Raw genomic sequence first — 54,249 nt, 5'->3', positions numbered from 1 at the left:
GTCCGGCGAGTTCTTGAGCGCCTACGTCGCGGTTCTAGACAAATATGCTTTGCCAGACATTATACGCAGTGGAAGAGTCTCAGAATCTCTTCTGAATATCGATCCGCGGACGGCATGAGGTCGACACATGGCCAAAGTAATTTCCGGGCTTACCGTTAGCGAACGACAATATTCCCTGGTCACGCTCTTTCTGCTCGGGGCAATCGGCCTGTCTATGGCGGTCGGGGGAAGCGGCGATCCGCTGGGGGTCCATGGCTTCATCGTGCTGGCCTTCAGCCTCGGCGTAGCCTTTGTGGTGATGGCCGGGTACTATGAACCCGAGCCCGACCAGAGCCGGCTTTCCCGTTATTATGATGACCCGACAAGAGCGGGCATCGTGCTGTCGATGGCCTGGGCGGTCGTCGGCATGTTCTTCGGCGTCTGGGTCGCAGCGCTTCTCGCCTGGCCGGAACTGACCTTCGTCGATCAGGCATGGGCGAGTTTCGGCCGCCTCAGGCCGGTGCATACCAGCGGGGTGATTTTCGGCTTCGGCGGCAACGCCCTGATCGCCACCTCCTTCCATGTGCTGCAGCGGACCTCGCGGGCCCGCCTGCCCGACCAGTTCAGCCCATGGTTCGTGCTGATCGGCTACAATCTGTTCTGCGTGCTCGCCGCCAGCGGCTACCTGATGGGGCTGACACAGTCCAAGGAATATGCCGAGCCCGAATGGTATGCCGACATCTGGCTGGTCATCGTCTGGGTCGTCTACTTCCTGATCTACATCCGCACGCTGGCGCGGCGCAAGGAACCGCATATCTACGTCGCCAACTGGTACTATATGGCTTTCATCCTGGTCGTGGCGGTGCTGCACATCGTCAACAACCTGGCCGTGCCCGTGTCATTCGGCCATGCCAAAAGCTATTCGCTGTTCTCGGGCGTGCAGGACGCCATGACGCAATGGTGGTACGGCCACAACGCCGTCGCCTTCTTCCTCACGGCCGGCTTCCTCGGCATGATGTACTACTACCTGCCCAAGCGCGCCGGCCGGCCGATCTTCTCCTACCGGCTTTCCATCATCAGCTTCTGGGGCATCACCTTCATGTATATGTGGGCGGGCTCGCATCACCTGCACTATACGGCGCTGCCGCAATGGGTGCAGACGCTCGGCATGACCTTCTCGGTGGTGCTGCTGGTTCCGTCCTGGGCCTCGGCCGGCAACGCGCTCGCCACCCTCAACGGCGCCTGGCACAAGGTGCGCGACGACGCGACGCTGCGCTTCATGATGGTGGCGGCCGTCTTCTACGGGCTCTCGACCTTCGAGGGGTCGTTCATGGCGATCCGGGCGGTCAATTCGCTCTCGCACTACACCGACTGGACAGTCGGCCACGTCCATGCCGGCGCGCTCGGCTGGGTGGCGATGATCACCTTCGGCTCGATCTACGCGCTGGTGCCGTGGATGTGGAAGCAGGAGAGGATGTACTCGCCCAAGCTGGTCGAGGTCCATTTCTGGCTCGCGCTCAGCGGCACCATCATCTACGTCTTCGCAATGTGGAACTCCGGCATCATCCAGGGGCTGATGTGGCGGACCTACAATGACAGCGGAACGCTCGCCTATTCCTTCATCGACAGCCTCGTCGCGATGCACCCCTACTATGTCGCGCGCACGATCGGCGGCCTGTTCTTCCTGATCGGCGCAATCGTCGGCTCGTACAATGTCTGGATGACAATCCGGCTGTCGCGGCTGGGGACGATCACACGCGAATCCGAGGCTGATCTGCCTGCCGGCGCAGCCGTCCAGCCCGGGGAGTAAGCGGTCATGCCCGAATTCCATCGCAAGCTCGAACGCAGCGCCATCGGCTTCGTGCTGGCCATCGTCGGCGTGTCGGCGATCGGCGGGTTCGTCGAGATCGCGCCGCTCTTCACCATCCACGAGACGGTCGAGCAGGCGCCCGACATGCGCGTCTACACGCCGCTCGAACTCGCCGGGCGCAACATCTACATCCGCGAGGGCTGCTACGCCTGCCATTCGCAAATGATCCGCACGCTGCGCGACGAGGTCGAGCGTTACGGTCCCTACTCGCTGGCGGTCGAGTCGCAATACGACCACCCGATGCTGTGGGGATCGAAGCGCACCGGCCCGGATCTGGCGCGGCTCGGCAGCAAATATTCCGATGCCTGGCATGTCGCCCACCTCAACAATCCGCGCGACGTGGTCCCGGAATCGATCATGCCGCGCTACGGCTGGCTGGAACGTAATTCGCTGAGAACCGACGACCTTGGCGAGCATCTCGCCGCCCAACGCGCGGTTGGCGTGCCCTATACGGACGAGATGATACAGAACGCGACATCCGACGCCTTTGGTCAGGCGACACCGGACAGCGACGCCTCCGGCGGCGTTACCGAGCGGTACGGCGCGGCGACCAACGTCCGTGCCTTCGACGGCGATCCGGGCCGGGTGACCGAGATGGACGCGCTCGTCGCCTATCTCCAGATCCTCGGCAAGCTCACCGACGCCGCGTTCAAACAGACGGCAGCGGCAGGAGAATGAGGCGATGGAACTCGGTCATGAATCGATCGTAGGCTTCGCCAAGAGCTGGGGGCTGTTCTACCTGCTGGCGCTGGCCGCCGCCGTGCTGATCTACACATTCTGGCCGTCGAACAAAAAACGGTTCGACCGCGCCAAGAAGAGCATTCTCGACAAGGACGACAGGCCGGGGGACTAGGCGATGGGAACGGAAAAGCTTGATCCCGTAACGGGCCGGACCACCACCGGGCATGAGTGGAACGGCATCGAAGAGCTCAATACGCCGGTGCCGCGCGTCGTGCTGTTTTTTCTGGCGGCCGGAATCCTGTTCGCCATCGGCTACTGGCTGCTGATGCCCGCCTGGCCGCTCGGCTGGACCTACACAAAGGGCCTGCTCGGCATCGATCAGCGGAATGTCGTGACCCGGCAGGTCGAGGAGGCGGCGGCCGAACGCAACGCGGCCTGGGCGGAGAAGGTGATGGCGGCGAGCTATTCCGAGGCGCTCGGCGACGAGGCTTTGATGCACCATGTGCGCGAGACGGGCCGGACCCTGTTCGCGGACAATTGCGCGGCCTGCCACGGCCTAAACGCCACCGGTGGACCCGGTTTCCCCAATCTCGCGGCGAAGAGCTGGCTGTGGGGCGGCGAGCCGGAGACGATCGAGGAGACCATCCGTCTCGGCATCAATTCCACCAATGACGACACGCGCGTTTCCCAGATGCCGGCCTTCGGGCGTGACGGCATCCTCTCGGCGGACCAGATCGGCAATGTGGTCGCCTATGTCCGATCGCTTTCGGGCGAAGCCTCGTCCGGCGTGGACGAAGCCGCGCTTGCAAGCGGCCGGGAGGCCTTCGCCGCGAACTGCGCCTCCTGCCATGGCGATAACGCCAAGGGCAATCGCGAGTTCGGGGCCCCGGACCTCACCGACAGTCATTGGATATATGGCGGAGACCTCCAGACCATCTATTCGACGGTCTATGGCGGCCGCCAGGGCCACATGCCGAACTGGGGCGTCAGGCTGACGCCCGCCGACCTCAAGATCCTAACCCTCTACGTCTCTTCCCTGGGAGGTGTTGCGCCATGATGGCCGGGCACAAGAATGTGACGGCGGCTGTGCGCCCCGCACTGCTGGGCTGGAAGGGTGCTTCGTTGGTGATCGCCTTGGCGGCCGGCCTCCTGCTTGCCGCCGCCAACGCCCATCTGGTCTATGTGGCGCTCGTCTCGCAGCCCGACTGCGTGCCACACCTGCAGGATGCCGGGCAAAACGGGACATACCGCGCCGCCAGATCGTCGTGCTGAGGGAGAACGTTGATGGGTACGCTCAATCAGGCTGCTGAAACTGCTCCGGTCCCTCTTGCCGCGCAACGCCGCCGCAACCTGCCGGCTGGTGCGGCGCTCGGCTGGCTGGGAGAAGGCTGGCGCGATTTGTGGAACCGTCCGGCGCCAAGCCTCGCCTACGGAATCGCGGTCTTCGCGGTTTCGCTCGCCATCATCTGGGGTCTGTTCGCCCTGGGACTGGACTATATCCTGTTCCCGGCGCTGGCCGGCTTCATGGTCGTCGGGCCGCTCATCGCCATTGGCCTTTATCAAAAGAGCAGGGATATCGAGGCCGGCCAGCCCGTCAGCCTCGGCCGGATGGTGTTCGTGCAGGCGGCTTCCGGCGCGCAAGTGTGGTTCACCGGCGCGATCCTGTGCCTGCTGATGCTGGTCTGGATGCGCGCCGCCGTCATCATCTACGCGCTGTTCTTTGGGCTCAGGCCATTTCCGGGGCTCGACCGCGTTTTCTCCATGCTGCTGACGACGCCCGAGGGCTGGGGCATGCTCGTCGTCGGCACGGCGGTCGGAGGATTGTTCGCGGCCTTCTCCTTCGCCATCAGCACCTTCGCGGTGCCGATGCTTCTGGACGAGAAAACCGATGCGTTCACCGCCATGGGCACGAGCATCTCGCTCGTATGGAACAACCTGCCGGTGATGCTCGCCTGGGGCGCGATCGTGCTGGCGCTCTTCATCGTCAGCGTGGCGACGGGGCTTCTCGGCCTGATCGTCGTGTTTCCCCTGCTCGGCCATGCGACATGGCATAGCTACAGGGCCATCAGGTGACCTGCTGCGCACCCGGCGCGGAGGCTGCTGCCGAGATCGGCAGGCCGCCGTCGCGGGAGGAGACCTTTCTCGCCAGCCGCGATCTGGGCGGCGGACTGCGCCAGTCGGACCTGTCCGTTCCCGGCGTGCATTGCGCGGCCTGCATCCGTAACGTGGAGAGCGCGCTCTCGCGCCTGCCGTTCGTCGAGCATGCGCGCGTCAACCTCTCGACCAAGCGTGTCGCGGTCAAATGGCGCGGCGACGCAGCGCCGCCGATCGCCGAGACCCTCGCCGGCATAGGCTATCCGGCACATCTGTTCGAGGCCGACGAGGACACGGCGGACCCTGAACTCTCCCGGCTCGTGCGCGCTCTGGCGGTCGCCGGCTTCGCGGCGATGAACATCATGCTTTTGTCCGTTTCCGTCTGGTCGGGGGCCGAGGCCGAGACACGGCAGGCCTTCCACTGGATCTCGGCGGCGCTCGCGCTGGTCTGCCTGCTCTATTCCGGCCGTATCTTCTTTCTTTCGGCCTGGGGCGTGCTCCGTCGCCGACGCACCAACATGGACGTGCCGATCTCGATCGGCGTCGTGCTCGCCTTCGGGCTCAGCCTCTACGACACGATCCACAATGGCCGGCATGCCTATTTCGACGCGGCGACGTCGCTCATCTTCTTCCTGCTCATCGGCCGCGCGCTCGATCATCTCATGCGCGAAAAGGCGCGCACCGCTGTCCGCGCCCTTGTGCGGCTGGCGCCGCGCGGAGCCGTCGTGCTGCGGGCCGATGGCGGCCGGGACTTCCTGCCGGTGGACGAGATAGAACCTGGCATGCGGATCGCCCTGGCGGCCGGCGACCGCGTTCCGGTCGACGGCGTCGTCGAGGAGGGAGCGTCCGATCTCGACTGCGCCATCGCGACCGGCGAAAGCGCACCGCGACGCGCCGGCATCGGCTCGGCGGTGACAGCCGGTACGCTGAACCTGACCGGCCCGTTGGTGATCGCGGCAACGGCGCGCGCCGACGGCTCGTTCCTCGCCGAAATGATCCGCCTCATGGAGGCGGCAGAAGGCGGGCGCGCGCAATACCGGCGGCTGGCCGACCGAGCGGCCCAGCTTTATTCACCCGTCGTCCACGCCACCGCCTTCCTGACCTTCCTTGGCTGGATGGCTGCGACCGGCGACTGGCATCGTGCCATCACGATCGCCATTGCGGTTCTGATCATCACCTGTCCGTGCGCGCTGGGACTGGCGGTGCCGATCGTGCAGGTTGTCGCGGCGCGCCGGCTGTTCGAAAGCGGCATCATGGTCAAGGATGGCTCCGGCATCGAGCGGCTGGCCGAGATCGGCATGGTCGTCTTCGACAAGACGGGAACGCTGACATCGGGCCAGCCGCGGCTGGTGGGCACGGAAAGCCTGGAGCCGGATGCGCTTGCCATCGCGGCCGCCCTTGCCGTCCATTCCAGCCATCCCCTGTCGCGCGCGCTGGCGGCGGCAGGCGGCGGCGCGCCGGCAGCGCCGCTCTCCGATGTCATCGAGCAACCAGGCCTTGGCATCGAGGCGAAAGCAGCCGGAGCAACCTATCGCCTCGGCCGCGCCGCGTGGGCCGTGGCTGACGGCGGCACCCAGGCGGCCGGCACGGTGCTTTCCCGAGATGGGCGGCTTGTCGCCCGCTTCAGCTTCGAAGACGCGCCGCGTCGCGATGCGCGGGCGGCGGTCGAGACTTTGCGGCGCGCCGGCCTGGAAATGACGATCCTGTCCGGCGACGGCGTTGGCGCGGTGTCGCAGATGGCCCGGCGGCTCGGCATTGCCGACTTCGCCGCAGGGCTTCTGCCGGCCGGCAAGGTCGAGCGTCTCGCCGGCCTTTCGGCACAAGGCCGTAAGGCGCTGATGGTCGGCGACGGGCTGAACGATGCGCCGGCGCTTGCCGCCGCCCATGTGTCGATGGCGCCTGCCACGGCGGCCGATATCGGGCGAAACGCGGCGGATTTCGTCTTCTTGCATGAGAGCCTCAACGCAGTTCCATCCGCCCACGTCGTCGCGCTGGAGGCAGGCCGGCTGGTGCGGCAGAATTTCGCGCTGGCTATCCTCTACAACGCCATCGCGCTTCCCATCGCCATAGGCGGCTACGTCACGCCGCTGATCGCCGCCCTTGCCATGTCGGTGTCCTCCATCATCGTCGTCGCCAACGCCCTGCGGCTGAGGCCGGGCAAGCCGTCGAAAGAGGCTGTTGCCCTCGCTCCGCGATATCCGGTGCCGGCGGAATGAGCAGCCTCGTCTTCCTCGTCCCTCTCGCCCTGGTGCTGGGCGGAGCGGCTTTGGGCGCCTTCCTGTGGAGCCTGCGCAGCGGACAATATGATGACCTCGATGGAGCAGCGGAGCGGATACTGCTCGACGACGAGGAATAAGTCGGCAAGCGATCTTGAGGTCACATGGCCCGTCCCGGAACGCTTTCACAAAGGGAGCGCGCCGGTTTCCTTCAGGGTTTCCAGGACAATCGCGGTCTTCACATGCTGCACGGAATCGTGCGGCAGAAGCTCCTCGTTGACGAAACGCGACAGCGCTTTCAGATCCGGCGTCACCACTTTCAGGTAATAATCCATTTCGCCGGTCAGAGCGTGCGCCTCCTGCACCTCCGGCAGGCGCGCGACCAAATCGCGGAAGCGCCTTGCATTGTCGCGATTGTGGGTGGCCAGCGTCACCGAGACGACGCTTACCAGCGAAAATCCAAGCCGCTCACGGTCGAGCACCGCACGATAGCCGGCAACAAATCCCTCTTCCTCCAGCCGCTGGCGCCGCCGCGAACATTGCGAGGGCGAGAGGTTGACGCGCTCCGACAGGTCGTTGTTGGTCAGCCGCGCATCTCCCTGCAGAAGCGCCAGTATCTTGCGGTCGAAACCGTCGATGCGTTCGTCTTGCATGGCTTAGCGTCATCTCATGCACGATCCATGCATCATGGCAGCACCGAAAGGCATCGAATGCAAGCACAATGCGCGCTTCGACGCCTATAATCCGCCGTCGAGGATATAGGACAACAGGAGGCCAGCATGGGTCCCTTCCCGCACGACGCACCACCCGCCAAAATCAGCAAGGCCAACCCGGCCGGCACAGACGGTTTCGAATTCGTCGAGTTCGCGCATCCCCAACCGGAGAAGCTGGCGACCCTGTTCGAGCGCATGGGCTATGTTCCGGTCGCCCGGCACCGCACCAAGAACATCACGCTCTGGCGGCAGGGCGACATCAACTACGTGCTGAATGCCGAACGCGGTTCCCACGCGACGAATTTCGTGGAAGAGCATGGCCCGTGTGCGCCCTCGATGGCTTGGCGGGTGGTCGACGCCAAGCACGCCTTCGACCACGCCGTCGCCAAGGGCGCCACGCCCTATCATGGCAAGGACAAAGCGCTGGATGTGCCGGCGATCGTCGGGATTGGCGGATCGCTGCTCTATTTCGTCGACCGCTACGGCGCGAAGGGTTCGGCCTATGACGAGGAATTCGAGTGGCTGGGCGAGCACGATCCCAAGCCGCAAGGTGTCGGTTTCTATTACCTCGACCACCTCACCCACAATGTTTATCGCGGCAACATGGACAAATGGTGGGCGTTCTACCGCGAATTGTTCGGCTTCAAGCAGATCCACTTCTTCGACATAGCCGGCAAGATGACCGGGCTGGTCAGCCGCGCCATCACCTCGCCATGTGGGAAAATCCGTATCCCACTCAACGAATCCACCGACGACAGGAGCCAGATCGAGGAGTTCCTTCGCAAATACAAGGGCGAAGGAATCCAGCATATCGCCGTGGGCACGGACGGCATCTATGACGCCACCGACCGCCTCTCGGCAAACGGCCTGAAATTCATGCCAGGCCCGCCGGAAACCTATTACGAACGCTCGTATGAGCGCGTGAACGGCCATGACGAACCGATGGAACGCATGAAGCGCCACGGCATCCTGATCGACGGCGAAGGCGTGGTCGACGGCGGCATGACAAAAATCCTGCTGCAGATTTTCTCGAAAACGGTCATCGGCCCGATCTTCTTCGAGTTCATCCAGCGCAAGGGTGACGAAGGATTTGGCGAGGGCAATTTCCGCGCCCTTTTCGAGTCAATCGAAGAGGATCAGATTCGGCGCGGCGTGCTGCAAGTCGACAAGGCCGCCTGACGCCACAAAATTCCGTGGCCGGGGCCGGCGGAAACGCCGGCCCTTTTTGTCTCCGCCGTTGATGAGGTTTGCGCCGGGCGATCCATTCGGCTCGCATAACGGAACGCGAGTTCGCGCTTAGTTCGCCCCGCCCCGATCTCCAAGTCGCAGGCGGGCCACTTCTTGCCTCCTGAGCTTCAGGTCGTAATCGAGAAAATACTCGTCCAGTTGCGGCGGCTGGACCGACGTACCCGAAAGCATCGCATGAACCTGGCCGCGATGATGGATCTCGTGGATGAACAGATGCGCCAGCAGGTCGCCGATCCGCTCCGGGATCATGCCTTGTTCGCCGCGATCCGTCGGCACACGGCGGTCGAGGTCGGACGGAGACAGGTTATTGCAAAAGTCGAGCAATCGCCGGTCGAAAACCGCCTGGCGCTCTGCCAACTCCTTGGCATCGCCGCTGTCGATATATGTGTCAAAGATCTTGAGTCCGGCGCCGCCCTGCTCGACCATGTCGAGATAATAGAGGTCGACCGAAAGAATGTGGTTCAGTGTCTCCTTGAGCGATGGGAAGAAGCTGGTGCGCGGCGCTTCCAACTCGCCTGGCCGAAGCGCCTGCAGGGCTCGATAGAGCCGGTCGTTGGACCAGAGATTGTTCTCGGCCATGCGGCGGAAATAGGTAAGGCCGCGCACGCTCACGCCTCCGAATATCCGAACATCGAGATACCCGCCCAAAGCAGCACGAATCCGAGCAGGTTGACCAACAGCAGCAGATTCATGCGCCGGCGCATACCTTGAGTCTCGGCATCGCGCGCCACGCCCGAATTGGTAACGGTGTGGAAGATCATGGCGTTGCGCGGAAACCCGGATGTGTTGGTCAAATCCGGCGACCGCGCCTCGATCCGGTAGGACAACCGGATTGCCTGGATGAACACAGCGACCATGACGAGGCCCCAGAGTCCAGTCAGGATCGGGAACAACGGGTTCATCACCTATCCGCCTGTAGGCCGTACCGTCTGTTCGATCGCGCCGAAGATCGAATGGCCCGTCTTGTCCTTCATCTCGATGCGAACCGTGTCGCCAAAACGCAGGAACGGCGTTCTCGCCGCGCCGGTCTCGATGGTCTCGACCATGCGCTGCTCGGCGATGCAGGAATAGCCGGCACCGCCTTCGGAAACCGGCCTGCCCGGCCCGCCATCAAGCTTGTTGGAGACCGTGCCCGAGCCGATGATCGCGCCGGCGGCCAGCGGCCGCGTCTTCGCCGCATGGGCGATGAGGCGAGGAAAATCGAAGGTCATGTCGACGCCGGCATTCGCGCGGCCGAACGGCTTTCCGTTGAGCTCGACCAGCAGCGGCAGGTGCAGCCGGCCGCCGTCCCAGGCATCGCCCAACTCGTCCGGCGTGACCGCGACGGGCGAGAAGGCGGAAGACGGTTTGGATTGGAAGAAGCCGAATCCCTTTTCCAGTTCGGCCGGGATCAGCCCGCGCAGGCTGACATCGTTGACCAGCATGACCAGCCGGATCGCCGCCGAAGCCTGCTCAAGCGACGCACCCATCGGCACATCGTCGACGACCACCGCAATCTCGCCCTCGAAATCGATGCCCCAGCCTTCGTCCGCCATTGCAATGGCGTCGCGGGGACCCAAGAAAGAATCCGAGCCGCCCTGATACATCAGCGGATCGCTCCAGAAGCTTTCCGGCATATTTGCGCCGCGCGCTTTTCGCACCAATTCGACATGGTTCACATAGGCCGAGCCGTCGGCCCACTGATAGGCACGCGGCAGCGGCGAATGAGCGTCATGCTCGTGGAAACGCGAGGTCGGCACCGCGCCTGCCTCGATCGATTCCGCCATTGCTGAAAGATGCGGCGCCAGCCTGAGCCAGTCGTCGAGCGCGGCCTGCAGCGTCGGCACGAGGAAGGAGGCGTCGGTATAGCGCGTGAGATCGCGCGACACGACCACGAGTTGCCCGTCGCGAGACCCGTCCTTCAGGCTGGCAAGTTTCATCCCGTCTCCTCCTCGATCCGAGCCGAAGACGACCCTGAGACCAATCGTCGTGACGGGTCAAGGCGCATCGCCTGTTCTCGGCTGTAAGCGCACCGGAAATCTATCCGCCGGTCGCGTGACCCGTCAAAGTCTTGTATTTTGCTCAGTCCTACGGCAGCGGCCGAGGATATTGCACGCGCGGCGGCAGGCGATGGTGCACCAGCGCCAGCGCGACCAGGCTGACGCAACTGATCAGGATCGTCACAAAGAGCGAGGCACTGCTTGCGGGAGAGGCCAGCGCGACGAGCGGAATCGCCCCAGCCGGCGGGTGAGTGATGCGCAGGACCAGCATCCCGGCAATGGCGACGCCGACCGCAACCGCGGCAACCCAGAGCAAACCCGGAAAAGCCAGCGCCACGGCAACGCCGATGATCGTCGCCAGAAGATAGCCGCCAAAAATATTGATCGGCTGTGCCAGCGGGCTCGCCGGCTGGCCGAACAGCAGGACCACCGTCGCGCCCAGCGGCGCAATCAGCAACGGCAGGCCGGTCAGCGACGACAGCGCACCGACACCGCCGATGCCGATAATGGCGCCGATACCGGATTTCAGATGCGAAACCGCCCTGCCGTTCGGCTCGTGGCGGACGATAAAAGGCGCGATATGACGGCGCATGTGGAAACCCGGCGATGGAAGCCCGGCTCGATAGCAATTTGCCCATGCAACAGGCAACGAACAAAGTTCGAATTTTGGGCAGAAGATGAAAAATTCATCGCGTTCCGGACCCCTTCGCAATTTCTTGCGGCGTGCGCCGGAAAAATGTAGATTTGACCGGTTAAAATGACCGGTCAAAACGGGTTGTCCTATGAAAGTCGTGCAAGCCGCTGAAGCGAAGGCAAAGTTTTCGGCTCTTCTCAGTGACGTCGAGCGTGGGGAGATCGTCAGCATAACCCGTCACGGCAAGACGATTGCGCGCCTGGTACCGCCGGAAGCGGACGAGCAGGAGCGCCGCAAGCGCGCGGTCGACCGGCTGAAGGCCTGGCGCAAAACGCTACCGTCCACCGGGATGACCGTCGATGACATCCTGTCGGCGCGAGACGAAGGTCGTAAACCCTGATGCCTGTCGTCATCGACAGTTCAGTGGCCGCCTGCTGGCTGATGCCTGACGAATTTTCCGAAGTTGCCAATAGCGCCTTGGAAATCGTATCCGCGGAAGGAATGCTGGTACCACCCCTGTTCTGGTACGAGCTTCGCAACGTGCTTCTCGTCAATGAGCGGCGCGGGCGGATTGCTCCGGCTCAGATTGAGCAGGGCCTCATGCGGATCGGTGATATCCCATGCATGATCGACGTGAGCGTCGTGGAGCATGTACTATTCAGTCTTGCACGGACCTTCAGCTTGACGGTCTATGACGGAGCCTATCTTGAAATCGCCGTGCGAACGCCGTCTACTCTTGCGACGCTTGATCGCCGACTGGCTTCGGCCGCGAAATCAGCGGGCGTACAAGTGTTGAGCGCCTGAGCCCGGAGGAGGCACCTCACCAGTCCATCACAACTTTCCCGGAATTGCCCGATTTCATCGCCTCGAAGCCGGAAACGTAATCCTCGACGCCGATGCGGTGGGTGATCAGGCCGGTGACGTCGAGCGGCCCTTGCACCAGAGCGATCATCTTGTACCAGGTCTCGAACATCTCGCGGCCGTAGATGCCCTTCAGATGCAGCATCTTGAAGATCACCTTGTTCCAGTCGATCTCGAAGCCCGTCGGCGCGATGCCGAGGATGGCGATCTTGCCGCCATTGTTCATGGTGTCGATCATATCGCGGAAGGCGGGCGCCGCACCGGACATTTCCAGCCCGACGTCAAAACCCTCGGTCATGCCGATGCCGCCCATCACGTCCCGCAGTTTCTCCTTCGAGGCGTCGACGACATGCTGCACCCCAAGCTTCTTCGCCAGCGCCAGCCGCGTCGGATTGATGTCGGTGATCACCACTTTTCGCGCGCCGATGCACTGCGCCACTAACGCGCCCATGATGCCGATCGGCCCGGCGCCGGTGACCAGCACGTCCTCGCCGACCAAGTCGAAGGACAGTGCCGTGTGCACGGCGTTGCCGAGCGGATCGAAGATAGCCGCCACCTCGTCCGGAATATCGTCGGGGATCGGCACGACATTGTGCTGCGGGATCGCCAGATACTCACCGAAGGCGCCCGGCCGGTTGACGCCGACGCCCAGCGTGTTGCGGCAGAGATGTCCCCTGCCCGCGCGGCAGTTGCGGCAATGGCCACAGACGATGTGGCCTTCGCCCGACACGCGTTGGCCGACCTTGTATTCCGTCACCGCCGCGCCGAAATCGGCGACCTGGCCCACGAATTCGTGGCCGGTCACCATCGGCACCGGCACCGTTTTCTGGGCCCACTGGTCCCAATTGTAGATATGAACGTCGGTGCCGCAGATAGCCGTCTTGCGGACCTTGATCAGCACATCGTTCGGGCCGATCTCCGGGACCGGCACCTGCTCCATCCAAATGCCGGGTTCAGCCTTTGCCTTAACGAGGGCGCGCATCATGTTGGACATTTGCACTCCTTTCCCTCCCCCTTGCGGGGAGGGTGGCCGGACTTTGTCCGGCCGGGTGGGGTAACCTCCACCCGCTCAACCTCAATTTTAAGAAAGCGTAGTGCACGGCCGCACGTACCCCACCCGGCTCGCTGCGCAAGCCACCCTCCCCGCAAGGAAGAGGGATATCCCGCGCCTGTCATCCAACTATCCCCAACTCTTTCCCCACCGCCACAAACGCTTCCACCGCACGATCGATATCTACGCTCGAATGCGCCGCGGACATCTGCGTCCTGATCCGCGCCTGGCCCTTCGGCACGACCGGGAAAGAAAAGCCGATGACGTAGATGCCACGCTTCAGCATCCTTGCCGCCATTTCCTGCGCCAAGGCGGCATCGCCCAGCATCACCGGGATGATCGGATGGTCGGCGCCGGCAAGCGTAAAGCCGGCCTTGGTCATCTTCTCGCGGAAACGCGCTGCATTGCCGGCAAGTTTTGCACGCAGGTCGTCGCCCTTCTGGACAATGTCGAACACTTTCAGCGACGCGCCGGCAATCGCCGGCATCAGCGTGTTGGAAAACAGATAGGGCCGCGAGCGCTGCCGCAGCCAGTCGACCACCTCGCGCTTGGCTGACGTGTAGCCGCCCGAGGCGCCGCCCAGCGCCTTGCCGAGCGTGCCGGTGATGATGTCCACCCTGCCCTCGACGCCGCAATGCTCGGCCGAGCCGCGGCCATGCTTGCCGACGAAACCGACGGCATGGCTGTCGTCGACCATGACCATCGCGCCATATTTTTCGGCGAGGTCGCAGACGCCCTTCAGGTTGGCGATGATGCCGTCCATGGAAAACACGCCGTCGGTGGCGATCAGCTTGAAGCGGCTGCCTTCGGCCTTCTTCAGTTCCTCCTCCAACGCCGACATGTCGTTGTTGGCATAGCGGAACCGTTTTGCCTTGGAGAGCCGCACGCCGTCGATGATCGAGGCGTGGTTCAGCGCATCGGAAATGATGGCGTCCTCTTCGCTGAGCAGCGTCTCGAACAGACCGCCGTTCGCGTCGAAGCATGAGCCGTAGAGGATCGTGTCCTCCATGCCCAGGAAGCGCGAAATCGTCGCCTCGAGCTGCTTGTGCTCCTCCTGCGTGCCGCAGATGAAGCGGACCGAGGCCATGCCGTAGCCGTAGCGGTCGAGCGCCGTCTTCGCCGCTTCGCGCAGGTCGTGATTGTCGGCGAGGCCGAGATAGTTGTTGGCGCAGAAGTTCAAGACCTTGTCGCCGCCGGCCACCTCGATCTCAGCCGACTGGGTCGAGGTGATCACCCGTTCGGACTTGTAGAGCCCAGCGGATTTCAAACCCTCGAGTTCGGCGGAAAGGTGAGCGTGAAAAGCTTGCGTCATCGGATTTGCTTCGATCTGAATGAAGAGACGTTGTTGCCGCGTCTGGTGTCGAGAGTCTATCGCAAAATCGACAGGAACAAGCCGTGATATCTTCCGCATATTCGCGAAGCTTGGCGCGGCGGGCTCATGGACACGGTCGGAGCGTCTTCAGCCCGCGAACCGGAGGGTTCACGACGATTTGTTCCGTGCGCCCGCAGCGCAGCCCTTGAACGATCGTTCACCGAAATTACCTCGTTACCAAGCGTGCTGTGCACGCGAAGTGAACGCTTTGATCAAGCTTCATCCGTGGAGGTTGTCATGGCTTATTCGCTGATGGAAGGCAGGAAAGGACAAGACTGGATCAATCTTGTCCTCGCGGTTTGCCTGTTCGTCTCCCCCTGGCTCGTCGGCTTCGCGACCGAGGTCAGGCCGGCATGGAACGCCTGGATCGTGGGCGTCGTGCTTGCCGGCTTTGCGCTTGCCACGATTTCGGCCTTTGCCGAGTGGGAGGAATGGGTGAACTTCGTGCTCGGCCTTTGGCTGGTCGTCTCGCCGTGGCTGCTCGGTTTCGCCGCAAATGCACACGCGATGTGGACCCATGTGATCATGGGCGTCCTCATCGCCGCTGCGTCGGCGTGGGCGGTCTGGGACGTCCGGCATGGTCCGCACGCACATGCGTGAGCGGACCAGGCCGTCAAGCGCCGGGTCAAAGTCGAAATGAATTGGCCCGCCATGCAGATGGCGGGCCAATGTCCTTGCCGAAACCCTTGCGCGGAACCTCGCGTAAAGGTCCCGGTCAGAAAAACGCCTGCAGCCCGGTCTGTGCCCGGCCCAGGATCAGCGCGTGCACGTCGTGCGCGCCCTCGTAGGTGTTGACGGTCTCCAGGTTCTGCGCGTGGCGCATGACGTGGTAGCCGATCTGGATGCCGTTGCCGCCATGCATGTCGCGGGCCTGGCGGGCGATGTCGAGGGCCTTGCCGCAATTGTTGCGCTTGACGATCGAGATCATCTCGGGCGCCATCTTGCCCTCGTCCATCAACCTTCCGACACGCAAGCTGCCCTGGAGTCCCAGAGCGATCTCGGTCTGCATGTCGGCCAGTTTCTTCTGGTAAAGCTGCATGCCGGCCAGCGGCTTTCCGAACTGCTTACGGTCGAGGCCATATTGGCGCGCCCGGAACCAGCAATCTTCGGCCGCACCCATCGCCCCCCAGGAAATGCCGTAGCGCGCCCGGTTCAGGCAGCCGAACGGGCCTTTCAGCCCCGATACGTTGGGCAGCAGCGCATCCTCGCCGACCTCGACATTGTCCATCACCACCTCGCCGGTGATCGAGGCGCGCAGGCTGAGCTTTCCGTCGATCTTCGGCGCGGAGAGACCTTTCATGCCCTTTTCGAGCACAAACCCCTTGATCTGGTTGCCATGCGCGGCCGACTTCGCCCAGACGACAAAGACGTCGGCGATCGGCGAATTTGAAATCCACATTTTTCCGCCGGAAATCCGGTAGCCGCCATTGATCTTCTCGGCGCGGGTCTTCATGCCCCCAGGGTCGGAACCGGCATCCGGTTCGGTCAGGCCGAAGCAGCCGATCCATTCGCCCGATGCCAGCTTCGGCAGGTATTTCCTGCGCTGCTCCTCGGTGCCGTAGACGTGGATCGGATACATGACCAGAGACGACTGCACCGACATCATCGAGCGGTAGCCGGAATCGACGCGCTCCACCTCCCGCGCGACCAGGCCGTAGGAGACATAGCCGGCGCCGAGCCCGCCATATTCCTCCGGGATGGTGATGCCGAGCAGGCCCGCCTCGCCCATCTCGCGGAAGATCGTCGGATCGGTCTTCTCCTCCAGATAAGCGGCCTCGACAAGCGGCGCGAGCTTGTCGGCGGCAAAGGCGGCCGCCGCGTCACGCAGCATGCGCTCGTCCTCCGAAAGCTGATCCTCCAGAAGAAAAGGGTCGTTCCAGACGAAGGATGCGGCGGAAGCCTTGGTCTCGATGTTCATGTTGCTCCAGCTCCGTTCTAGACGCCGATTTTACTGCGGAATGTGCGGCCGGTCGAAGCCTTTCTGAAGACCGGCGTCAAGGGCGAAAAGACGGCACGCCCGTATTGACACCGTCCGGCTCGGTCCATTGCGTATCGATTGTGTTTGGCCGCACGGAGGACGAAGCGCATAATCCAAGGCGACCCGAGGAGGAAACCATGGGGTAAACGAGCCGCCACTACCCGAGCCAAGCGCCTCGGCATTCTCAACGCCACCGATGCCCGCGACCACCTCGGAATACATCACCGCGCTCGCCCACTATCACCGCGCCGAGATCGCACGCATGGCCGGCTGGCGCGATCGCATCGACCGTACGACCAATTGGGCGATCACCGGTGGCGGCGCGATGTTGTCGGTGTCGCTGTCCTCGCCCTCGTCGCATCATGGCGTGCTCTTGTTCACCATGCTGCTGGTGATGCTTTTCCTGATCATCGAGGCGCGCCGCTATCGCTTCTTCGACGTCTATCGTGCCCGGGTACGACTGGTCGAACGCGACTATTTCTCCCCGCTGTTCCTATCGGAGAAGCCGGCCGATCCCGATTGGGCAAAGACGCTTGGTTCCAGCCTGCGCAGTCCGAAATTCAGGGTAAGCCTGAAGAGCGCCATGTCGCGCCGCCTGCGCCGCAACTATTTCTGGATATTCCTGATGATCCTGCTCGCCTGGGTGCTCAAACTGTCGACACCCCGCCTGCAGGAGGTCGAAACCAGCCGCAATGTGGTCGCCTCGCTGCGCGAGATGGTCGACAACGCCGCCCTGGGTTTCCTGCCCGGCTGGCTGGTAGTGGCGGCGGTGGCGGTCTTTTACGCCTGGCTGGTCCATACGGCCTTCCTGCAGCCCGAGCCCGTGCGGGACGACGGAGACGTGCATGTCTAGCACTCTGCCGGCAGAGCCATCTGCGCGGATTATGACCAGTCGACATCGCATTCGACGTCAGGTCCTTCCATGCATGGAGGAGCGGATCGCTGAGCATCGGCTTTCGGTCCATTGGGCGAACCGCTATATGCCGCCCAAACGGAGCCTACCATGACCGAAACCGATAGATTGACCCTACTCGGCGCCAAGGCGTCTATCCCCGCCTCCCCGCAAGAAGCGAGCCTGGAGATCGTGCCGTTTCAGCGCGGCGATGGACCGCCCGCGGTCGTGCGCTTCACCTGTCCCGAATTCACATCGCTCTGTCCCGTCACAGGCCAGCCCGACTTCGCTCACATCGTCATCGACTATGCGCCGGATGCCCTTCTGGTCGAGTCGAAGTCGCTGAAGCTTTTCATGACCTCGTTCCGCAACCACGGCGCCTTCCATGAGGAATGCACCGTGATGATCGGACGGCGCCTCGTCGAGGTGGCAAAACCTCTCTGGCTTCGCATCGCGGGCTACTGGTATCCACGTGGCGGCATTCCAATCGACATCTTCTGGCAGACCGGCGCGCCGCCCGATGGTGTCTGGCTGCCCGACACCGGCGTCTTGCCGTATCGCGGCCGTGGCTGATCGGAAGCCGGTTTTGCGCGGTCGAGGACCCTATCCAGCCATCTTCTCCCCGGCCGCCTGCCAGTTTACCCGCTCCGACAGGACGGCGGCAATGTGCTCGGCCTTGCGGTTCTCGTAGTCGAGATAATAGGCATGTTCCCACACGTCGATGCCGACCAGCGGCGTCAAGCCGTCCGGCAGGGGGTTGCCGGCATCCTGATAAGGTTTCACCGCCAGCTTGCCGCCGTCGGCCACCAGCCAAACCCAGCCGGTGCCGAACACATTGTCGGCCTCTTTGCCAAACGCCTCGAAAAGGCCCTTGTCTCCGCCGAAGTCGCGCTCCACCGCTTCGGCGAATGCGCCGGCGGGCTTCGCCGGGCCGTCCTTGAACTGCTCCCAGTAAAAGACATGGTTCCAGGCCTGAGCCGCCTGGTTGAATACCTTGTCGTTGCCGTCCTTCTTCGCGGCGACCACCACCTGCTCCAATTCCATATCGGCATAAGGCGTGCCGGGCGCCAACTGGTTCAGCTTGTCGAAATAGCCCTTGTGATGTTTGCCATAGTGCAGCCCGACGGTGCGCGCCGATATCTGCGGCGCCAGCGCGTCCTGCCCATAGGGCAGCGGCGGCTGCGTGAAGGGCCCCGCAGCGCGCAGGATCGAAGGGCGCGCGGTGGCAGCGAGCGCCGCGCCGGCGGCGAGCGCAAGGGTGGTGCGGCGCGATACGATCATGAAATGTCTCCTCGTTCCGTTGGTATGCTTGCCGTCCCAACCTCTTATCGCGGGATCGGTTCCCGACGAAGGTCGCCTCGCTCCGTTCGCGATTTCGTGACCATCCTCGGGCTGGCCGCTCCTGGCCTCATTCGCAATGATACTGGCTCAGCGCCCATTCACCGGTGGCGGACAGAATATCCGACACTTTCCAACTGTTGGCCACCTTTCTGAGCTGCCATTGCAGCCTGTGCGGTGCGCCGGCCGCGACGAAGGCGATCGTCACCTTCGCCTCGTCGTCCTTAACCGTCTCCAGCGACTTCAGCGTCTTGCGGATTTCATCGATGTCCGTCCCGACATTGTCCTGTGGCATGTGCGGATCGAGGCAGTCGCCCTCGCCCGCCTTCCTGAGCCGGTCGCTGCCGTCGAGCACGCTCCTGGCAGGATCGACGAAACGCTCCCGCGCGGCGGGATCGAGCTCCAGGCCGATCTGGTCATAAAAAGCCATGACGGCCTCTGTCGGCGTTTCGGCCAGCGCCGGACCCGCGACAAGCAGCGCGGCGGCAAGGAGGATGACGGGCGCCCGGCCGATCATGCGAAGTCTCGAATTATCGCGGGGCGCAGTCGAACTCGCTGAGCTTCCACTGGTTCTGCGGCGATTCGATATCGGCGACCTTCCAGTCTCCGCCCACCTTCTTCAGCGTCCAGACGATCTCACGCTTGCTCTCCGGCTCGCCCGGAAAGAGGTTGAAATACGCGGTCACGGTGGCATCGCCGCCGGAAACTTTCTCGTCGAGCCGCAAGGTCCGCGACACTTCGCCATCGTCGAGATCCTGCGCATCGACGGCGAGCGCGAAATCGATGCAGCCTATCTCCTCGCCGCCCTCGACCGCGGCATCGTTCTGCTCGAAGATTTTCTTGGCCGGATCGGTGAAGCGCTCGCGGTTCTGCGGGTCGCTTTCCGATGTTACCGGCGAGTAGAAATATCTTACCGCATCCGCCGCCGGCCCGGCCAACGCCGGGGCGGTCAGCAGCGAGAGGCCGAGGCCGACAAAAGCCATCCTGAACATACGCAACCTTCCATGAGGCTGATAAGATCGGCGCCATCAACGCCTTGCATCGCGGCGTTTTTCGGACATGCCCGGCACCCATGACGGCAAACACGCGGCTGCGCCAATTTCGGCAGCCTCAACGTCGTGCCGGCGATCGACCGAGCGAAACCCTGTTCGCCCAGTCCCGAATCCGGGTACAATGTCCGTATGCCGATCCGCCATTTGTCCGAAACAATGATCAATCAGATCGCCGCCGGCGAGGTGATCGAACGGCCGGCGAGCGTCGTCAAGGAACTGGTCGAGAACGCCGTCGATGCCGGGGCGACGCGCGTCGAGATTGCGACCGCCGGCGGCGGCCTGTCTCTGATCAGGGTTAGCGACGACGGCGCCGGCATCGCAGTGGACGAGCTTGAACTTGCAGTCTCGCGCCACTGCACGTCGAAGCTCGCCAACGGCATAGACGACATCCGCACGTTGGGTTTCCGCGGCGAGGCGCTGCCATCGATCGGCGCGGTGTCGCGACTGACGATCCGCTCACGAACCGACAGGGGCGAGGCCGCCGAGATTTCGGTCGAGGGCGGCCATGTCTCCGCCGTCCGCCCTGCCGGGGCCAATCGCGGCACGGCGGTGGAAGTGCGCGACCTGTTCTTCGCCACGCCGGCGCGGCTGAAATTCATGAAGGGCGAACGCGCCGAGGCCTCGGCCGTCGCCGATGTCGTTAGGCGCATCGCCATCGCCTTCCCGGCGGTCCGCTTCACACTGTCCGGCCCGGACCGCTTAACGCTCGACTTTACCGCTACCGACGACCGGTTGCGCCGCATCGCCCAGGTCATGGGCGCGGAATTCCCTGAGAACTCCATCGCCATCGACGCGATCCGCGAAGGCGTGCGGCTCGAAGGCCACGTCTCCATTCCGTCCTTCTCGCGCGCCAATGCGCTGCAGCAATATGTCTATGTCAACGGAAGGCCGGTGCGCGACCGGCTGATCGCCAGCGCCATCCGCGGCGCCTTCGCCGACACGCTGGCGCGCGACCGGCACGCGGTGGCGGCGCTGTTCGTGACGCTCGATCCGGCGCTGGTCGATGTCAACGTCCATCCGGCCAAGGCCGACGTCCGTTTCCGCGATCCCGGCCTGGTGCGCGGGCTGATCGTCGGGGCGATCCGCGAGGCGTTGGCCGGCGCTGGCATCCGCCCGGCCTCGACCGGCGCCTCTGCGATGATGGGCGCGTTCCGTTCCGGACCAACCAGCTACGGCCATCCCGGCCCGACCGCCGGGCACCGCAGCTACAACCCCAATTTCCGAACCGCCGCAGGCAGCTTCGACGCCCCGCATTCCTTCCATCGACCACTGGACAAGGGTTTCGGCGAAACGGCGCAGGCCGCGTTCGACACCGGCCCTCTCGAAAGCGCCGACGCACGGGCAAGTGCCGCACCAGTCGCCACCGAAACCGTTGGTCTCAGGCTCGGCGCGGCGCGGGCGCAGGTGCATGAGAACTATATCGTCGCCCAAACCGGCGATTCGCTGGTGATCGTCGACCAGCACGCCGCGCATGAGCGCCTTGTCTACGAGGCGCTGAAAAATGCGCTCGCCAGCCGCCCGATGCCGGCGCAGTTACTGCTGCTGCCGGCGATCGTCGACCTGCCGGAGGACGATGCCGAGCGGCTGGCGCTGCATGCCGACACGTTGCACCGCTTCGGCCTTGGCATCGAGCGCTTCGGCCCGGGTGCGGTGGCGGTGCGCGAGACGCCGGCCATGCTCGGGGAAGCCAATGTCGAGCAGCTCGTGCGCGACCTCGCCGACGAGATCGCCGACAACGACACGGTCGAGACGCTGAAACAGCGGCTCGACGCCATAGCCGCCACCATGGCCTGCCACGGCTCGGTTCGCTCCGGCCGCCGGCTGCTGCCGGACGAAATGAACGCCCTGCTGCGCCAGATGGAATCCACGCCAGGGTCCGGCACCTGCAACCATGGGCGTCCGACCTATATCGAACTCAAACTCACCGACATCGAAAAGCTGTTCGGGCGGCGGTGAACACCGCTCCGGTCCAAAGTCGGCGGCGTGCCGCGCTTGATTTCCGGCCCGTTTTGTGGCGGATGCGGGTCAAGCCCTCCGGTCAGAGCAAAAGATGATGAACCGCTTCGAGGGTCCGGGCGCAAGGGAAGCCGGGATCCGCTACCTCGATGGAGATTTCCAGGTCACCAGCCCTGGATCTTTCGTGCGCTGTGCCGTCACCGGCGAGCGCATCGCGCTGGACGAACTCAAGTACTGGAGCGTCGCGCGGCAGGAGCCTTATATCGACGCCACCGCGTCTCTCAGGCGCGAGGTCGAGGCCGACCCGTCGCTGCGCCGGCGGGGCGTCAGATAGGGCCGCGCTCCTTCCAGGCCGCCAGCGTATCCCTGACGATCCGCTCCGCCGTTCGATCGCCCTCGAACACGGCATCGATCTCCAGAACCTCGATCATGCCAAGGATGTCGGCCGGCACCTTGCCGCCGCTCAATCGCGCCGCGTCCTTGGCGGTCGTCACCAGTGTGAGGCTTTGCGCGCGGGCCGTCGCAGCCAAATCCCGCAGCTCAGCCTCCGCATAGAAATGATGGTCCGGGAACGGTCTCGCAACCACGACCTCCGCGCCGGCCTGGCGCAACGTCTCGAAAAACTTGTCCGGATGGCCGATGCCGGCGAAGGCGAGCGACTGCCGCCCCGCGAAACGCGCCGGCCCGCGCGGCCGCAAGGTGGCGGCGAACACCGGCTTGCCGGCGTCGGACGCCATGTCCAGCACGGGGTCGGCCTCCCTGCCCTCTCCCATGCGCAGCACCGCGTCGGCATAGCGCAACTGGTCTCTGGCCTCCGCCCGCAAAGGCCCGGCGGGAAGGACCTTCCCGTTGCCTATGCCATAGCGCGCGTCGACGACCAGCAGCGCATGGTCGATCAGGATGCGGGCGCTCTGGAAACCGTCGTCCATGATGAGGAAATCGCAGCCTTGCGCGGCGAGCAGCCGCGCCGCCGCCGCCCGGTCCGGCGATACCGCGACCGGCGCGTGCGCGGCCAGCAGCAGCGGTTCGTCGCCCACCGCACGCGCATCATTTCGTCCGACGTCGACGATCCCAGGCGAGGACGAACTGCCGCCATGGCCTCGTGACAGGAAGCCGGGCTTTCGGCCCATCGCCATCGCCTGCCGTGCCAAGGCAATCGCCACCGGCGTCTTTCCCGAACCGCCGACCGTGAAATTGCCGACGCACAGCACCGGCGGGTCGACCGGTTCGCGTGGCGCATTCACAAGCCGGCGGCGCGCCACCCGGCCATAGACCGCCGAAACAGGGGTGAGCATTGCGGCGCACCAGCCCGCCGGCCGCCACCAGAACCGGGGGGCCTCCAGGGCCATCTAGGCCCCGTTCGGCTTTTCCAGCCGCGACTTCACCACCAGCGGATGGATGAACGGATCCAGTGCCTTCAGCGTCCGCTCCAGCGCGCCGCGCATCTCGTCGACGGCGGTGGCACCGGCGGAGATCATCTCCCGCCGCGCCTCCTCATTGGTCAGCAGGTAGTTGACGGCACCGGCCAGCATGTCCTTGTCGCGCACGAGCCGCGCGCCACCGCTGTCGATCAGCCGCTGATAGGCATCGCGGAAGTTCTGGACGTTGCGGCCAGCCAGCACCGCCGTCTCCAGCATGGCCGGTTCCAGCGGGTTCTGCCCGCCCTCCGAGGTCAGCGAGCGGCCGACGAAGGCGATCTCGGTGAGCCTGAGATACAGTCCCATCTCGCCGATCGTGTCGCCGAGCAAGATGTCGGTGTCGGGCGCTATGGGCTCGCCGCTGGTGCGCCGCACCGTCTTCAAACCCATTGCCGAAAACTCGGAGAACAGGTTGGACGCACGATCGGGATGGCGCGGCACAATGATGGTCAGCAGACCGGGATGGCGGGCGCTCAGCGCCTGATGCACCTCGGCGGCAAATTTCTCCTCGCCGTCATGCGTCGATACCGCCGCCCAGGTCGGCCGCTTGCCGATTTGCCGCAGCGACTCGACAAGCGCCTTCTCGTCGGCAGCCGGCGGCGTCACGTCGACCTTGAGGTTCCCCGAGACGGTGACCGGACGGGCGCCCAGCGCCTGGAAGCGCTCGCCGTCCACTTCCGACTGGGCGACGACGTGCGCCAGGTTCTCGAACAGCGCTTCGGCGACATGCGGCCGTTTCTTCCAGGAACGGAACGACCGGTCGGACAGTCTTCCATTGACCAGAACCTGCGGCACCCGTCGGTCGCCGAGTTCGAGGATGGTCATCGGCCATATTTCGGATTCGGCGATGATGGCGAGGTCCGGCTCCCAATGGTCCAGAAAACGGTCGACGGCCGGTTTCAGGTCGAGCGGTACGTATTGATGGATGACGGTGGCGCCAAAGACCTCCTCGGCGACCTGCGCCGAGGTGACCGTGCCGGTGGTCAGCACGACGTTGACGCCATAGGCCAGAATGCGCTGCACCAGCGGCACCACGGCGTTGGTCTCGCCGACGCTTGCCGCATGCACCCAGATGATCGGCCCGGGCGGACGCGGCTTGCTGGCATGGCCGTAGCGCTCGCGCCGCCGGGCGCGGTCCTCCTTGCCACGGGTGGTGCGCCAGGCGACATAGGTGCCGATCACCGGATAGACTGCGGCCCCCGCCAGGCGGTACGCCCTCAGCGTCGCTCTTGCCCAGCGTTCGCTCATGCCTGGCGGTCGACGATGCGGTAGACCCGTTCCGTCGCTTCGTTCAGGCCGGCGGTGATCTCCTGGCGCTTGCGCTCCATCTCGGCGTCGTCGGCGTCGGCGGGCACCATGATCGGCTCGCCGACGATCATCGCGCAGCGGCCGAAGGGCAGGTTGATGGTGGTCTTGTCCCAGGTCTTCTCCAGAACCTTGCGGCGGCTGGTGGTCATGGCAACCGGCACGACCGCCCTGCCCGAAAGCCGCGCCAAGGTTACAATGCCCATGCCGGCCTCACGCGGCGTTCCATGCGGAATATCAGCGATCATGCAGACATTGCTACCGGCATCGAGCGCCTTTTTCAGGGCAATGAGCGCCTGCGCCCCACCCTTGTCGCGTTTGCTCTTGCCGCGCCCGCCGGAACCACGCACCGCCTCGAATCCGAATTTCTCGACCACCAGGGCATTGAGTTCGGCATCGGCACTGCGCGACACCATCGCCGCCAGCGGCTCGCCGCCGGGATAGAGCACCGGCGCCAGCAGGTGCTGGCCGTGCCAGATCGCCAGGATCGAAGGCGTCACCTTCGCATAGGATTGCGCGACGTCGCTCGAACCCTCCGCATAACGGTTCGTCGCGCGCACGAAACGAAGACCGCCAGCCAGAATCGTGGCCAGCGTCGACTTGACGAGATCCGACTGCGCCAGCGGCTTCCGAATCCTTTGCCAGAAGCCTTTCATGCCCCCGGCACGGCGACGCTTTTTCTTCACCGCGTTAGCCGCCAGCGGCGCAAGCTGTGCATCGCTCATCAGGCCTGGCCACCCGAAGCGGCGCTCTCCGGGTCGAGCAGGCGATGCAGGTGGACGACGTAATAGCGCATATGGGCGTTGTCGACGCTGGCTTGCGCCTTGCTTTTCCAGGCGGCGAGGGCCGAGGCGTAATCGGGGAAGACGCCGACGATGTCGAGGCTGTCGAGATCGCGGAAGTCCGTGGATTTGAGCGATTTCAGCTCGCCCCCAAAGACGAGGTGCAAAAGCTGTTTCTTGCCGCCTTCTTCAGCCATGCGATGATCCTGAGTCGTGTGCGAGAATGCGCATTGTCTAGAGCAATTCGTCCGGATTTTAAACTGATACCAGGTCCAGCAGCAGGCTACGCACCGGAAGCCGGCCTGGCCTGCGACGCGATGACGTCGGCCATGACGCCGAGCAACTCGCCGCTGCCGGCTGCGAGTGCGCCGTGGCTGACGATTTTGCCCGCGTAAGGCGGCTGCTCCTGCCTGTCGTTCAACAGCGTTCCGCCCGCCTCGCGCAGGATCAGGTCGGCGGCTGCGAGGTCCCAGTCATGGGCGTTCGGCTTGACAAAGGTGGCGTCCAGGCTGCCGTCGGCGATCATGGCGAGACGATAGGCCAGCGAAGGGATATAGGCGCGGCGCTCCAGCCTGTCCCGCCAACGCTCAGGCATCGCGTCGATCAGCGCCTTGGGGCCTCCGATCTCCGGCCGTCCACCAGGCAGACGCACCTTCAGCTTCACGCCATTGCGCCAGGCGCCACGCCCCGGCAGAGCCCAATAGACCTGACGGCGCGCCGGGCAATCGAGGACCCCCGCCACCGACAGACCGTTTTCAACGACGGCCACGCTCACGCACCAGATATCCTGGCCCTCGAGAAAGGCGCGGGTGCCGTCGATCGGATCGACCACGAATGTTCGCCGCGCGTCCAGCCTTGCCGCCGAATCGGCGGTCTCCTCCGACAGCCAGCCGTAGTCCGGCCGCGCCGCCAGCAGGGTCTCGCGCAGATAGCGGTCGACGGCGTAGTCGGCCTCGCTGACCGGCGAACTGCCGGCCTTCATCCAGACCTCCGGCTTCTGCCGGAAATAGCGCATGGCAATGTGGCCGCCCTCGGCCGCCGCGTCACGCAGCAGGTCGAGGTCGGCCTGCAGGTCCCAAGGAGCCTCGCGTGTCTCAGCTTCCGGCAAGGGTCATGCCTTCGATGAGCAGCGTCGGCGCGGCGGTGCCGTAATTGCGGTCAAGGTCGGTAGCCGGAACCATGCGCAGGAACATGTCCTTGAGGTTCGACGCGATGGTCACTTCGGAGACCGGATAGGTCAGCGCGCCGTTCTCGATCCAGAAGCCGGAAGCGCCGCGGCTATACTCGCCAGTGATCATGTTGACGCCCTGGCCGAAAACCTCGGTCACATAGAAACCGGATCTCAACGACGCGATCAGAGCCTCCGGCGATTGCTCGCCCGGCTCGATCGACAGGTTGGTCGAGCTTGGCGAAACAGACGAACCACCGCGCGAGCCGCGACCGTTGGTGGTCAATCCGAGTTCGCGGGCGGCGGACGTTGAGAGGAACCAATGGTTCAGCACGCCCTTGTCGACCATGGTCAGCGTCTGCCCATCCACGCCCTCGCCGTCGAAGGGCCGCGAGGCCTGGCCACGCCGGCGCGCCGGTTCGTCGATGACGGTGATCGCCGCCGACGCCACCTGCTTGCCCATCATGTCGCGCAAAAAACTGGTCTTGCGCGCCACCGACGCGCCGTTGATCGCGCCAGCCAGATGCCCGGCGATGCCGCGCGCCACGCGCGGATCGAAGATCACGGTCACCTCGCCGGTCTGCGCCTTGCGCGGATTGAGGCGGCGCACCGCACGTTCGCCGGCGCTCTTGCCGATCGCCTCAGGCGAATCGAGGTCGGAGAAATGCAGGCGCGAGGAGTAGTCGTAGTCCCGCTCCATGCCCGTGCCTTCGCCGGCAATGACGCTCGCCGAGCGCGAGAAGCGCGAGCCGACATACTGGCCGAGGAAGCCATGAGAGGTCGCGAGCACCATGCCGCCCAGCCCGGCGCTGGCGCCGCTGCCGCTAGAATTGGTCACGCCAGGCACCGCCAATGCCGCTTCCTCGGCCTCCAGCGCATCTTCCTTGAGCTGGTCTGCGGAAACGGCCGTGGCGTCGTAGAGGTCGAGGTCGCGCACCGCCTTCGCCAGCAGCGCGGCGTCGGCCAACCCCTGATACGGGTCTTCCGGCGACACTTTCGCCATCGCCACCGCGCGTTCGGCGAGCACCTTCGGATCGGACGAGGCGGTTGCGGAGACACTCGCCACGCGCTGCCCGACGAAAACCCGCAGCGACACGTCGTCGCCCTCGGACGCTTCCGTCGACTCGACCTTGCCGAGCCGCACCGAAACACTGGTCGAGCGATCGCGCACCGCGACAGCGTCGGCCGCATCCGCGCCGGCGGCCTTCGCGGCGTCAACGAGGGCCGAGACGCGGTCTATCAGGCTGGCGGCTTCAAGTGTGACGTCCATGCGAGGATCCGGCTTTCGGTGTTTTACGCTGCACCATCTATTGTTCCGTCCCGGCTTGTGCAATGGCTTGCGGCAGCGCGCCGCCCCCTGGCGGTCCAGGTCTTATGAAGTCGGGCGCGGTTCCGGCAGCATCGGGAGTTACGCCATGACGCCTTTCCATCTCGCCTTTCCGGTCCGTGACCTCGACGAGACACGCGCCTTCTACGGCGACATCCTCGGCTGCGCGATTGGCCGTTCGTCCGATACCTGGGTGGATTTCGACCTGTTCGGCCACCAGATGTCCGCGCATCTGCGGCCGACGCTTGCCGCCGCAGCTGCCGAAGGCAAGGTCGATGGAAAACTCGTGCCTATCCCGCATTTCGGTGCGGTGCTGGTCATGGACGACTGGAAGAAGCTCGCCGAGCGTCTGGAGGCCCAGCCCGGCATCGACTGGCTGGAGCGGCCGATGATCCGCTTCGTTGGCGAGCCGGGAGAACAAGCGACGCTGTTCATCCGCGATCCCTCAGGCAATGCGCTTGAGTTCAAGGGCTTCGCCTCGCTCGAACAGGTGTTCGCACACTGAATATCCGGCCGCGGAAACAGACGTGACGGCCATGGATGGCTCGCCGAAACCCACGCCGGTCGCCAAATTCACCACCGGCTCGACGCTGCGCCATGTCATCGTCATGACCGCGACCGGTTCCGTCGGCCTGATCTCGATCTTCGTCGTCGACGCGCTAAACCTCTTCTACATCTCGCTGCTCGGGGTGCAGGAACTGGCGGCGGCTATAGGCTTCGCCTCGACGCTGCTGTTCTTCACCATCTCCGTCGGCATAGGCTTCACCATCGCCTGCAGCGCCGTTGTGTCGCGCTGCCTCGGCCGCGGCGACCGCGAGGAAGCGGCGCGCATGGGCGGCGCGTCGCTGGTGTTCATGGCCGCAACCACGACGCTGCTGATGCTGGCCGTCTGGCCTTTCCTCGGCCACCTGGTTTCGCTCATGGGCGCGCGAGGCCCGACGCTGGAACTGTCGACCCGCTTCCTTCAGATCGTCTTTCCGTCCACGCCGATCCTGGCGCTCGGCATGTGCACCACCGGTATCCTGCGCGGCTGCGGCGATGCGCGGCGGGCCATGTATGTCACGCTGGGCAGCGGGCTGGCTGCCGCGATCCTGGACCCGATCTTCATCTTCGGCCTCGACCTCGGCCTCGACGGCGCCGCGATCTCGACCGTCCTCGTCCGCTTCGTCATGCTGGCGATCGGCATCCACGGCTCGCATTATGTCCACCGCCTCGTCCGCCTGCCGGACTGGACGCGGCTCATGGAAGCCTCGCGGCCGTTCTTCTCGATCGGCTTTCCAGCCGTGCTCACCCAGATCGCGACGCCGGTCGGCAACACTTTCGTCACCGTCGAGATGGCGGCGTTCGGAGACCAGGCCGTCGCCGGCTGGGCGATCATCGGCCGTATCCTGCCGGTTGCCTTCGGCGTCATCTTCGCGCTGTCGGGTGCGGTCGGGCCGATCCTCGGACAGAATTTCGGTGCCCGAAAATACCACAGGCTGGTCACGACGATGCGCGACAGTCTGCTCGTGACAGTGATCTACGTCGCCGTCATGTGGGCGCTGCTCGCCATCTTTGCCGATCCGATCGCCGGTGTCTTCCAGGCGCAAGGCCTTGCGCGAGAGCTGATCGTCTTCTTCTGCCACATCGCCGCCGGCAGCTTCCTGTTCAACGGCGCGCTGTTCGTCGCCAGTGCCGCCTTCAACAATCTCGGCTACCCGACCTATTCGACTTTTTTCAACTGGGGCCGCTCGACGCTGGGCATCATCCCCTTCGTCTGGGTCGGCGCGTCCTTTTATGGCGCGCATGGCGTGGTGGCGGGCTGGGGCCTCGGCGCCGTCGTGTTCGGCATCGCGTCGGTGGTCGTCTGCTTCCGGGTCCTGGCAAAGATCGCCGCATCGGCGCCAAGCCAGGAACCGGCAGGTTAGGCCAGCGCAGCCTCGCGATCCGCGACGGCCTTTTCCACCGCACGCTTCAGTTCGTCCTTGATGCTGGCGGTCTCGAACATCAGCGCTTCGACCTTCATGAAATCGAGCACGCGAAAACGCGACACCGGCGGCCGCAGCAGTATGTCGGGCTGGGTATGCTCCAGCTTGCCGGCGATGATGGACTGCATCATCAACTGCGTCGCGCCGAACATCAGGTCGATCGAGTTCGGCCGCTGCCGCTCGTTCTCCTCGGGCGCGCCGACGACATCGATGGCAATGACGATGTCCGCCAGCCCGGTTACGAGGTCGAACGGCACGGGATTGTAGATGCCGCCGTCAATCAGCAGCACGCCGTCGCGCCGCACCGGCCTGAACACCGCCGGGATGGCCGCGGAGGCGCCGAGCGCCGAAAACAGTTCGCCTTCCTCGAAGACCGCGAGCTTGTGGCCGTAGAAATCCGTCGCGGTGACCTTCAGCGGGATTTTCAGTTCCTCAAAACGATCGGGAATGGCGTCCGGCAGGAAGGCCTTGAGGATGCGCTCGATGTTGAACTGGCTGACCCGGATACCGCCCTGCAAGGCTTCGGCGAAGGTGCCGGGCCTCGCCCGCCACATACGGCTGGCTACCTCGGCGCGGCGACCGAGGATGGATCCGGCATAGTGATGGATGTCGCGGCCGGACATGCCGGCCGCCATGCCGGCGCCCATGATCGCGCCGATGGAAGACCCCGATATGGCCACCGGCCGGATGCCCAGTTCGTCGAGAGCCTCGATGACATGGATGTGCGCGAGGCCCCTCGCTCCGCCTCCGCCAAACGCGACGGCGAATGTCGGGCTCATCAGTTGCCTTCCTCCGCCCTCTCTTCGGCCGGCCCGAGGATAAGCACCGCCGGCTCGGCCTCGAGCAGTCTTTTTGCCACTGCTTTCGTCTGCTCCAGCGTCACGCCGTTGAGGTAATCCTCGCGCCGCTCGAAATAATCCACGCCAAGGCCGTCGATCTGCAATTCGACCAGGGTGGATGCGATCGAACTCGACGAATCCAAATTGTTGATGGCGTAAGCGCCGATCAGGTACTTCTTGGCCGCCGCCAGTTCCGCCTCGGTCGGCCCCTCATCGGCCATCTGCTTCACCACGTCACGAATGATGCCCAGCGTCTCGATGCCCTTTCCGGCGCGGGTGGAGGTGCCGATGGTGAGCGCGTTGGAGTGTTCGTAGTCGACGATCGACGAATCGATTCCATAGGTTAGGCCGCGTTTCTCGCGCACTTCGCGAAACAGCCGCGAGGTGAACGAGCCGCCGCCGAGGATGTGGTTCATCACCACGGCGGCGAAGAAGTCCGGATCCTTGCGGGCGACGCCGGGATAGGCGAGATGCAGGGTCGTCTGCGGCAGCGCGTATTCGTAGCGCACCACCTGGTCCAGCTTCGGCGTCACGTCGGCCACCGGCGTCAAGTTGGGCTTCTCCGGCAGGCTGCCGAACAGCTTGTCCAGGTCGCGCTTCAGCGTCTCGGCGTCGATCGCGCCGACCACCGCGACATGCAGTTGCTCGCGGGCGAACAGCGCCTTGTGGAACGCGCGCAGGTCATCGGCGGTGATTGTCTTCAGCGTCTCTTCCGTGCCGTCGTCCGGGCGGGAGTAGGGGTGATCGCCATAGAGCGCTTTCAGCCAGCGGCGAGACGCCTCGGTCTGCGGGTCCTTGGCCTGCGACTGGATGTTGGCGATCATCTGGCCGCGGATGCGGTCGATCGGCGCCTGGTCGAAGCGCGGCGCGGTGATCGCCAGCCGCATCAGGTCGAGCGCCTCGTCCTTCTGATCGGCCAGCATGCGCATGGAACCGTAGATGTTGTCGCGGCTGGCGCGAAAGCTCATCTCCGCGCCGGCATCGTCCAGGCGTGTCTGGAAAGCATCGCTGTCGAGATCGCCGGCTCCCTCGTCGAAGAGGCCGGTGATCAGGTTCGCCATGCCTTCCTTGCCGACAGGGTCCTGGGATTCACCGCCTTCGACCGAGAAGCGCAGCGAGATGATGGGCACGGAATAATCCTCGACCAGCCAGGCGGTAACACCGCTGTCCGACTTGACTTCCTGAATCTTCACAGCGGCTTGCGCCGGGAAGTTCACGAGTAGCAGCAGGACGCCGAACAGCGAAAGCAAGGCAGCGGCATGGGCCGTTAGCCGATTTCGCATAAGAACTCCGGAATTCATGCCCGCCCCCGTCAATTCGAAGTGTCCTGCGACGGCAGCAGATAGGCGCTGACCGACTGATGGGGATTGAGGTATTTGACCGCCGCCGCCTGAACCTGCGCCGCCGTGACGGTCTTGATCTTGTCCGGCCACGCCTGCACATCCTTGACGGTGCTGCCGGTGGTCAGCGCCGATCCATACATGTTCGCCATGCTGGACGGGCTGTCCTGCGCGAAGATCATGCTGCGGACCAGCCGGTTCTTGGCCTTCTGCAGCTCGTCGTCCGTGACACCATCTTTCCGGATACGGGCCACCTCGGCGTTGACCGCCGTCTCAAGCTTGGCGAGCCCTTCGGCATCGCGCGGCGAGCCATAGACCACGAAGCTGGTTTCATCGAGCGCGGTGCCGTCATAGTATGCGCCGGTTCCGGCAGCGGTGTCGCTCTTCACCACGAGCTGCTGGTAGAGCCGGCTGCGCGTGCCGCCGCCCAGAATCTCGGACAGCAGGTCGAGCGCTTCCGCCTCTCCCGGCTCGGCGGTGCGGTAGGACGGCGCCAGCCAGTATCTTGCAAAGCTCGGGATGCTGACGCGCGGATCGGTCATCGTCACCGTGCGGCTGGTGTTCTGCTCCGGTTCGGTCGGACGGTTGCGCGGCGGCAGGTCGGGGCCTCGCGCCACCTTGCCGTAGGTCTCCTCCGCCAATTTGCGGACCTGATCCGCCTCGACGTCGCCGGCGACCACCAGCACGGCGTTGTTCGGCGTGTAATACTGATTGTAGAAAGCCACCGCGTCCGTGCGGTTCAGCTTCTCCATCTCGTGCATCCAGCCGATGATCGGCACGCGATAGGGATGGTTCTGGTACAGCGTCGCCTGCACCTCTTCCGATAGCAGCGATTCCGGATCGCCTTCGATGCGCGACCGGCGTTCCTCCAGCACCACATCGCGCTCCGGCCCGATCACCGCGTCGGTGAGGATGAGGTTGCGCATACGGTCGGCTTCCAGCGCCATCATCGTGCCCAGCGCATCCGGCGGCACTGTCTCGTGATATGCGGTGTAGTCGTAGGAGGTGAAAGCGTTCTCGCTTCCGCCGATCGAGGCCACCGCCGCGTCGAACTCGCCCGGCTTGTGGTTCGTCGTGCCCTTGAACATCAGGTGCTCGAAGAAATGCGCAATGCCGGATTTTCCGGGCGGCTCGTCGGCGCTGCCGACCTTGTACCAGACCATGTGGGTGACGATCGGCGCGCGATGGTCCGGGATCACCACCACTTCCATGCCGTTGTCGAGCAGGAAATTTTCGACCGGCTCGCGCTTGCCCTGCGCATCGGCGAGGGCGGAGCCGGACGGAAGAGCTATGGCGACGGACAGGAAAAGGCCGGCGATGAAGCGGCGGACCGGACGGTCTTCGAGACTCATGAAGGCTCCTGAGCTGCTTTGGTGCCGCCTTATATGGGTCGCCGGCTGCGCGCGGAAAGTGAATTGTTCGTCATGTTGCCGGGGAGCAAGGCCGAATTCAGGCGACTTGAGCCGCCAGCCTCACGCAACTTCAAGGAACCGGATCACCGTGTCGCTGTAAGATCGCTCGTCGAGCGAGACAAATCCGTCGACGGACCCGAACGCTGCCGACGAAGTCTCCTCGACCACGCAAAGCGCTCGGGGCGTAAGCCATCCGCCGGCGAGCGCCGATGCCAGCGCCTGTTCGCCGAGGCCCTTTCCGTAGGGCGGATCGGCGAAGAGCAGTCCGAACGGCTGGACGGTGCCGGCTTCGCCAAGCCTGGTCGCGTCGCGCCGGAAGATTTTCGTGCGCCCCGTCAGTCCGAAGGCTTCGATATTGGTGCGGATCAGCCCCCTGCCCTCGGCCGATTCCTCGATGAACATGCCGAAGGCCGCACCGCGCGACATCGCCTCCAGCCCGAGCGCGCCGGTGCCGGCGAACAGGTCGAGTACGCGGGCGCCAGCCAGCCGGTCGCCGAAACGATGTGCGATGACGTTGAAGACCGCCTCGCGGGTCCGGTCGGTGGTCGGGCGGATATCCTGCGAACGCGGGGTGGCCAGCGGCCGGCCGCGAAAAGCTCCACCGACGATCCGCATGCGTGGCTACTCGTCCGTGCGCGGCTTGCGCGGACGTGTCGGGCGCTCGCCCGGACCGCCATCGCCGCCCCTGCCCTCGCCGCGCGGCTTGCCGAACGGTCTTGCGCCGCCCGGCTTGCCATAGCCCGCCTTGCGGCTCTTCTTGGCTTCCGCGGCAGCCTTCTCCGCGGCAATCCGCCCGGCACCCTGCGGCTTGGACCCGGGCGCCATCCAGACATTGGCCTTGCGCTGACCCGGCGGCTCGATCGGCCGCTGCTCACGCTCGCCGAACTTCTTGCCGCGCGGCGGCCGGTCGCCGAACCCCGGCTTCTCGCCGCGATCGAACTTCGCACCGGGCGGCCCACGATCCGATTTCGCGCCAAAACCGCCGCGATCCGGCTTGGTCGAAAGCTTGCCAAGTGCGTCGTCGCGGCTGTTCTCGCGCCGTTTGCGCGCCTTGATCAGCCCGCCCTCACCGATCCGGCCCGGCATGCCGTCGCGTACGATCTTCGGCCTGGCTGCCTCCTCCGCCGGGGCCTCGCTTCCGCGCACCGGCCGGTTGGAGAACGGCTTTACGATATCGGCCTCGAAATTCGCTCCCGATTCCTCGATCAGGCGATCGCCGAGCTGGTCGCGCAGCAGCCGGCCCTTCAATTCCTGGACATGCCCTTCCGGCAGCTCGCCGAGCTGGAACGGACCGAACGAGATGCGGATCAGCCGCGTCACGTCGAGACCGAGGGCGCCCAGGATGTTCTTGACCTCACGGTTCTTGCCTTCGCGCAGGCCGATCGTCAGCCAGGCATTGGTGCCCTGTTCGCGGTCGAGCGATGCCTCGATCGAACCGTAGAACACGCCGTCGACCGCGATGCCGTCCTTCAGCGCCGCCAGCGCACTTTCCTCGACCTTGCCATGCACGCGCGCCCGGTAGCGCCGCAGCCAGCCGGTCGCCGGTAGTTCCAGCGTGCGCGCCAGCCCGCCATCGTTGGTGAGCAGCAGCAGGCCTTCGGTGTTGATGTCGAGCCGTCCGACGGTGATCAGGCGCGGCAGATCGTCCGGCAGCACGTCGAACACGGTGCGCCGCCCTTCCGGGTCGCGGCTGGTGGTGACCACACCCGCGGGTTTGTGAAACAGGAACAGGCGCGTGCGCTCGATCGGCGGCAAGGGCTGGCCATCCAGCTCGATCTTATCGTCGATCGTCACGTTGACGGCCGGGCTGGCCAGCACCTTGCCGTTGACCCGGACCCTTCCGGCGGCGATCAGCTCCTCGGCGTCGCGGCGCGAGGCGATGCCGACGCGCGCCAGCCGCTTGGCGATGCGCTCTCCACCTTCCTCGGCGGAGATCGGCGCCCGTGAAAAGGTTTTGCGATCACCCGAGGATCGGGCCGAAGTGCCTTCGCGCTTTTCGAACGGCTTTCTCGGCGGCCGCGAGCCGTCGTCCGGCCTGTCGAAACGGCGCGGACGGTCGCCTTGCTCGCGGGCGTGGTCGTCGCGCCCGAACCTGCGGACCGAGCGCTCCCCTTCGCCAAGCGCTTCCGGGCGGCGCTTGGTGAAAGGCCGGTCTCCCGCGTCGGAGCGGAATGGCCGCTCCGAGCGCGCACTGTCACCGCCCTCGCGCAAAGCCGCGCGCTCGGTGCGCCCGGGACGCGGGCTGTCGTCGTCACGCCGCCTGAACGGCTTGTCGCCCCTCGGTCTAAACGGCTTGTCTTCCCCAGACCTGAAGGGCCTGTCTTCTCGGGGTGTGAAACTCTTGCCTTCGGCACGCGGACGATAGGGCTTGGCGGCGCGTTCGCCGGAAGGAACCTCGCCAGCCTCGCGCGGGCGATAAGCTGGCCGCTCAGCGCGCGCGGGCCGTTCGCCCGTCGCCGCGTCGCCATGGCCGCGCCGGGATGCAGGCTTGTCGCCGTCACGGAACGGTTTTCCGCCCTTGCCGGCAAATCCCTTCTTCTCGCCAAAGGCAGGCTTGCCAAAACCCGGCTTGCCGCCTTTCGCCCCGAAACCCGGCTTGCCCTTCGGGCCAAAGCCCGGTTTGGCACCCTTCGCGCCCGGTCCGCCGCTGCCTGCCCGGCCGCCGCCTCCGCGGTCGCCGGGAGCGCGCGCACCTTTGCCAGATGGTTTTTTCGGTTCGTCGTCCATGGACCTTTGCCTTTCCCGGCGGGGTGTAGCAGTAACGTTCCGGACGCGCGAGGGATTTCATGCCGTTGAAACGCCCGGATTTCATGAGTTTCGCGCTTGCCGAGGCGGAAGCCGCGGCGGCGCGCGGGGAGGTTCCGGTCGGCGCTGTCCTCGTGCAAGATGGCGAGATCATCGCCAGCGCCGGAAACCGCACCCGCGAGTTGAAGGACGCCACCGCCCACGCCGAGATGATGGTCATCCGCGAGGCGTCCCGCAAGCTCGCGGCGGAGCGCCTGACCGGTTGCGATCTCTATGTCACGCTGGAACCCTGCGCCATGTGCGCCGCGGCGATCTCATTCGCGCGGGTACGGCGGCTTTATTTCGGCGCGGTGGACGAAAAAGGCGGCGCGGTCGTCAGCGGCGGGCGCTTCTACGCCTCACCAACCTGCCATCACGCGCCTGACGTTTATCCCGGCATTGGCGAGCGGCCCGCCAGCGCAATCCTCACAAGTTTCTTTCAGAGCCGGCGCTAAGACTGTCCGATGGCTGGAGATTCCGGCTCGCCCCGGTCGAGGCTAGACACCTTGATTACCAAGGCAGGATATCGGCCCAGCTCTTGTCGCTCTTCTTCCGGGCTTCGGCCTTCAGGCGACGCTCTTTCTTGAGCTCGTCCTCGCCCAGTTCGCCCGTCGGCGCAGCCGTCGAGGCCTGCCGATAGTCGAGCGGAGGCTCGCTCAGATACCTGCGCGTGTCCGGGCTGCCCTGCCGGTTTTCGGCCATTTGTTTGCGGAACGCCGCGCTTTGGGCCCCGGCTTTGCCGGTGCCGACCGGCTCCACGCCTGTCTCGAGATGGCGTGTATTCATCACCGGGTTCTTCTCAACTGGCGCCGCGGTGGCGCGTGCCAGATCGGGGTCGATGTTCGGGCGCCAGCTCGGATCGTCGCGATTCTCGTCGGCCTCGGCGCGCAGGCGGGCGCGCTTCTGCTCAGGCGATTCGGGCCACTCCGGATTTCCGGCCGACGCAATGCTGTCCTGCGGGGTGGGCAGGACGGCGGCCGTGCCTTTCACAGGTTTGACCAGTTCGGGCCGCGGCTTGTAGTCGATCGCCGCGCGCTCCTTCGGAGCAAGCGACAAGACATTGCTGACATCCCCGATAAGCTGCTCGCTTGCCGTCTTGTCGGTGCCGTAGGTCGGCGAACTCATGCAGCCCGAGAGTGCAAGGCCTGCAATCGCCAGACCGGCGGCGGCCGCAATGCCGGAACGGCGGTTTCCCGTCATGCCAAGAAATGTCACCGCGATAAGCCTCTTAAGAGTCGCCCCGAATACCCCTCAATGCGGGATTGGCGGGGAAATCCGGCGATAGTTTGTCGCCGGATTGGTTAATTCTCTACCGTATGCGGTCGCCCATAACAACGCATACAGTAATTTTCATGCAAGTCTGCCCAGTTTTTGCAGTTCGCGCAGCGCCGCCGCGTCGCGCGCCGACACATCCGGGAAGGCCGGATCGGATCCCACATCGTCAGTGTAGCGCCAGGAACGCGCGCATTTGGTGCCCGAAGCGATTCGCGGCACCACCGCGACGCCGGCTACGTCGTCCAGCCGGAAGGCGTCGGCCGGCGCCTCGCCGCCGCTTACCCCGATGGCGCTGGTGATCGCCACTTCCGCCATGTCGACATCCCTGACCGCCGCGAACAGTTCGGCGTCGGTGACGAATACGGCGGGCGCGGCCTCCAGCGACGAGCCGATGACCTTCTTCGCACGCTCGATCTCAAGTGCTGCGGTGACGACGCCGCGCACCTTGCGCACCTTGCGCCATTTTTCCGCCAGCGCCTCGTCCCGCCATTCGGCAGGCACGGCCGGGAACTGCTCCAGATGGATCGAACGCCGGTCGGGATAACGCTCCAGCCAGGCCTCTTCCGTGGTGAAGGGCAGCATCGGCGCCAGCCAGGTCGCCAGATGGTCGAAAAGGTGCCGCACCACTTGCACGGCCGCCAGTCGCCGCCGGCTGGACGGCGCGTCGCAGTACAGCGCGTCCTTGCGGATGTCGAAATAGAAGGCGGAGAGATCGACCACCATGAAGTCAAGCAGCGATTTGGCGATACGCTTGAAGTCGAAGGCGTCGTAGCCGGTCCGCACCACCTCGTCCAACTCGGACAGCCGGTGCAGCATCAGCCGCTCCAGTTCCGGCATCTCGGCCAGAGGCACTTCCGAGCCGTCGTCATGGGCCAGCGTGCCCAGCATCCAGCGGATGGTGTTGCGCAGCTTGCGGTAGGCGTCGATGTTGGTCTGCAGGATGTTCTTGCCGAGCCGCTGGTCTTCCCAGTAGTCGGTGGTCATCACCCACAGGCGCAGAATGTCGGCGCCGGACTGCTTCATCACGTCCTGCGGAACGACGGTGTTGCCGAGCGACTTCGACATTTTCCGGCCTTCCTCGTCCATGGTGAAGCCATGGGTAACGACCGTATCGTAGGGCGCCCTGCCCCTCGTGCCGCAGCTTTCCAGCAGCGAGGAATGGAACCAGCCGCGGTGCTGGTCCGAGCCTTCCAGATAGACATCCGCCGGCCATTTCAGGTCGGGCCGGTCCTCGAGCGTGAAGGTGTGGGTCGAACCGGAATCGAACCAGACGTCAAGAATGTCCTTGACCATGGTCCATTTGGCGGCGTCGTGGGCGTTGCCGAGGAAACGCTCTTTTGCGCCCTCGGCGAACCAGGCGTCGGCGCCCTCCTTCTCGAAGGCGTCAAGGATGCGCTGGTTGACCGCGTCATCCTTCAGCACATTGCCGTCCTCATCGGCGAACACGCAGATCGGCACGCCCCAGGCGCGCTGGCGCGACAGCACCCAGTCCGGCCGCTCGGCGATCATGGCGCGCAGCCGCGTCTGCCCCGCCGCCGGCACGAAGCGCGTGGCGTCGATGGCGGCAAGGGCGAGTTGCCGCAGCGTCGGCGCTTCCTCCCCCCTTGAGGGGGAGGTGCCGCCGAAGGCGGCGGTGGGGGTCGCCCCGGCAGTGCTCGACTTATTGGCGGCGCCTTCTGAGGTTACCCTCTCTGGCCGCTTTGCGGCCATCTCCCCCTCAAGGGGGGAGAATTGCGGCAGCGGCTTGTCCATATAGACGAACCACTGCGGCGTGTTGCGGAAGATAACCGGCTTCTTCGAACGCCAGGAATGCGGATACTGGTGCTTCAACCGTCCGCGCGCAAACAGCATGTTGCGCTCGATCAGCGCGTCGATAACGGCCTTGTTGGCGTCGCCCTTCTTGCCGGAATCGTCGATGACGCGCGCCGGCCCGCCGGGGCGGTCCGGCCCGAAACCGGGCGCATCCTTGGTGAAGAAGCCCGCATCGTCGACGGTGAAGGGGATCGCGGTATCGATGCCACGAGCGGTCAGATCCTTGCCCGCCGACATCCAGGCGTCAAAGTCCTCGCGGCCATGGCCGGGGGCGGTGTGGACAAAGCCCGTGCCGGCGTCGTCGGTGACGTGGTCGCCGGCGAGCATGGGAACGGCAAACTCGTAGCCGCCCCCGAGACCTGACAGCGGATGCTGAAGCACCAAATTCGCCAACACATCTGGCGAGACATCCAGAAGTCGATCGAATGTAACCTTCGCTTTCTCTGCGGATGCCTGAGCTAGAGCATCTGCAAAAATCAAAGTTTCGCCCTTCTGCGGGCCAAACTCATTTTCAGCGGACATTACTTCGTACAGACCGTATTTCACCCGAGGTGAAAAACTGACAGCGCGGTTTCCCGGCATTGTCCAAGGGGTGGTTGTCCAGATAACCACGCTGGCGCCAAAGAGACGCGGGTCGAAATAGTAGCTGCCTTTTGCTGGGCTGACATCGTCGCCCTGCACCGGCATGTAAACCGGAAACTTCACCCAAACCGTATCGCTCTCATAATCTGCATACTCGACCTCTGCCTCGGCCAGCGCAGTGCGTTCGACCACGCTCCACATGACCGGCTTCGACCCGCGATAAAGCTGGCCGCTCATGGCGAATTTCAGCAATTCGCCGGCGATGCGCGACTCGGCGTGGAAATTCATCGTCGTGTAGGGGTTCTTGAAATCGCCGACGACGCCGAGCCGCTGGAACTCTGCGCCCTGCACGGCGATCCATTTTTCCGCATAGGCGCGGCATTCCTGGCGGAAGGCGACCATGGCGGCGGGATCGGACAGGTCGGGTTTCGACTTGCCCTTCGAGCGATAGTTCTCCTCCTCGATCTTCCACTCGATCGGCAGGCCGTGGCAGTCCCAGCCCGGCAAATAGTTGGAGTCGAACCCGCGCATCTGGAACGAGCGGGTGATGACGTCCTTGAGGATCTTGTTCAGCGCATGGCCGATATGGATGTTGCCGTTGGCATAGGGCGGGCCGTCATGCAGCACATATTTAGGCCGCCCCGCCGCGTCCTCGCGCAGCAGGCGATAGAGGTCCATCTCCTGCCAGCGGGCGACGGTCTGCGGTTCCTTCTCCGGCAGGCCGGCGCGCATCGGAAACTCCGTCTGCGGCAGATAGAGCGTCTTGGAATAGTCGAGTTTTTCGGTCGTGTCGGTCATCGTCTTGCCATTGTGGACTGCCCGGCCGGAAAGCCAGGGCGTTCAACTATCATGAACTGGGAAAAGCGCGAGAGCGCTGGGACAAAAATCTCCCGGGGCTTCCGGCGGCTCAGGCCGCCCGGAAGGCCGGGCCAATAATTCGTATCGTGGCGGCGACGCTGCGCGCTGCGGAATTCATAGCGTGTTCCTTAGCGGAGGTGCGGCAAAGAGTGAAGCGGGAATGTGCTCGGCTTGCGACGCATGCCATCTGCCCATAAATTGTTGGGCAAATGACCTGAACCGAGGAAACTTTTCCATGGGCGTAGCAGCAAGGGTTACGGACCTCCCCCTGGAGTCGCCAGACAAGATTGACCAGTTGCGTACCTTCGGATTCACCAATGACGAAATCGATGCCTTGGTTGTATCGCGTCGGACGCTCGCGCGTCGCAAGGCAAGCAACGAGCCGCTGTCGATAGCCGAGACCGACAGGGCGTTAAGGCTTGAACGCATTGCCGAGCATGCGGACCGCGTTTTCGGCAATCGCCAGAAAGCGCAGCGCTGGCTGCGCAGCGAGATCATCGCGCTCGACGGAGTGCGCCCCATCGACCTCCTGCGGACCGAGGCGGGAGCGCGTGAAGTGGAGCAAGAGCTTCACCGGATCGATTACGGCATGCTCGCCTGAGCATGCGCGTCTGGCGCATCTCCAACTTCGCGGATTTGACTGGAAACGGCGGCCTCCATGGAGAAGGTCGCTGGCACGCCAAAGGTGTCCCGATCATCTACTGCGCGGACCATCCTTCGACGTCCTTGCTCGAAATACTCGTCCATGCAAACCGACAGACAGTACCCGACTTCTATCAGTTGATCGAAATGGACGTGCCCGACACGGTAGGTCATTTCATTCCGGACATCTTCGAGGGCTGGCGGATCGATCAGCCCCGAACGCGACGGATCGGCATGAGCTTCATCGAGGACGGGCGCTTTGCGATGATGAAAGTTCCATCGGTCGTCATGCCGAGGGCACTGAACTTTATCGTCAACCCCCTGCATCGCGACGCCGCATCGATCACGATCGTCGGCGTGGAACGTTATCCCTTCGACAGTCGGCTTTTCGCCTGAACCTGTTGGGAGCTTACGGAATCGTGAAGTTGAACCGGTAGGTCGTCGACATGCCGACCATGAACTGGTTCGGAGAGCCGCGTTCCTTCACCAGCGAGGAATCCGCCGCCGGCCCCAGCAACCGAGCATATTCGCCGAACAGGCTTGCCGTGACCTTTTCGGTAGCCTTCCAGGTGATGGCGCCGCCGACACCCGCCGATCTCATCCCGCCGCCGGGATCGTATTCGGCAAGACCCGACGCCGCGCTCTCCTCGGCGTCGACCCCATAATAGGTGTCGAAATAGTCGGCGGAAGCGAAGGAGAGGCGCGGGCCGCCCGAAATCCGGACAGTCTCGGTCATGTCCTTGAACGCATCGACCGCGACGTCGCCTACAATGCCGTCATGGGCGCGAACGCCGTACCGCAATTCGCCGCGAACGCGCAGCCAGTCGGTCGGGTAGTATTCGGCGAAGGCGCCGAGTTCCAACCCGCCCTTCACGTCGTCCATGCCCTGCAGGCCGTCGGCGTCATCCGCATCGCGCGGGAACACGATCTTGCCGACCGGACCCGCACGGAACGAGCCGGTGTCCATGAGGGAGAGCGAAATATTGTCGTTGCGCGACGTGAAGCGCGCCTCTGGGCCGACCTTGCCCAGCGAGATCATCGGCGTGGCGCGGAAAACCATGTCGCTCGCACCCTCGAACTCGGGCGCGGCATATCCAGCGGCGCCGACGGTCAGATACCAGTCGCCATGCGCCCAGTCGAAGAAACCTTTTTCGCCGGCCTCGGCCGTGGCCGCGGAAACCGCCAGCAGGACCGTTGCACAAAGAGAACGTCTTGTCATGTAAACCGAACCGCCAGCGCCAGAAGCCTCAGCTTTGCAAGCAAGACGGTAAAGTTTGAATTAAACGCACGTAACGCCGCGAGAGCGCGGTCAGCCCATGTTGAGCAGCGTCACGGAGGCCAGAGCCAGTCCGATGCCGAGATATTGCAGCCGCGAAAGCTCTTCCTCGAAGACCACGACGCCCACCAGAACGGCGCCGACCACGATCAGTGTGTTGACCAGCGCGCCGGCCACGGCCAGGTCAATGCTCCTGTTGATGAACGCAAAGACAAAGTAAGACAACGGTGACAGGGCGACAAACGCCATCAGGCTTTTCGTGCTGCCCGTCTTGCCCCAATGAGCACTGAAACTGTCGCAGACAATAAAAAGGCCGGCGCAAACCAGCATCAACGCCCATATGATGGCGAGGCTTTTCATGCGGGAAGTAAAACACTTTATGATCCGCCGGGCAAGCTGATGTCGACTGCCGGCGTACTGTTCATCGGACGGCGGCCGTGGAACCGTATCCGGTGACGCGAAGCCGCATGTAGAGCGCGCCGCAAGGATGGCGACAAAAAATGCATCGAAACGAGATGGACACAGGCCGTTCAGCCGGCAGCGTGCACCTGTTACAAAATCCACATAGAATGTCACTCTCTCCACATTCGCAAAGGCGAGTTCAAACCAAGGAGCGAGGTCGGACATGAGTGGGGATAGGACTCTTTCGGCGGCGGAAGGCAACAAGATCAGGCTGAGGCTCAACGAGGTCGGCCTGTCGCTCGACGGGATGCGCTGGCGGATCACCGGCTATTCGCGCCACTATTACGGCTTCGAGTTCCACTGCGACCAATACGAGCGCCTGCTGACGAAGGCCGAACACAACACCCGGTTCCGCAAGCACAACGTCACCCTGCCCGGCGAGAACGATCCCTGGCGGGATGCCGGCATCGATGCGTTCGGCTACAGCCAGACCCATACCTACAACTATCTGCACCTCGACATCTCGACCAACAAGCCCGGCCTCTGCCGTGTCTACATCGCGCCGCATGACTGGGGCCGCATGGGCGACCCGCAAGGCGGCCCGCCGAAGTATCTGAGCAGCGACATCTATCAGACGATCGCGAAACGCACCTCGGTGCTGGGGATCAAGCTGGAAGAATTCATCGACGGCGAACCGGCCATCGGCGGCACGACCCACGACGGCATCAACTTCAGCCCGCGCAACTACAAAAAGCTCGCGCAGGCCGTGCGGGATGCGCAGAAGGCCAACGGGCGGACCTTCATAGAAGGCAAGAAGCAGGCGGGACCCGACGCCATCGACATGTCGTTCCTTGCCACCAGCGGCACCGGCTTTCGCGAAATCTCATGGACGGACGGACAGTCCGCGACGCTCGACTTCAGCGCCCTTCACCTCGCTTTGTCCCCGGTCCGCTGCAACGTCCACATCGACGAGTTCGGCGTCGTCATCGGCGGACCGGACGGCGACATATCGCTGTCACCGAACGCCCTCCACCACATCGCCAACGAACTGATCCTGAAGACCATCATAAAGGAGTTCCTCTACGACAAGGTCAAACTTCCCAAGTGGGTCATCGACCATCTGTTCGTGGAACTGCCGAATTCGTCGGGCGGCTTCAACCGGGCCGGCTGGGGGTTCGAGTTCCACCCCTGGAAATCGGTCAGGATTACGGCCGGGCACTCCTGCACGTTGAACGACGGGGACTGCCGAAAGACCTTCACCTTCAGCAAGTCTTTCTGAGCTTGCCGCGCATCCGTAGGATCGGCGCGCCGTGAAATCGAAACGGCAGACGGCTTGTCACCCGGCCGGCCCAATCGTTCCGCTAGGCGGCCTTAACGAGTTCCTGTAAAAATTCCTTTTCGCTCTGAACGACATGTTCGCATTTCATCCGCTGGACGGGCGCCCCGCGCAGGACTAACCTTCCCCTGCGGCATGTCGCGGCATTTTCAAGGAGGGGATGACAATGACGGTATCCGGAGCGACTCAGGGCTCACTGAATGAAGCCAACCGCGAGACGCGGACAAAATGGGGTTGGTTCGTCGTCCTGGGCGTGCTGCTTCTTGTCCTTGGCGTGATCGCCGCCGGCAACCTTCTCATCGCCACAGCGGCGTCGGTTTTCTTCGTCGGCTGGATGATGATCGCTGGCGGCGTCATGGAGATCATCCACGCATTCGGCGTCAAGTCGTGGGGCAGCTTCTTCTGGTGGCTGATCAGCGGCCTGCTTTACATCGTCGCCGGCTATTTCGCCTTCACCAATCCCTTGCTCGCCTCGGCATTCCTGACCTTGTTCCTGGCGATCACGCTGGTGGTATCCGGGCTGCTTCGCGTCTGGGTCGGGTTCACCGGCAAATCGCTCTCCGGCTGGGGTTGGATCGTCGCTTCGGGTGTCATCACGACGCTTGCCGGCCTGGTCATCTGGGCGGGATGGCCGGTCAACAGCCTGTGGATCCTGGGCATCTTCCTGGCGGTCGACCTGATCATCCAGGGCGTCAGTTTCATCGCCTTCGGTTTCGGCCTGAGAAAATAAGCGTCAGAAGGCGACGGCAAGGTCCAGGGCCGAAAGCGGCGCGGCAGCGCTGAGCAGCGCCCGCGCCTCTTCCTTGTCGCGGTTCATCTGGTCGAGCAGCGCGTCCAGACCGTCGAATTTTTCCTCGCCGCGCAGGAAGCCAAAGAACGATACGTCACAGACCTCGCGATAGAGATCGCCGGCGAAATCGAACACATAGGTCTCGAGCAGCGGCTGACCGTCGCTCTCCACCGTCGGCCGGCGGCCGAAACTCGCCACGCCGTCATGCAGGTCGCCATTGGCGCGGCGCAGCCGCACGGCATAGATGCCGTGACGCAGCACCGCGTCGTCGGGCAGCACCATGTTGGCGGTCGGGAAACCCAGCGTCCGCCCGAGTTTCTTGCCGTGCACAATCTCGCTCTCGACCGTGAAGCGATAGCCGAGCAAGCCCGCCGCCTGCGAGACGTCGCCCGCTTCGAGCAGCGTCCTGATGCGGCTGGACGAGACGATATCGCCGCCCTCGTCGCTGAACGCTTCGACCTGGGTGACGCCGAATCCTCGGCTCTTGGCGGCGGCGACCAGAAAGGCCGGGTCACCCTGCCGGTTCCTGCCGAAGTGGAAATCGAATCCCGTCACCACATGTCCGACGCCGAGCCGGCGCACCAGCACGTCGTCGATGAATTCGTCCGCTGACATCTGGGCAAATGCCCGCGAAAACTCCTGCTCGACGATGGCGTCGAACCCCAACAGGCGGATCAGCCTCGCCTTGACCGGCGCCGGTGTTATGCGCGGCAGCGGAATGTCCGGGCGGAACACCGAACGCGGGTGCGGCTCGAAGGTCAACACAAGCGCCGGCATGCCACGCGCCCGTGCTTCCTCAAGAGCCCGATCGAGCACCGCCTGATGGCCGCGGTGCACCCCGTCGAAATTTCCGATCGCCACGACACCGTCGCGCAGCCGCTCGGGCAAGGTCCGCGAACCGGTCAGCCATTCGAAGCCGCCTTGGGACATGGTGTGCCGGCCCGTCTATCGCAAACGCGGAATCACGGCGACGGGCGTCCGGCCGTGATGGGTAAGGAACGCCGCGAGGCGCTCGCGATCCGGGTCATCGATATCGCCATAATCCTTGGCGTGGATGCCGCCGGAAACGTAAAGCGCGTCAATGCCGTTGTCGGCGGCGCCCTTGATGTCGGTCAGCATGCCGTCGCCGACGGCCAGCGCCTCCTTCTCCGCGACCTCGCGGCCGAGCACCTCGCCCGCCGCGGCAAGGGCGGCCTCATAGATGGGGCGATACGGCTTGCCGGCAATCAGCGTGCGGCCGCCGAGCAGGCCGTAGTCGCGCGCCAGCGCGCCGGCGCAGAAAATCATCTTGTGGCCGCGCTCGACCACGATGTCCGGATTGGCGCAGATGAACGGCAAATCGCGCGAACGCAACCGGCGGAGCTGTTCGGTATAGTCATCCGGCGTCTCGGCCTCGTCGTCGAACAGGCCCGTGCAGACGATCGCCGCGGCTTCCGGCTCCTCGACGAGTTCCACATCGATGCCCTCGAAGATCGGTTCGTCGCGCTCCGGCCCGAGATGGAAGATTTTTCGCGGCCCCTGGCGGATCAACTCGCGGGTCACGTCGCCCGAGGTCACCACCCGGTCCCAGGCCGAATCCGGCACGCCGATGGCCCGCAACTGCTTTTCGACGCCTTCATGCGGACGCGGCGAGTTGGTGATCAGCACCACGGCCAATCCCTTGGCACGCGCACGCTCAAGCGCCACGCCGGCCTGCGGATAGGCGGAAACACCGTTGTGGACCACGCCCCAGACATCGCACAGCACGGCGGAATAGGCGCCGGAAAGCTCGTCCAGCGATTCAACGAATTCGACCAAAGCCGCACCGCACCTTGCCATTTTCATCCATATGCCGGCCGCCCGCCCAGCGATCGGCCGCGCCCGGATTAACCGAGAGTTTTCGCCGTGTCACCAGCTTTGACTTAACAGCCCCGCCCCGCCGTGCAAGATGGTGGCGGCAAGGCCGCCTCCGATGGGAACGAGGAAGGGACGGCGCGGTGTTACCGGGGACGAAACCATGTCGGGAAGACTGATCGCCTGCGCGGCGGTCTTTTGTGTCATATGTTTCATCGCGCTGAAAAGCGCCGCCGGCGCCGGCGTACCGCCGGTCGACCTTGTGCTGGCGATCGCCGCCGCGACGCTGGTGCTCGCCTTGGCATCGGCCGGCTTCGCCCTTAGCGCCATGCTGCGTTCCAGGCGGGCGCATGACGAAGTCGTCCGCGTGGCGCGCTCGGTGGACGCGGCCATCCGCGACCTGTCCGCCGAAATCCGCAGAAACCAGCTTGCCTCCGGGGAGCCGGAACACGACGCCGCGCACCCGGTTCAGGAGATTATCCTGACGCCGGCAGATGAGCCCTCCGACGAAGCGCCGGAGCAGGCGCGTCCCCCCTACAAGCTGTCCAGGCTGGCCGGCCCAACCTCCTGAACAATCGCTCCGGTTGCATCGCCGGCCGTCCCGCCTTGCGCATGGTTAATCCATTTTGAACTTTGCCCGCCAACTTTAACCATCCCGGCTGACAGGATGTTCAACTATTCATGCGATCGTCTTTCGATAGATCTACGATCGGGTGCGTCAAATGTTTCGGAAATTCTGGGCCGACCGGCGCGGCAACTATGCCATGATCACCGTAATCTGCATGCTGCCGATGGTTGGCGGTCTCGCCCTTGCGATCGACTACGCGGAACTGACCCGAGAACGCGCCCAGGCGCTCTCGGCTCTCGACGCCGCCGGCATCGCCGCGGCGCGCGTCTACCTCGAAGGCATGGAGGACGCGGATGTCGAGAAATATGCCAGGGACTTCTTCGAGGCCAACGCGAACGGCCTGGATATGAGCAAGGTGACATTGACGCTCGTGCTGCCCAAGGACAATGCAGGCGGCGGCACGCTCAAGCTCTCGGCGGCCACGACATACGATCCCTATTTCCTGCCGGCGCTGACCAGCATGCTTGGCAGCAACGCGGTCACGAGCGTCGCCTTCAGCGAGACCTCCGAGGTCAGGCTGAAGAACACGCTCGAGGTTGCGCTCGTCCTCGACAATTCCGGGTCGATGTCCGAAAAAGGCGGCAGTTCCAGCACGATGCGAATGGATCTGCTCAAGAAGGCAGCGAAGGAACTTGTCACCACGCTCTCCGCCCAGGCCGACCAGATGACGCAGGTCGTGAAGCCCGTCCAATTCTCGCTCGTGCCGTTCGCCGCGTCGGTGAATATCGGTCCGGACAACGCTGACAAGACCTGGATGGATCAGGATGGCATCTCGCCGATCCATCACGAGAATTTCGATTGGACGACGATGAGCAAGGCCAATTACGGCAACAGCAAATACGTCGAGAACGTGGGTGGCATCTGGTACAAGAAGGGAACCGGCTGGGGAACCGAGGAAAACAAGAAGGTCACTCGCTTCTCATTGTATAAGGACCTTCAGCGTATAAGCGGCTACACGGCTGTGAAGACCGGCACCGTGTGTTCGAAAACCAAAAACGGCAAGTGCACGGAATACCAGGACGTGTACGAAAACCGGCCGAACTATGCGGCGTTTGCCGCATGGAAAGGCTGCGTCGAGGCTCGCCCATCACCCTATGACGTGGACGACACCGTACCCTCCACCGGAACGCCGGCGACGTTGTTCGTGCCGATGTTCGCGCCCGACGAGTCCGATCCGATCCGGTCCTACAACAACTGGTGGCCGGATCAGTACACCGACACGGAAAACAACCGGCGGCAGAAATTCATGCCCAAATATTTCGACCAGCACCCCCAGAAGGCGGTCGAAGGCATTAGAGCCCATGACAAGGCCATCATCGGCCCCAACCAGAGTTGCACCACGACCGCGATAACGCCTTTGACCGATACGTCCGTGGCGGCCGGTAAGACGACGATCAACAACGCCATCGACGCCATGCAGCCGCTCGGCGCGACCAACGTTCCAGAGGGCATGGCCTGGGGTTGGAGAACGGTGTCGAGTACCTTGCCATTCACGGGTGGACGCCCGGAGAGCGACCGTGGCAACGACAAGGTGGTGATCGTCGTGACCGACGGCGCGAACACTTATTACACGCCGGATTCCCTGGGTGACGAAAACGGCAACCCATATTCCGACAGCACCGGCAACCGGTCGATCTATTCCTCGCTGGGTTACACCAGACTGATCGTCGACACGACCAAGACCGGGCGCATCTTCCAGGGTACCAGCACGTCGATCCCCAAGACGACCTTCACTAACGCCAACTACACCGCCGCGATGAACGAGCACTTCAAGGCGCTTTGCAACAATTCAGCCTTCTCCCATCTGAAAGCCGACCTGACTCCCAACGGCGGCAAGATCATCGTCATGACCGTCGCTCTCGATCTCGACGAGAAGAAGGCTGCGGAGAAGACGCAGATCGGCCTCCTCAAGGATTGCGCCTCACCGTCCCGCATCGACAAGAACAAGATCCTGTTCTGGAACGCCACCGGTGCGACCCTGGATGTGGTGTTCGAGGAAATCGCCAACGAGCTTTCAAACCTGCGCATCGTCGGCTGACCGGCGAAGCCGACCGCTTTGCGATGCCTCGCCTCGGCGGGGCATCCTGTCCGGATTTCCGTGCGGCAAACGCCCGACACGAAGGCTTTGCCCCCGCCCGAGGCACTCTCTGCAAAAATCGACCCGAAATCGGATGCCGCACGCCTCGCCGCGTTCTTGACATCGCGAAGGCCAGGGCCTATCTCCGCGCCACGTTAGCACTCACCCAAGACGAGTGCTAATTGTGATCCGGTCAGACCGGATGGAGGAAACCCTTTCAACATCCGCATTCAGGGATAGTCAATCATGGCAAAGTCGAATTTCCGGCCGCTGCATGACCGTGTGGTCGTCCGCCGCGTCGAATCCGAAGAAAAGACCAAGGGCGGAATCATCATTCCGGATACCGCCAAGGAGAAGCCGCAGGAAGGCGAGATCATCGCCGTCGGTTCGGGCGCCCGCGACGAAGCCGGCAAGCTGGTCCCGCTGGACGTCAAGGCCGGCGACCGCATCCTGTTCGGCAAGTGGTCCGGCACCGAAGTGAAGCTCAATGGCGAAGACCTTCTGATCATGAAGGAATCCGACATCATGGGCATCATCGGCTGATCTGAATTTGGGCAATCGGCAGTAGGCAATAGGCAATAGGCCTGCTGAAACCCGTCTGCCAACTGCCCATTCCCAACTGCCTCAATTCCGAAGGAATTCAAACAATGGCTGCCAAAGACGTAAAATTCTCCCGCGACGCCCGTGAGCGCATGCTGCACGGCGTCAACATCCTCGCCGACGCCGTCAAGGTCACGCTCGGCCCCAAGGGCCGCAACGTCGTCATCGACAAGTCGTTCGGCGCCCCGCGCATCACCAAGGACGGCGTCACCGTCGCCAAGGAAATCGAGCTTGCCGACAAGTTCGAGAACATGGGCGCGCAGATGGTCCGCGAAGTCGCTTCGAAGACCAACGACATCGCCGGCGACGGCACCACGACCGCGACCGTTCTCGCCCAGTCGATCGTCCAGGAAGGCCACAAGGCGGTTGCCGCCGGCATGAACCCGATGGACCTGAAGCGCGGCATCGACCTCGCCGTCACCGAAGTCGTCGGTCTGCTCGGCAAGGCCGCCAAGAAGATCAAGACCTCGGAAGAAGTCGCCCAGGTCGGCACCATCTCCGCCAACGGCGACGAGTCGGTCGGCAAGATGATCGCCGAAGCCATGCAGAAGGTCGGCAACGAGGGTGTCATCACCGTCGAGGAAGCCAAGACCGCCGAGACCGAGCTCGAAGTCGTCGAAGGCATGCAGTTCGACCGCGGCTACCTCAGCCCCTACTTCGTCACCAACCCCGACAAGATGGTTGCTGACCTGGAAGACGCCTACATCCTCCTCCACGAGAAGAAGCTCTCCAACCTGCAGGCCATGCTGCCGGTCCTGGAAGCCGTCGTGCAGACCTCCAAGCCGCTGCTCATCATCTCGGAAGACGTCGAGGGTGAGGCTCTGGCCACGCTGGTCGTCAACAAGCTGCGTGGCGGCCTGAAGATCGCCGCCGTCAAGGCTCCGGGCTTCGGCGACCGCCGCAAGGCCATGCTCGAGGACATCGCGATCCTGTCGGGCGGCCAGGTCATCTCCGAAGACCTCGGCATCAAGCTCGAGAACGTCGGCCTCAACATGCTCGGCCGCGCCAAGAAGGTGTCGATCTCCAAGGAGAACACCACCATCGTCGACGGCGCCGGCAAGAAGGCCGAGATCCAGGGCCGCGTCGCCCAGATCAAGCAGCAGATCGAGGAGACCACCTCGGACTACGACAAGGAGAAGCTGCAGGAGCGTCTGGCCAAGCTCGCCGGCGGCGTTGCGGTCATCCGCGTCGGCGGTGCGACGGAAGTGGAAGTCAAGGAGAAGAAGGACCGCGTTGACGACGCGCTGAACGCCACCCGCGCCGCGGTGGAAGAAGGCATCGTCGCCGGCGGCGGCGTCGCGCTGCTGCGCGCTTCTGCCAACCTCAAGGCCACCGGCGTCAACTCCGACCAGGCTGCCGGCATCGCCATCGTGCGCCGTGCTCTGCAGTCCCCGGCTCGCCAGATCGCCGCCAACGCCGGAGCGGAAGCTTCGATCGTCGCCGGCAAGATCCTTGAGAACAAGGGCGCGACCTTCGGCTACAACGCCCAGACGGGCGAATATGGCGACATGATCGGCATGGGCATCGTCGACCCGGTCAAGGTCGTGCGCACCGCTCTGCAGGACGCCGCTTCGGTTGCCGGCTTGCTGGTCACCACCGAGGCCATGATCGCCGAGGCTCCGAAGAAGGACGCCCCGATGCCGGCAATGCCGGGCGGCGGCATGGGCGGCATGGGCGGCATGGACTTCTAAAGTCCGTCCTCGGGCTTGCCCCGAGGACCCAGCCAGCCAAGGCTCGAAAATACGGAAGGGCGGTCGCGAGGCCGCCCTTTTTGCATTGTGAACCGCGACGAAAAAAATCGCAAAAAAGTCTGGAACCCTTTTGCCTGCGGTGCATTAATGTGATGTCCGAGGCAGTTCAATAGACAGCCAAAGACAAAAAGACGCCTCCAGCACTGTCACAGGTGCGGGAGGCGTTTTTTTTCGACGGTGAGCCGATCCGCGATCAATCCTGTTCGTGCGGGCCGGGTTCCGGCCATGGCTCCTTCGCCGCTTCGGCATACCAGTGGCGCATCCCCGGCGTGTCCAGCACGGCGTCGACGTAAGAGCGGATATCCGGGTCCAGTTTGCCGCCATAAGTGTCGAAGCGCGTCACCACCGGCGCATACATGGCGTCGGTGGCGGTGAAATCACCAAACAGGAAAGGCCCACCCTCCCCGAATTTCCGCCGGCATTCGCGCCAGATCGCTTCGATGCGGCGGCGATTGCCGTCGCCTTCGCCCTGCATCGGCTTGTGCGCCTTCGGCCGGCGCAAATTCATCGGCCAGCCGTAGCGAAGCTCCCGGAAACCGGAATGCATTTCAGTCGCCACCGACCGCGCCAGCGCACGCGCATCGAGATCGGCGGGCCAGAGCTGCCTCTCCGGAAAGAGGTCGTTCAAATATTCAAGGATCGCAAGGGTTTCCCAGATGATCCTGCCATTGTGATTCAAGACGGGCACCTGTCCGGTCGGCGAAATCCTGGCAAGATTCGCGGCGGTCTCCGGCGTGCGCAGCCGCACGAATTCCTCCCGAAACGGGATTTCGAGATGGCGCATGGCGATCCACGGCCGCAGCGACCAGGAGGAGAAACATTTGTTGCCAATGTAGAGGACGAATTCTTCGCTCATGTCTTCCTCAAGCCTTTCTTGGCGGCGCTCCGCCTTCTGGTTAGCGCGACACCGCCACACCGGCAACGGACAAGGGCGGTTCTCGTCGCAGCGCATTCATTGCGCGTTTTCCAGAAATCGGCCGGAACCCTCTCGCCGCCAAAACATTCTAGGGATGTGCAAAGGCAATCCGGATGACGAGTCATAAGGATGGCCGATGACACAAATCGCCTCGCCGGAGCCCTCACCGGCGGGGCGGTTTCATTTTGCGGCAGAGTTTTGAGAAAAGTGCGGCCCGGGGATGGTGGCCGTCGCGGACGGACTTTATCCTCCACCCCATGACCGAAAAGATCCCGCCGCGCCTGCTCTGGGCCGCCCGACAGCTTGCCTTCGACGACACCGCCGATCTGCTCGAGGTCGGCTGCGGCCACGGCGTATTGGCCGGACTGATCTGCGAAAATCTGTCGGCCGGCAGCCTTGTCGCCATCGACCGTTCGGACAAGATGGTCGCGGTTGCGCAACAGAGGAACGCCGCCCAAATCGCTGCCGGCCGCGTTTCGTTCGAGGTGGCGGCGCTCGCGGACGCCGATTTGGGCAGCCGGCGCTTCGACCGCATCTTTGCCGTCAACGTCAATGTATTCTGGATTGATCCGCGCCGCGAATTGGCAGCGGTACGGCATCTGCTGAATCCCGGTGGGCAGCTCGACCTGTTCTACGAGCCGCCGGGCATGTCACAGGCACAAAAAATCGAAATGCTGATCGGTGAAAAGCTCGCTGCCTGCGGTTTTGAGGTCATGGCGCGGGCAAGTGAACCGCTCGGCCAGTCTCTCGGCATCCATGTGCGCGCCCAACCTTCCGACGCTTAGCCGATAGGCTCAGGAGAAGCCGGGCAAGCATGAACGACGGATGCACCAGCCCATGCAATTCGACCCCGTTCGCCGTGTTGGGCGCGACAGCCTGCGCAGCTCTGGAAGCACATAGTGCTGGAAACTGGACGGGATGGCTCGCCGTAGGCGGTTATTGTCAGCATCTGTCAGGATTCTTTTCCGGAAAGTTGTCCCCGCCCTTCCCTTTCGCAGCGATAATCTCGCCGCGTGCTGGAAGGAAGCGGCGATGGACTGGAATGCGGCGATCGACAAGAACCGGGAGGCTTTGAAGCGCATCCTTGCCATGCTTGTCGGCATGGCCGGGCTGGCTGCCGGTATTGGGCTTGCCGCTGGGGGCGTTGGCGCCGGAGGGCCTGGCGCTGGGGAGCCTGGCGCTGGGGGACCTGCCGCTGGGGAGCCTGGCGCTGGG

The 54,249-nt window shown here is 64.1% G+C and carries 58 protein-coding genes (1 of these 58 only partly in view); 29 read left to right on the top strand and 29 right to left on the bottom strand.

Annotated elements, in window-relative coordinates:
- The first annotated feature begins 127 nt into the window (after positions 1–127).
- The 8 genes from ccoN to ccoS are packed head-to-tail and all read left to right on the top strand — an operon-like array spanning position 128 to position 6,980.
- Positions 128–1,789, top strand: coding sequence for a cytochrome-c oxidase, cbb3-type subunit I (gene ccoN, locus ABMA59_RS18255; RefSeq protein WP_349006805.1), 1,662 nt, complete (start codon positions 128–130; stop codon positions 1,787–1,789).
- Between the two features lie 6 nt (positions 1,790–1,795).
- Entirely contained in the window at positions 1,796–2,527 is a 732-nt protein-coding gene (gene ccoO, locus ABMA59_RS18250) for a cytochrome-c oxidase, cbb3-type subunit II (RefSeq protein ID WP_349006804.1), read from the top strand.
- 4 nt (positions 2,528–2,531) lie between these two features.
- Entirely contained in the window at positions 2,532–2,702 is a 171-nt protein-coding gene (locus tag ABMA59_RS18245; protein WP_349006803.1) for a cbb3-type cytochrome c oxidase subunit 3, read from the top strand.
- Between the two features lie 3 nt (positions 2,703–2,705).
- A complete protein-coding gene (gene ccoP, locus ABMA59_RS18240; protein WP_349006802.1) occupies positions 2,706–3,587 on the top strand; it encodes a cytochrome-c oxidase, cbb3-type subunit III in 882 nt (293 codons plus the stop codon).
- Positions 3,584–3,802 carry a hypothetical protein gene (locus ABMA59_RS18235; RefSeq protein WP_349006801.1) on the top strand — a complete coding sequence of 73 codons (219 nt, stop codon included), beginning with the start codon at positions 3,584–3,586 and terminating at the stop codon, positions 3,800–3,802. Before ccoP ends, ABMA59_RS18235 begins: the two co-directional genes overlap by 4 nt.
- 12 nt (positions 3,803–3,814) lie before the next feature.
- Positions 3,815–4,603, top strand: a complete 789-nt coding sequence (locus ABMA59_RS18230; RefSeq protein WP_349006800.1) for a DUF2189 domain-containing protein — start codon at positions 3,815–3,817, stop codon at positions 4,601–4,603.
- Positions 4,600–6,840 (top strand): heavy metal translocating P-type ATPase, encoded by a 2,241-nt coding sequence (locus ABMA59_RS18225; RefSeq protein ID WP_349006799.1) that lies wholly within the window; start codon positions 4,600–4,602, stop codon positions 6,838–6,840. The genes ABMA59_RS18230 and ABMA59_RS18225 overlap by 4 nt, the downstream gene beginning before the upstream one ends.
- A complete protein-coding gene (ccoS, locus tag ABMA59_RS18220) occupies positions 6,837–6,980 on the top strand; it encodes a cbb3-type cytochrome oxidase assembly protein CcoS (protein WP_349006798.1) in 144 nt (47 codons plus the stop codon). The genes ABMA59_RS18225 and ccoS overlap by 4 nt, the downstream gene beginning before the upstream one ends.
- 45 nt (positions 6,981–7,025) lie before the next feature.
- Here ccoS and ABMA59_RS18215 read toward each other — a convergent pair whose 3' ends face one another.
- The gene (locus ABMA59_RS18215) at positions 7,026–7,493 is read right to left on the bottom strand and encodes an Lrp/AsnC family transcriptional regulator (protein WP_349006797.1); all 468 of its coding nucleotides are present in this window, start codon (positions 7,491–7,493) and stop codon (positions 7,026–7,028) included.
- Between the two features lie 126 nt (positions 7,494–7,619).
- Between ABMA59_RS18215 and hppD the strand changes: the two genes are divergently transcribed.
- The gene (gene hppD, locus ABMA59_RS18210; protein ID WP_349006796.1) at positions 7,620–8,732 is read left to right on the top strand and encodes a 4-hydroxyphenylpyruvate dioxygenase; all 1,113 of its coding nucleotides are present in this window, start codon (positions 7,620–7,622) and stop codon (positions 8,730–8,732) included.
- A gap of 117 nt (positions 8,733–8,849) precedes the next feature.
- On the opposite strand, the gene ABMA59_RS18205 is transcribed toward hppD, so the two are convergent.
- From ABMA59_RS18205 to ABMA59_RS18190, 4 genes are all read right to left on the bottom strand, one after another.
- Positions 8,850–9,380, bottom strand: a complete 531-nt coding sequence (locus tag ABMA59_RS18205; RefSeq protein ID WP_425475942.1) for a DinB family protein — start codon at positions 9,378–9,380, stop codon at positions 8,850–8,852.
- A 29-nt stretch (positions 9,381–9,409) separates the two neighbouring features.
- Positions 9,410–9,703 carry a hypothetical protein gene (locus ABMA59_RS18200; RefSeq protein WP_349006794.1) on the bottom strand — a complete coding sequence of 98 codons (294 nt, stop codon included), beginning with the start codon at positions 9,701–9,703 and terminating at the stop codon, positions 9,410–9,412.
- Positions 9,704–9,706: 3 nt separating this feature from the next.
- The gene (locus ABMA59_RS18195) at positions 9,707–10,720 is read right to left on the bottom strand and encodes a fumarylacetoacetate hydrolase family protein (RefSeq protein ID WP_349006793.1); all 1,014 of its coding nucleotides are present in this window, start codon (positions 10,718–10,720) and stop codon (positions 9,707–9,709) included.
- Between the two features lie 148 nt (positions 10,721–10,868).
- Positions 10,869–11,372, bottom strand: a complete 504-nt coding sequence (locus tag ABMA59_RS18190) for an HPP family protein (protein ID WP_349006792.1) — start codon at positions 11,370–11,372, stop codon at positions 10,869–10,871.
- Positions 11,373–11,562: 190 nt separating this feature from the next.
- Here ABMA59_RS18190 and ABMA59_RS18185 point away from each other — a divergent pair, with 190 nt between their 5' ends.
- Positions 11,563–11,814: a type II toxin-antitoxin system Phd/YefM family antitoxin gene (locus ABMA59_RS18185; RefSeq protein WP_349006791.1), complete on the top strand. Its 252-nt coding sequence runs from the start codon at positions 11,563–11,565 to the stop codon at positions 11,812–11,814.
- Entirely contained in the window at positions 11,814–12,218 is a 405-nt protein-coding gene (locus ABMA59_RS18180; RefSeq protein ID WP_349006790.1) for a type II toxin-antitoxin system VapC family toxin, read from the top strand. The genes ABMA59_RS18185 and ABMA59_RS18180 overlap by 1 nt, the downstream gene beginning before the upstream one ends.
- A 16-nt stretch (positions 12,219–12,234) precedes the next feature.
- Here ABMA59_RS18180 and tdh read toward each other — a convergent pair whose 3' ends face one another.
- Together tdh and ABMA59_RS18170 are read right to left on the bottom strand one after the other, a co-directional pair.
- Positions 12,235–13,269: an L-threonine 3-dehydrogenase gene (tdh, locus tag ABMA59_RS18175; protein WP_349006789.1), complete on the bottom strand. Its 1,035-nt coding sequence runs from the start codon at positions 13,267–13,269 to the stop codon at positions 12,235–12,237.
- Between the two features lie 178 nt (positions 13,270–13,447).
- A complete protein-coding gene (locus tag ABMA59_RS18170; protein WP_349006788.1) occupies positions 13,448–14,638 on the bottom strand; it encodes a glycine C-acetyltransferase in 1,191 nt (396 codons plus the stop codon).
- Positions 14,639–14,935: 297 nt separating this feature from the next.
- Between ABMA59_RS18170 and ABMA59_RS18165 the strand changes: the two genes are divergently transcribed.
- A complete protein-coding gene (locus ABMA59_RS18165) occupies positions 14,936–15,298 on the top strand; it encodes an SPW repeat protein (RefSeq protein ID WP_349006787.1) in 363 nt (120 codons plus the stop codon).
- A gap of 115 nt (positions 15,299–15,413) precedes the next feature.
- Here ABMA59_RS18165 and ABMA59_RS18160 read toward each other — a convergent pair whose 3' ends face one another.
- Positions 15,414–16,616: an acyl-CoA dehydrogenase gene (locus ABMA59_RS18160; protein WP_349006786.1), complete on the bottom strand. Its 1,203-nt coding sequence runs from the start codon at positions 16,614–16,616 to the stop codon at positions 15,414–15,416.
- Between the two features lie 256 nt (positions 16,617–16,872).
- Here ABMA59_RS18160 and ABMA59_RS18155 point away from each other — a divergent pair, with 256 nt between their 5' ends.
- Together ABMA59_RS18155 and queF are read left to right on the top strand one after the other, a co-directional pair.
- Positions 16,873–17,529 (top strand): DUF2270 domain-containing protein, encoded by a 657-nt coding sequence (locus ABMA59_RS18155; protein ID WP_349006785.1) that lies wholly within the window; start codon positions 16,873–16,875, stop codon positions 17,527–17,529.
- Between the two features lie 150 nt (positions 17,530–17,679).
- Positions 17,680–18,141 carry a preQ(1) synthase gene (queF, locus tag ABMA59_RS18150; protein WP_349006784.1) on the top strand — a complete coding sequence of 154 codons (462 nt, stop codon included), beginning with the start codon at positions 17,680–17,682 and terminating at the stop codon, positions 18,139–18,141.
- A 30-nt stretch (positions 18,142–18,171) separates the two neighbouring features.
- On the opposite strand, the gene ABMA59_RS18145 is transcribed toward queF, so the two are convergent.
- The 3 genes from ABMA59_RS18145 to ABMA59_RS18135 form a co-directional block, all read right to left on the bottom strand.
- The gene (locus tag ABMA59_RS18145; protein ID WP_349006783.1) at positions 18,172–18,849 is read right to left on the bottom strand and encodes a superoxide dismutase; all 678 of its coding nucleotides are present in this window, start codon (positions 18,847–18,849) and stop codon (positions 18,172–18,174) included.
- Between the two features lie 127 nt (positions 18,850–18,976).
- Entirely contained in the window at positions 18,977–19,423 is a 447-nt protein-coding gene (locus ABMA59_RS18140) for a hypothetical protein (RefSeq protein WP_349006782.1), read from the bottom strand.
- Positions 19,424–19,436: 13 nt separating this feature from the next.
- Complete coding sequence (locus ABMA59_RS18135) at positions 19,437–19,898, bottom strand: YqhG/Tai3 family protein (protein WP_349006781.1); 462 nt, start codon at positions 19,896–19,898, stop codon at positions 19,437–19,439.
- Between the two features lie 189 nt (positions 19,899–20,087).
- Between ABMA59_RS18135 and mutL the strand changes: the two genes are divergently transcribed.
- Positions 20,088–21,914, top strand: a complete 1,827-nt coding sequence (mutL, locus tag ABMA59_RS18130) for a DNA mismatch repair endonuclease MutL (RefSeq protein WP_349006780.1) — start codon at positions 20,088–20,090, stop codon at positions 21,912–21,914.
- Positions 21,915–22,008: 94 nt separating this feature from the next.
- Complete coding sequence (locus ABMA59_RS18125) at positions 22,009–22,248, top strand: DUF2093 domain-containing protein (RefSeq protein ID WP_349006779.1); 240 nt, start codon at positions 22,009–22,011, stop codon at positions 22,246–22,248.
- Here ABMA59_RS18125 and lpxK read toward each other — a convergent pair.
- From lpxK to ABMA59_RS18095, 6 genes are all read right to left on the bottom strand, one after another.
- Positions 22,241–23,263, bottom strand: coding sequence for a tetraacyldisaccharide 4'-kinase (lpxK, locus tag ABMA59_RS18120; protein ID WP_349006778.1), 1,023 nt, complete (start codon positions 23,261–23,263; stop codon positions 22,241–22,243). The genes ABMA59_RS18125 and lpxK overlap by 8 nt on opposite strands.
- Positions 23,264–24,580 (bottom strand): lipid IV(A) 3-deoxy-D-manno-octulosonic acid transferase, encoded by a 1,317-nt coding sequence (waaA, locus tag ABMA59_RS18115; RefSeq protein ID WP_349006777.1) that lies wholly within the window; start codon positions 24,578–24,580, stop codon positions 23,264–23,266.
- The gene (locus ABMA59_RS18110; protein ID WP_425475939.1) at positions 24,577–25,362 is read right to left on the bottom strand and encodes a lysophospholipid acyltransferase family protein; all 786 of its coding nucleotides are present in this window, start codon (positions 25,360–25,362) and stop codon (positions 24,577–24,579) included. Before ABMA59_RS18110 ends, waaA begins: the two co-directional genes overlap by 4 nt.
- Entirely contained in the window at positions 25,362–25,616 is a 255-nt protein-coding gene (locus ABMA59_RS18105; protein WP_349006776.1) for a DUF4170 domain-containing protein, read from the bottom strand. Before ABMA59_RS18105 ends, ABMA59_RS18110 begins: the two co-directional genes overlap by 1 nt.
- Before the next feature lie 86 nt (positions 25,617–25,702).
- Entirely contained in the window at positions 25,703–26,527 is an 825-nt protein-coding gene (locus tag ABMA59_RS18100; RefSeq protein ID WP_349006775.1) for a 3'(2'),5'-bisphosphate nucleotidase CysQ, read from the bottom strand.
- Positions 26,514–27,857: a TldD/PmbA family protein gene (locus tag ABMA59_RS18095; RefSeq protein WP_349006774.1), complete on the bottom strand. Its 1,344-nt coding sequence runs from the start codon at positions 27,855–27,857 to the stop codon at positions 26,514–26,516. The genes ABMA59_RS18100 and ABMA59_RS18095 overlap by 14 nt, the downstream gene beginning before the upstream one ends.
- A 145-nt stretch (positions 27,858–28,002) precedes the next feature.
- Here ABMA59_RS18095 and ABMA59_RS18090 point away from each other — a divergent pair, with 145 nt between their 5' ends.
- Together ABMA59_RS18090 and ABMA59_RS18085 are read left to right on the top strand one after the other, a co-directional pair.
- The gene (locus tag ABMA59_RS18090) at positions 28,003–28,419 is read left to right on the top strand and encodes a VOC family protein (RefSeq protein ID WP_349006773.1); all 417 of its coding nucleotides are present in this window, start codon (positions 28,003–28,005) and stop codon (positions 28,417–28,419) included.
- 31 nt (positions 28,420–28,450) lie between these two features.
- A complete protein-coding gene (locus tag ABMA59_RS18085; protein WP_349006869.1) occupies positions 28,451–29,821 on the top strand; it encodes an MATE family efflux transporter in 1,371 nt (456 codons plus the stop codon).
- Here ABMA59_RS18085 and ABMA59_RS18080 read toward each other — a convergent pair.
- From ABMA59_RS18080 to ABMA59_RS18060, 5 genes are all read right to left on the bottom strand, one after another.
- Positions 29,818–30,660 carry a patatin-like phospholipase family protein gene (locus ABMA59_RS18080; RefSeq protein WP_349006772.1) on the bottom strand — a complete coding sequence of 281 codons (843 nt, stop codon included), beginning with the start codon at positions 30,658–30,660 and terminating at the stop codon, positions 29,818–29,820. The two genes, ABMA59_RS18085 and ABMA59_RS18080, sit on opposite strands and share 4 nt — an antisense overlap.
- Entirely contained in the window at positions 30,660–32,003 is a 1,344-nt protein-coding gene (locus tag ABMA59_RS18075) for a M16 family metallopeptidase (protein ID WP_349006771.1), read from the bottom strand. The genes ABMA59_RS18080 and ABMA59_RS18075 overlap by 1 nt, the downstream gene beginning before the upstream one ends.
- 29 nt (positions 32,004–32,032) lie before the next feature.
- Positions 32,033–33,412, bottom strand: coding sequence for a M16 family metallopeptidase (locus ABMA59_RS18070; RefSeq protein ID WP_349006770.1), 1,380 nt, complete (start codon positions 33,410–33,412; stop codon positions 32,033–32,035).
- Between the two features lie 120 nt (positions 33,413–33,532).
- The gene (gene rsmD, locus ABMA59_RS18065; protein ID WP_349006769.1) at positions 33,533–34,087 is read right to left on the bottom strand and encodes a 16S rRNA (guanine(966)-N(2))-methyltransferase RsmD; all 555 of its coding nucleotides are present in this window, start codon (positions 34,085–34,087) and stop codon (positions 33,533–33,535) included.
- Positions 34,088–34,093: 6 nt separating this feature from the next.
- A complete protein-coding gene (locus ABMA59_RS18060; RefSeq protein ID WP_349006768.1) occupies positions 34,094–36,199 on the bottom strand; it encodes a pseudouridine synthase in 2,106 nt (701 codons plus the stop codon).
- Positions 36,200–36,264: 65 nt separating this feature from the next.
- Between ABMA59_RS18060 and ABMA59_RS18055 the strand changes: the two genes are divergently transcribed.
- Positions 36,265–36,711 (top strand): nucleoside deaminase, encoded by a 447-nt coding sequence (locus tag ABMA59_RS18055; protein ID WP_349006868.1) that lies wholly within the window; start codon positions 36,265–36,267, stop codon positions 36,709–36,711.
- 55 nt (positions 36,712–36,766) lie between these two features.
- On the opposite strand, the gene ABMA59_RS18050 is transcribed toward ABMA59_RS18055, so the two are convergent.
- Positions 36,767–37,456 carry a hypothetical protein gene (locus ABMA59_RS18050; protein WP_349006767.1) on the bottom strand — a complete coding sequence of 230 codons (690 nt, stop codon included), beginning with the start codon at positions 37,454–37,456 and terminating at the stop codon, positions 36,767–36,769.
- A gap of 150 nt (positions 37,457–37,606) precedes the next feature.
- Positions 37,607–40,723: an isoleucine--tRNA ligase gene (ileS, locus tag ABMA59_RS18045; RefSeq protein WP_349006766.1), complete on the bottom strand. Its 3,117-nt coding sequence runs from the start codon at positions 40,721–40,723 to the stop codon at positions 37,607–37,609.
- Positions 40,724–41,018: 295 nt separating this feature from the next.
- On the opposite strand from ileS, the gene parS reads away from it, so the two are divergent.
- Together parS and ABMA59_RS18035 are read left to right on the top strand one after the other, a co-directional pair.
- Positions 41,019–41,384, top strand: a complete 366-nt coding sequence (parS, locus tag ABMA59_RS18040) for a type II RES/Xre toxin-antitoxin system antitoxin (RefSeq protein WP_349006765.1) — start codon at positions 41,019–41,021, stop codon at positions 41,382–41,384.
- Between the two features lie 2 nt (positions 41,385–41,386).
- Positions 41,387–41,821, top strand: a complete 435-nt coding sequence (locus tag ABMA59_RS18035; protein ID WP_349006764.1) for an RES family NAD+ phosphorylase — start codon at positions 41,387–41,389, stop codon at positions 41,819–41,821.
- Positions 41,822–41,834: 13 nt separating this feature from the next.
- On the opposite strand, the gene ABMA59_RS18030 is transcribed toward ABMA59_RS18035, so the two are convergent.
- Positions 41,835–42,644, bottom strand: a complete 810-nt coding sequence (locus ABMA59_RS18030; RefSeq protein WP_349006763.1) for a MipA/OmpV family protein — start codon at positions 42,642–42,644, stop codon at positions 41,835–41,837.
- Between the two features lie 90 nt (positions 42,645–42,734).
- Positions 42,735–43,328 carry a hypothetical protein gene (locus tag ABMA59_RS18025; protein ID WP_349006762.1) on the bottom strand — a complete coding sequence of 198 codons (594 nt, stop codon included), beginning with the start codon at positions 43,326–43,328 and terminating at the stop codon, positions 42,735–42,737.
- Here ABMA59_RS18025 and ABMA59_RS18020 point away from each other — a divergent pair.
- Both ABMA59_RS18020 and ABMA59_RS18015 read left to right on the top strand, forming a co-directional pair.
- Positions 43,327–44,382 (top strand): hypothetical protein, encoded by a 1,056-nt coding sequence (locus ABMA59_RS18020; protein ID WP_349006761.1) that lies wholly within the window; start codon positions 43,327–43,329, stop codon positions 44,380–44,382. The two genes, ABMA59_RS18025 and ABMA59_RS18020, sit on opposite strands and share 2 nt — an antisense overlap.
- A 223-nt stretch (positions 44,383–44,605) precedes the next feature.
- A complete protein-coding gene (locus ABMA59_RS18015; RefSeq protein ID WP_349006760.1) occupies positions 44,606–45,169 on the top strand; it encodes an HdeD family acid-resistance protein in 564 nt (187 codons plus the stop codon).
- A gap of 3 nt (positions 45,170–45,172) precedes the next feature.
- Here ABMA59_RS18015 and ABMA59_RS18010 read toward each other — a convergent pair whose 3' ends face one another.
- Together ABMA59_RS18010 and ABMA59_RS18005 are read right to left on the bottom strand one after the other, a co-directional pair.
- Positions 45,173–46,159, bottom strand: coding sequence for a bifunctional riboflavin kinase/FAD synthetase (locus tag ABMA59_RS18010; RefSeq protein ID WP_349006759.1), 987 nt, complete (start codon positions 46,157–46,159; stop codon positions 45,173–45,175).
- Between the two features lie 15 nt (positions 46,160–46,174).
- A complete protein-coding gene (locus tag ABMA59_RS18005) occupies positions 46,175–47,026 on the bottom strand; it encodes a TIGR01459 family HAD-type hydrolase (RefSeq protein ID WP_425475938.1) in 852 nt (283 codons plus the stop codon).
- Positions 47,027–47,225: 199 nt separating this feature from the next.
- Between ABMA59_RS18005 and ABMA59_RS18000 the strand changes: the two genes are divergently transcribed.
- The 4 genes from ABMA59_RS18000 (at position 47,226) to groL (ending at position 52,058) form a co-directional block, all read left to right on the top strand.
- Positions 47,226–47,633 carry a hypothetical protein gene (locus ABMA59_RS18000; RefSeq protein ID WP_349006757.1) on the top strand — a complete coding sequence of 136 codons (408 nt, stop codon included), beginning with the start codon at positions 47,226–47,228 and terminating at the stop codon, positions 47,631–47,633.
- 151 nt (positions 47,634–47,784) lie between these two features.
- Positions 47,785–49,728, top strand: a complete 1,944-nt coding sequence (locus ABMA59_RS17995) for a TadE/TadG family type IV pilus assembly protein (RefSeq protein ID WP_349006756.1) — start codon at positions 47,785–47,787, stop codon at positions 49,726–49,728.
- Positions 49,729–50,013: 285 nt separating this feature from the next.
- Positions 50,014–50,310 (top strand): co-chaperone GroES, encoded by a 297-nt coding sequence (groES, locus tag ABMA59_RS17990; RefSeq protein WP_349006755.1) that lies wholly within the window; start codon positions 50,014–50,016, stop codon positions 50,308–50,310.
- Positions 50,311–50,414: 104 nt separating this feature from the next.
- A complete protein-coding gene (groL, locus tag ABMA59_RS17985; RefSeq protein WP_349006754.1) occupies positions 50,415–52,058 on the top strand; it encodes a chaperonin GroEL in 1,644 nt (547 codons plus the stop codon).
- 253 nt (positions 52,059–52,311) lie between these two features.
- On the opposite strand, the gene ABMA59_RS17980 is transcribed toward groL, so the two are convergent.
- Complete coding sequence (locus ABMA59_RS17980; RefSeq protein ID WP_349006753.1) at positions 52,312–52,974, bottom strand: glutathione S-transferase family protein; 663 nt, start codon at positions 52,972–52,974, stop codon at positions 52,312–52,314.
- Between the two features lie 317 nt (positions 52,975–53,291).
- Here ABMA59_RS17980 and ABMA59_RS17975 point away from each other — a divergent pair, with 317 nt between their 5' ends.
- Both ABMA59_RS17975 and ABMA59_RS17970 read left to right on the top strand, forming a co-directional pair.
- Complete coding sequence (locus ABMA59_RS17975; RefSeq protein WP_349006752.1) at positions 53,292–53,819, top strand: class I SAM-dependent methyltransferase; 528 nt, start codon at positions 53,292–53,294, stop codon at positions 53,817–53,819.
- Between the two features lie 247 nt (positions 53,820–54,066).
- Positions 54,067–54,249: the 5' end (the start) of a hypothetical protein gene (locus ABMA59_RS17970; RefSeq protein ID WP_349006751.1), read on the top strand. 984 nt of this gene lie beyond the right edge of the window; 183 of the gene's 1,167 nt are visible here — the first part of the coding sequence; the start codon lies at positions 54,067–54,069; the stop codon falls past the right edge of the window.

Origin of the sequence: Mesorhizobium yinganensis (assembly GCF_040081985.1) — a bacterium.
Taxonomy (GTDB): Bacteria; Pseudomonadota; Alphaproteobacteria; order Rhizobiales; family Rhizobiaceae; genus Kumtagia; species Kumtagia yinganensis.
This window is presented reverse-complemented; position numbering and strand designations above follow the sequence as displayed.

Excerpts from the sequence above, each read along its gene's own strand:
- ccoN (WP_349006805.1), top strand. The coding sequence starts at position 128 with ATGGCCAAAGTAATTTCCGGGCTTACCGTTAGCGAACGACAATATTCC.
- ccoO (WP_349006804.1), top strand. The coding sequence starts at position 1,796 with ATGCCCGAATTCCATCGCAAGCTCGAACGCAGCGCCATCGGCTTCGTG.
- ABMA59_RS18245 (WP_349006803.1), top strand. The coding sequence starts at position 2,532 with ATGGAACTCGGTCATGAATCGATCGTAGGCTTCGCCAAGAGCTGGGGG.
- ccoP (WP_349006802.1), top strand. The coding sequence starts at position 2,706 with ATGGGAACGGAAAAGCTTGATCCCGTAACGGGCCGGACCACCACCGGG.
- ABMA59_RS18235 (WP_349006801.1), top strand. The coding sequence starts at position 3,584 with ATGATGGCCGGGCACAAGAATGTGACGGCGGCTGTGCGCCCCGCACTG.
- ABMA59_RS18230 (WP_349006800.1), top strand. The coding sequence starts at position 3,815 with ATGGGTACGCTCAATCAGGCTGCTGAAACTGCTCCGGTCCCTCTTGCC.
- ccoS (WP_349006798.1), top strand. The coding sequence starts at position 6,837 with ATGAGCAGCCTCGTCTTCCTCGTCCCTCTCGCCCTGGTGCTGGGCGGA.
- ABMA59_RS18215 (WP_349006797.1), bottom strand. The coding sequence starts at position 7,493 with ATGCAAGACGAACGCATCGACGGTTTCGACCGCAAGATACTGGCGCTT.
- hppD (WP_349006796.1), top strand. The coding sequence starts at position 7,620 with ATGGGTCCCTTCCCGCACGACGCACCACCCGCCAAAATCAGCAAGGCC.
- ABMA59_RS18205 (WP_425475942.1), bottom strand. The coding sequence starts at position 9,380 with ATGGCCGAGAACAATCTCTGGTCCAACGACCGGCTCTATCGAGCCCTG.
- ABMA59_RS18200 (WP_349006794.1), bottom strand. The coding sequence starts at position 9,703 with ATGAACCCGTTGTTCCCGATCCTGACTGGACTCTGGGGCCTCGTCATG.
- ABMA59_RS18195 (WP_349006793.1), bottom strand. The coding sequence starts at position 10,720 with ATGAAACTTGCCAGCCTGAAGGACGGGTCTCGCGACGGGCAACTCGTG.
- ABMA59_RS18190 (WP_349006792.1), bottom strand. The coding sequence starts at position 11,372 with ATGCGCCGTCATATCGCGCCTTTTATCGTCCGCCACGAGCCGAACGGC.
- ABMA59_RS18185 (WP_349006791.1), top strand. The coding sequence starts at position 11,563 with ATGAAAGTCGTGCAAGCCGCTGAAGCGAAGGCAAAGTTTTCGGCTCTT.
- ABMA59_RS18180 (WP_349006790.1), top strand. The coding sequence starts at position 11,814 with ATGCCTGTCGTCATCGACAGTTCAGTGGCCGCCTGCTGGCTGATGCCT.
- tdh (WP_349006789.1), bottom strand. The coding sequence starts at position 13,269 with ATGTCCAACATGATGCGCGCCCTCGTTAAGGCAAAGGCTGAACCCGGC.
- ABMA59_RS18170 (WP_349006788.1), bottom strand. The coding sequence starts at position 14,638 with ATGACGCAAGCTTTTCACGCTCACCTTTCCGCCGAACTCGAGGGTTTG.
- ABMA59_RS18165 (WP_349006787.1), top strand. The coding sequence starts at position 14,936 with ATGGCTTATTCGCTGATGGAAGGCAGGAAAGGACAAGACTGGATCAAT.
- ABMA59_RS18160 (WP_349006786.1), bottom strand. The coding sequence starts at position 16,616 with ATGAACATCGAGACCAAGGCTTCCGCCGCATCCTTCGTCTGGAACGAC.
- ABMA59_RS18155 (WP_349006785.1), top strand. The coding sequence starts at position 16,873 with ATGCCCGCGACCACCTCGGAATACATCACCGCGCTCGCCCACTATCAC.
- queF (WP_349006784.1), top strand. The coding sequence starts at position 17,680 with ATGACCGAAACCGATAGATTGACCCTACTCGGCGCCAAGGCGTCTATC.
- ABMA59_RS18145 (WP_349006783.1), bottom strand. The coding sequence starts at position 18,849 with ATGATCGTATCGCGCCGCACCACCCTTGCGCTCGCCGCCGGCGCGGCG.
- ABMA59_RS18140 (WP_349006782.1), bottom strand. The coding sequence starts at position 19,423 with ATGATCGGCCGGGCGCCCGTCATCCTCCTTGCCGCCGCGCTGCTTGTC.
- ABMA59_RS18135 (WP_349006781.1), bottom strand. The coding sequence starts at position 19,898 with ATGTTCAGGATGGCTTTTGTCGGCCTCGGCCTCTCGCTGCTGACCGCC.
- mutL (WP_349006780.1), top strand. The coding sequence starts at position 20,088 with ATGCCGATCCGCCATTTGTCCGAAACAATGATCAATCAGATCGCCGCC.
- ABMA59_RS18125 (WP_349006779.1), top strand. The coding sequence starts at position 22,009 with ATGATGAACCGCTTCGAGGGTCCGGGCGCAAGGGAAGCCGGGATCCGC.
- lpxK (WP_349006778.1), bottom strand. The coding sequence starts at position 23,263 with ATGGCCCTGGAGGCCCCCCGGTTCTGGTGGCGGCCGGCGGGCTGGTGC.
- waaA (WP_349006777.1), bottom strand. The coding sequence starts at position 24,580 with ATGAGCGAACGCTGGGCAAGAGCGACGCTGAGGGCGTACCGCCTGGCG.
- ABMA59_RS18110 (WP_425475939.1), bottom strand. The coding sequence starts at position 25,362 with ATGAGCGATGCACAGCTTGCGCCGCTGGCGGCTAACGCGGTGAAGAAA.
- ABMA59_RS18105 (WP_349006776.1), bottom strand. The coding sequence starts at position 25,616 with ATGGCTGAAGAAGGCGGCAAGAAACAGCTTTTGCACCTCGTCTTTGGG.
- ABMA59_RS18095 (WP_349006774.1), bottom strand. The coding sequence starts at position 27,857 with ATGGACGTCACACTTGAAGCCGCCAGCCTGATAGACCGCGTCTCGGCC.
- ABMA59_RS18090 (WP_349006773.1), top strand. The coding sequence starts at position 28,003 with ATGACGCCTTTCCATCTCGCCTTTCCGGTCCGTGACCTCGACGAGACA.
- ABMA59_RS18085 (WP_349006869.1), top strand. The coding sequence starts at position 28,451 with ATGGATGGCTCGCCGAAACCCACGCCGGTCGCCAAATTCACCACCGGC.
- ABMA59_RS18080 (WP_349006772.1), bottom strand. The coding sequence starts at position 30,660 with ATGAGCCCGACATTCGCCGTCGCGTTTGGCGGAGGCGGAGCGAGGGGC.
- ABMA59_RS18075 (WP_349006771.1), bottom strand. The coding sequence starts at position 32,003 with ATGCGAAATCGGCTAACGGCCCATGCCGCTGCCTTGCTTTCGCTGTTC.
- ABMA59_RS18070 (WP_349006770.1), bottom strand. The coding sequence starts at position 33,412 with ATGAGTCTCGAAGACCGTCCGGTCCGCCGCTTCATCGCCGGCCTTTTC.
- rsmD (WP_349006769.1), bottom strand. The coding sequence starts at position 34,087 with ATGCGGATCGTCGGTGGAGCTTTTCGCGGCCGGCCGCTGGCCACCCCG.
- ABMA59_RS18060 (WP_349006768.1), bottom strand. The coding sequence starts at position 36,199 with ATGGACGACGAACCGAAAAAACCATCTGGCAAAGGTGCGCGCGCTCCC.
- ABMA59_RS18050 (WP_349006767.1), bottom strand. The coding sequence starts at position 37,456 with ATGACGGGAAACCGCCGTTCCGGCATTGCGGCCGCCGCCGGTCTGGCG.
- ileS (WP_349006766.1), bottom strand. The coding sequence starts at position 40,723 with ATGACCGACACGACCGAAAAACTCGACTATTCCAAGACGCTCTATCTG.
- parS (WP_349006765.1), top strand. The coding sequence starts at position 41,019 with ATGGGCGTAGCAGCAAGGGTTACGGACCTCCCCCTGGAGTCGCCAGAC.
- ABMA59_RS18035 (WP_349006764.1), top strand. The coding sequence starts at position 41,387 with ATGCGCGTCTGGCGCATCTCCAACTTCGCGGATTTGACTGGAAACGGC.
- ABMA59_RS18030 (WP_349006763.1), bottom strand. The coding sequence starts at position 42,644 with ATGACAAGACGTTCTCTTTGTGCAACGGTCCTGCTGGCGGTTTCCGCG.
- ABMA59_RS18020 (WP_349006761.1), top strand. The coding sequence starts at position 43,327 with ATGAGTGGGGATAGGACTCTTTCGGCGGCGGAAGGCAACAAGATCAGG.
- ABMA59_RS18025 (WP_349006762.1), bottom strand. The coding sequence starts at position 43,328 with ATGTCCGACCTCGCTCCTTGGTTTGAACTCGCCTTTGCGAATGTGGAG.
- ABMA59_RS18015 (WP_349006760.1), top strand. The coding sequence starts at position 44,606 with ATGACGGTATCCGGAGCGACTCAGGGCTCACTGAATGAAGCCAACCGC.
- ABMA59_RS18010 (WP_349006759.1), bottom strand. The coding sequence starts at position 46,159 with ATGTCCCAAGGCGGCTTCGAATGGCTGACCGGTTCGCGGACCTTGCCC.
- ABMA59_RS18000 (WP_349006757.1), top strand. The coding sequence starts at position 47,226 with ATGTCGGGAAGACTGATCGCCTGCGCGGCGGTCTTTTGTGTCATATGT.
- ABMA59_RS17995 (WP_349006756.1), top strand. The coding sequence starts at position 47,785 with ATGTTTCGGAAATTCTGGGCCGACCGGCGCGGCAACTATGCCATGATC.
- groES (WP_349006755.1), top strand. The coding sequence starts at position 50,014 with ATGGCAAAGTCGAATTTCCGGCCGCTGCATGACCGTGTGGTCGTCCGC.
- groL (WP_349006754.1), top strand. The coding sequence starts at position 50,415 with ATGGCTGCCAAAGACGTAAAATTCTCCCGCGACGCCCGTGAGCGCATG.
- ABMA59_RS17980 (WP_349006753.1), bottom strand. The coding sequence starts at position 52,974 with ATGAGCGAAGAATTCGTCCTCTACATTGGCAACAAATGTTTCTCCTCC.
- ABMA59_RS17975 (WP_349006752.1), top strand. The coding sequence starts at position 53,292 with ATGACCGAAAAGATCCCGCCGCGCCTGCTCTGGGCCGCCCGACAGCTT.